Here is a 57,671-nt window from a genome sequence, read left to right as displayed (position 1 = left end):
TTCAACCTGACCGCACAGCGGTTCTACAAGGACCTGCCGACGATCAGCCACTGGTACGGCACCAAGGACTACCGCAAGCAGGAAGACATCCTGTCGACCGACCAGACCAACGGCCGGCACACCATCGAAGCCGATCGCCCGGTCACCATCCGCTTCACCGGTTATGAAGAGGCGCGGGTCGAGATCGACTCGAACGGCACCGGCAATGTGATCATCGAAGGCGGGATTCTCAACGAGACCGGCCTCACCAAGATCACCTCAGAGGGCAGCATCGACACCTCGCACGCGGAATCCGTCGTGCAGGGCGTGCGCATCGAGCTCGATGCCAAGAACGATATCGGCGCCGACAACATGGCCAATGTCGGGGAAACCGGCGGTACGCTCACCAACATCAAGCCGATCAATATCGATCTGGTCGACAAGTACCCACCGGGCTACTTCAAGACCGACACCTTCGCGCAGCTGACCGCCACCTCGCGCACCGGCGGGGTCTATCTCAACGAAATCTCGGGCGACATGTCGGTGGTCTCGGTGACCGCGTCGCAGGGCGATGTGGTGCTGGTGGCGCAGGCGGGTATCGTCGCCGCCGAAACTGCGGCCGGGGTGTTTGCCAACGGCCTCGTCACCGGCAATTCGATCGACCTGATTGCCGACCGGTATGTTTCGCAGGATCAGGGCCTGCCCGATGGCGCCGTCGGCGGCATCGGCAATGGCTCGGCGCGGCCGCTGCAGATCAACTCCGGGGCGCTCGCCGAACACCGCGTCACCATCAAGGCGGTGGGCGATGTCGCGGTGCGCGAGACCGTGGGCGATCTTCGGCTGATCGCCGCCGAGACCCAGGGCAACGTCTACATCAAGGTGGATTCCGGCTCGCTGATCGATGCCGATTTCACCGTGCAGAAAGACCTGCGCAGCCGCGAGCAACTGCTCGCCGGCATGTGGAAGGACCTGCAGCTCACCGTCGGCACCGGCGTCAACGACAAGATCACCGACACCCTCAACGGCTACGAGAGCTGGAAGCGGCAGGAGTACCAGGCCTACTGGCAGATGAAGGGGCAGTTCAACGGCACCACCGTCAAACTGACCGCCCTCGAGGTCGCCTACTACGAGAACCTCTATACCGATCCGGCGGAGGCGGCCGACCAGATCGCGACCCTCGAAGCGTCGCGCACCCAGCAGTACCTGGCGCTCAAAGCCATCTATGAAGGCTACGGCGATACCCAGCGCCCCAATATAGATGCGGCCTACGCCCAGTACTGGGCGTATCGGACCACGCAGCCCAATACCGCCGGTTCGATCACCATCACTGGAGCGGCGCTGACGGCGCTGCAGAACCAGCTGCGGACCGAAGCGCTGTTCAGGAACGCCAACGCGACCACCCCGTTGGATGGGGCAGCCCTCGACACCTTCGTCACCAATTTCATTGCTACGGGTGTCACTGCCGAGCAGACCCGGCAGACCAACGACTATCACGACCTGCACAAGATGTTCGGCCGGCTCGGCGAGTCGGCACAGACCTGGGATCTGACCGACAGCGACGGTACCAAGCACAAGTACCTGTTCGCCGTCGGCACGGTGAAGGCCGATCTCACCGCCGGCGTGAAGGTATGGACCGAAGACGAGCTGCTCTATGCCTTTGGCTCGGGCATCTTCAAGCCGGTCACCGACACCGAAACGGTGATCGAAGCCAACAATGTCGATACCGCCGGCAACCTGACCATCGAGGCCAACAAGAATATCGGCAAGGTCGCCGATGCCCTGGTGATCACGCTGGGTTCGACGCCGGCCTCGCTGACTGAGGATGAACGCGTCGCCATCGCCTCGGCCGAACGGCAGGACATTGTGTTCGCCAAAAAAGTCGAGCAGGGCCTCGGCGTCAACTTCGGCAACAACGCACTCGGCAAGGGCACGATCACCCGGCTGTCGGGCTCGTGGACCGGCTATGCCGTCAACGACTATATCTATGTCGGCGGCGAGACCACCAACGCCACCACCAAGGGCGGCTATTACCGGATCGCTGCCATCAACGGCGCGACGATTACCCTCGTCGGCGAAAATGCTGCGGGGGTCGCGGAGGACGCGCCGCAGCTCGGCGTCGAAGCCAACCGCATCGTCACCATCGCCAACGCCGTGCTCGATCCGCTCGCCGCGGCGAACGGCGTCATCACCCATGTCATCGTCGCACAGCGCGACGACCTCGACGTGGCGGTCGATGGTGTGATCAACGCCAAAGCCGGCGGTTCGATCTATCTGGGTTCCGAGCAGCAGGTGAAGGTCGACAAGCTCGAGGCCGGCGCCGCCGGCACGATCCGGCTGAAGTCCAGTGCGTCGATCGTCAACGCGCTCAGCGGTAGCGGGGTGAACTTCAAGGCCCTCGACATCGTGCTCGAAGCCGGCGATGGCGGCATCGGCGAGAGCAACGCCGTGACCGTCGAGATGTCGACGGGCGGCAGCCTCATCGCCCGTGCCACCGAGGACGTGCGGATCACCGCGCCGACCTCCAACATGTATGTCGAAGCGATCTATTCGCGCTCGGGTGACGTCTATCTCACCACCACGCTCGGCTCGATCCTCGACGCACTCGGCACGGACGGCGAGAAAATCCGCGCCAACCATATCTCGCTCACCGCCGGCGGCAGCATCGGCACCGCCACCGACGCGGTCGAGATCGTGGTGACCGGCGCCTATAGCGGCGTCGCCACCAACGCGGACACCACCGGCACGGTGATCGCCACTGCGGCGGGCGATATCTCGCTCAATGCGGTCGAGCGCAACTTCAACGTGCGCAAGATCACCTCGACCGCCGGCAACGTCTACCTTGGTGCGGAACTCGGCTCGATCCTCGATGCCGAATACAACCCGCAGGGCACTCAGCTCGGCGCCGACATCATCGGTAACTCGGTGAACCTGTCCGCCAGGGTTGCAATCGGCCAGGCCGGCAACGAGCTCGAGATCGACAGCTCGAACCAGGCTGCCGGCAAGGTCCGCGCCTTCACCGATCTCGAGAGCATCTACCTCGCCGAGACCACCGGCGACCTCAACCTCGACCAGGTGGGAACGCCCACTGCTGACTCGGGAAGCACGCAGCCGCTCGCCTTCATCGTGGCGATGACCGGCAGCATCCTCAATGCGCGCGCCGACACCGAGACCGACAAGCGCAATATCGTGTCGCGCCGCACCTTCCTGTCGGCCAACCAGAGTATCGGGAGCACCAGCAAGTCGATCGTCACCGAGGTCGGTAACCTCGAAGGCACCGCGCTCAATGGCAGCGCCTATGTCGCCAATCTCGGCGAATTGGTCGTCGGCGACGTCAACGTCAACAACAGCGGCGTCAACGCCCTGAAGGGCGCCGTCTATATCAAGGCCTCGAGCCCGGTCATCGTCAAAGAGAACACCACTGCCAGCGGTGTGGTCGAGATCTGGGCCGAGGACGACAACGAGGCCAATGGCGGCGAGGACGCGCTGCCCGACGACATCACGGTCAAGGCCGGTGTGACGGTGCAATCCACCACCAGCGAAGTCCGCCTCTTGGCCGGCGACGACCTGCTGGTCGAGGGGGCGGTCGTTTCAGCCGATCCGCTGCTCGCCAAGCCCGCCGCCGTCATCATGGCGGCGACGCAGATCATCATCAAGGTCGACTACCAGGTCTCTGGCCCCGACCCTGATGCGGAAGGCGGCATGGCCGACCTCAAGGGCATTTTCACCGCTCCGACCATCACCGTCACCGGCGGTGCCCAGGACGATTCCGTCCTGTTCGACCTTGAGGCGCTCAACGGCAACACCTTCGTGTTCGGCGGCGCCGGCAACGACACCGTTACCGTCAACAAGCTGCCGACGATGACCACCTACCAGGGCGTCGTCGATGCCGACGGCGTCTTCGGCAAGGACGGTACAGGCCGCGAACTGCGCGACGAGCTGACTATCGACGGCCAGGACGGCAGCGACCTCACGGTCGTCAACGTTCAGGGCACGACGTCGGACTACGTCATCAACGTGGTCGATACCGGCAGCGAGCTCGATGCCGGCGATGTGCTGCGCGTCGAGGGCTCGGCTGCGGCCGATGTGTTCCTGATGCGCCGGAACATGATCGCCAACATGCACCGCACCGGTGTCGACACCTATGCCGACGCGTTCGAGCGGATCAACTACACTGCCGACATCAACGGTCGCGTCATCGTCAACGGCAACGATGGCGACGACGAATTCTACTTCGACGACACCTCGGCGATCATGACCGTCGATGGCGGGGTCGGCGACGACCTCTTCCAGGTCGGCCAGGTCTTCGCCACGCCACGCGACGCCGCCGCGATCGAATCGGTCGAGGACCGCTTCGAGACCGTCGAGATCAGCTTTGGCGCCTATCTGTCCAAGGGTATCAGCCTGCCGGCTGTGCTCTACGGCGGGGTCGGCAACGACCAGTTCGTGGTCTACTCCAACCAGGCCGATCTGCGGCTCGAGGGCGAGGACGGCAACGACGAGTTCGTCATCCGCGCCTTTGCGCTCGCCGGCAGTTCGAACGTCAAGCTCAATGGCGGCAGCGGCGACGACATCATCCAGTACAACGTCAACGCCCCGGTCGATATCGACGGCGGCGCCGGCTTCGACAAGATCGTCGTGCTCGGTACCGAGCTCGACGACAACTTCGTCATCACCAAGGACGGCGTCTATGGCGCCGGCCTCACGGTCCGCATCAGCAATGCCGAGGCGATGGAAGTCGACGGCCTCGAAGGCAACGACACCTTCTACGTGCTCTCGACCGCGGCCGACGTCGTTACCACGCTGATCGGCGGGCTCGGCTCGGACACCTTCAACGTCGCCGGCGACGTGACGAGGACCGTGGTTGCCGACAACGATGGCGACGAGGGCTCGGTTACCCACACCGTCCAGAGCTCCGACCCGCGCTACAGCGGCCTGTTCGTCCGCGGGCTCGACCTCACCGCCACCGGAGCCTCTACCAATACGGTGGCGCTCGATGTGGGCAATGGGCTCGACGTGCTCGAGGACGGCGGTCTGGCCGCTGTCGACAGCTACACGCTGACCTTGCCGACGGCGCCTGTCGCCACCGTGTTCGTGACCATTTCGGCGGCCCAGGCTTCGGCCATGCTCACTGCCCGTCCGGGTGGCCCCGGCAAGACCGTGCTGGTCTCGCTCGACGGCGTCAGCTTCTCGGAATCCGTCACTGTCGCCTTTACCGGCGCCAACTTTGCCGCCGGCGCGACCATCTACGTGAAGGCCGACTCCGACGGCGCCCATGAAGGCGAGAGCACAGTGGTGATCTCGCATTCGGTGATCAGCGCCGACCCGAACTACCAGAACTTCCTGATCCCGAACGTCGCGGTGCGCGTACAGGACGACGACAAGCCGGCCGTGCTGATTAACGAGACGGGTGGCAACACCCAGGTGTTCGAGAACAACGCGGCTGGGGACGACTACACGGTCCGGCTCAACAAGCCGCCGCTGGCCGGCGAAGTGGTGACGGTCACGCTTGATGCCGGCACCGGCATCAAGCTGTCGACCGGCGTCGTCGTCGGTGCATCGACCATCACGTTGAAGTTCGGCCTCTTCGCCGACGCCGGGCAGGGCATCCTGCTGTGGAGCGATGCCCAGCAGATCAAGGTCACGTCGATGAACGACGGGATCGACAACCGCTACGCGTCCGACGTCACCCACACCGTGACCAGCAATCTGGGCGGCGGCGTTTACGCCGGCGGCGTCGACACGGCTCGCGTGCGCGTCGAGGTGGTGGATACCAACACCCCGGGTGTCGAGATCATCGAGACCGACGGCTCGACGCAGGTCTCGCAGTCCGGCCAGACCGACACCTACCAGATCGTGCTGACCGCGCCGCCGCAGCCAACGCCCGAGGAGCCCAATCCCTGGGTGCGCGTCAACATTCTCGTCACCGGCAAGGCCAAGCCCATGCTGACCGGCGGCGTGTTGCAGGACGCGCAAGGCTACTACGTCCGCTTCACCGCGGCGAACTGGAACCTGCCGGTCACCGTGACGCTCGAGTATGACGCTGCCGGCCTCGACTCGACCGAGGACGTCAAAGTGTTCTCGCAGCAGCCGCACGACCTGGTCGCCATCCAGGGACCGCTCTTCATCGAAGGTGGCGTCGGGCCGACCGACCGCTCGATCACCCGCGCGGTGGTGCTGCCGGGTGAAACCAACCCGGTCGTCGTGCGCGATATCGTCGACGACAACGTGCCCGATCTCGACCAGCTGGTGGTGTTTGCCGACACGGTGCAGGCCAACCAGACCGGCGAGCTCACGCTCGATCACATCTCCGGCCTCAACATGCCGTCCAGTCCGCTCGTCGTGGACATGGGCGACGGCACCACGCGGAGCTTCGCTCGCGGCATCACCTATGGAAACATGGGCGTCGTCGAAGTGCTGCTCGGCAACGGCGCCGACACCTTCACCATCAGGAGCACCAACGAAGCAACGCTCACCGTCATCCATGGTGGCGGCAAATCCGACACCATTACTGTGGACGCGGATGTCGACGCCGGTGGCGCGTCGCTGGTCCGCGGTCCGCTGGTGCTGTTTGGCGATACCTCGGCCAACGGACTGCGCTACAGCGCGCTGCCCGGCGCGCCGAACGGTACGGCCTACCAGTTCACCGAATACGGCAACGACATCATCGATGCGACCGAAGCCAATGGCATCGTGGTGATCGATGGCGGCGCCGGCGTCGATACGCTGAAGGGCGGCGCGAAGACCAGCTTCATCGCCGGCGGCACCGGCAACGACCAGATCACCGGTGGCCTCGGCAGCAACTGGATCATCGGCGACAGCGCCTTCGACGTGAACTATGCGCTGCGCACGGTGATCATCGACGACCGGGCGACCTCCGCCGGCGCCGACACCATCACCGGCAGTGACAGCAATGACGTGATCCTCGGCGACCACGGCCTCATCACCCAGGCCGGCTTCATCGACGGGACCACCATTGCTCTCACCGAGGGCGTGCTCAACATGATGAGCGAGCGCGCCGTCATCGCTGTTCGCACCACCAACCCGTCGGTGGGCGGCAACGACATCATCAACGCCAAGGCCGGCAAGAACATCGTCTTTGGCGGCACCGGCGACGACGAGATCACCGGTGTCGGCGGGACCGACATCCTGTTCGGTGACAACGGCATAGCCAGGTTCGCCAACGGCATTCCGACCGAGATCGAAAGCACCGACCCGACTTATGGCGGCGCCGACAAGATCAAGACCTATATCGGCGCCGCGGTGGTGGGGAACCTCCGCAATGTCGTCGTCGGCGGCTCCGGCGGCGACACCATCGACGTGGTGGCAGGGGACGGAACGGTCAATCCGGGAACCGCGGGCGACGTCGTGCTTGGCGACAACGGCTGGATCGTCTTCGATGCGAATGCGCAGGTGAAATCGATCATCTCGAGCTTTGTCGACGATGGCGGCAAGGATGTCATCAAGACCAGCGCCGGCCGGAACATCGTGATCGGCGGCGCCGACGAGGACGACATCACCTCGGGCGACGAGGCCGACACCATCCTCGGCGACAATGGCGCGGCGTTCTTTGCCGCCGGCATTGCCTTCCGCGTCGAGACCACCGCGACCAGCAAGGGCGGCAAGGACACCATCCGCGCCGGCGCCGGCCGGAACATCGTCATGGGTGGCGCAGGCGGCGACATCATCACCGCCGGCACCGGCACCAGCACGATCCTTGGCGACAACGGGCTCGCGCTGTTCTCGAGCCTCGGTGTGGCGCAGGTGGTGCAGACCATCGCGCCCGAGGACTACGGCAATGACGAGATCACCATCGTCGATGGCGATCACATCCTGATGGGCGGCTCGGGCGCCGACAAGATCACCGCAGGCAACGGCAACAGCGTTGTGGTGGGCGACAACGGTGTCGCCAACTTCGAGAACGGCTTGCTGGTGGCGCTGGTCAGCGAGAACACCGTCTATGACGGGGCCGACATCATCAAGGTCGGCAACGGCTTCAACACCGTGATCGGTGGCGGCGCCGGCGACGACATCGACGTCAAGGACGGCAACAGCGTCGTCTTCGGCGATAGCGGCTACGCCAAGTTCCTCAATAACAAGGCGACGATGGCGTTCTCGCTGCAGCCCGACCTCGGCGGCATCGACAAGATCCGCGCCGGCAATGGCAATGCCGTGATCTTCGGCGGCGCGGCGGGCGACGACATCGCCAACGGCACCGGCAACAGCACCCTGTTCGGCGATGGCGGCCATGCCGAGTTCGTCGACGGCGTGGTGCAGGTCGCCTACTCGATCGCCCCCAGCGTCGGCGGCAAGGACACGATCGTTGCCGGCTCGGGCAAGAACCTGGTGTTCGGTGGCGCCGACGGCGATAATCTCAAGGTCGGGACCGGCAATTCGGTGCTGTTCGGCGATAACGGCTATGCCGAGTTCGTCAATGGTGCGCTGAAGACCGCCTACGCCATCGACCCCGCGATCGGCGGGGCCGATACGATTGAGACCGGCGACGGCGACCATGTCTCGATCGGCGGCGCCGACGGCGACAGCATCACCACCGGCGCCGGCAGCGACATCGTCTTCGGCGACAACGCCAAGGTCGAGTTCACCGATATTGCCGGCGTCATGACGCTGACGCGCGCCTTCTCGATCGCGCCCAACGAGGGCGGAAACGACACCATCAGAACCAACGCCTCGAACGACATCGTCATTGGCGGCACCGGTGCCGACACCATCTACTCCGGCGACGGCGATGATCGCGTGTTCGGTGATCACGCGCTGTTCGACATCGCCAACCCGACCAATCAGTTGGTGATTTCCATCTACTCCGGCGCCGCCGATGGCGGTGGCGCGGACAAGATCTGGGCCGAAGCCGGCAACGACATGGTCTACGGCCAGCAGGGCGACGACGAGATCCACGGCGGTGCAGGCGACGACGACCTGGTCGGCGGCCACAATGTGGTCGGCGGCAGCGACGGCGACGACACCATCTACGGCGATGCCGGCGAGGACGTCATCCTCGGCGATAATGGCGTTATCGGCCGCACCATCACTGGCGGCACCAGCTGGAAGAACTACACCTTCAAGCTCAACCCGCCCATTACCGGCCGCACCCCGGCGCTGCTGCGCGAGTTCGTGCTGTTCGACCATGCCGACAAGATTGGCGGCAATGATACGCTCTATGGCGGTGACGGCGAGGACCGGATCAACGGCCAGCGCGGCAACGACACCATCTACGGCGATGCCGGCGTCGACGAGATCGTCGGCGGCCTTGGTGCCGACACCATCCAGGGCGGTGCCGACAATGACCTGATCCTGGGTGACGAGGGCCAGATCCTGCGGGCCCTCAACGCCGATGGTTCGGCCGTGCTCAACTCCAACGGCACCTGGCATCGCGACGTGGTGCTCGAGGAAGTGGCCACGGCGGCCGGGATCGTCCAGCTGACCTCCAACCTCAGCGGCGTCGACCTGGCCACTGCCGAGAAGCTGCTCGGCTACGATGCCTTGCTGGTGGCCGGGCGCGTGCTCGCCTCGGGCAGCGACGCCACCATCACCGGTGGTGCCTCGCAGACCGTTGCGATCGGGATCAATCTCGAGGCAGCCTATGATGACATCATCAACGGCAATGACGGCGACGACATCCTGTTCGGCCAGCGCGGCAACGACAGGCTGAACGGCGATGCCGGCAACGACATCATCTTCGGTGATCGCGCCAGCAACAACGCGGCCTTCGCTACCGACCTGCCGGGCATCGTCAATGCCTACCGGGTGATCGCGGCGGACGCTGCGCTGGGACTGGCCCTGCCGGTCTTCGGACAGGTCGTTGTTCCCTCAGTCAACCTGCTGCCGAGCGAGCTCACGCCGTACCAGCCGCAGCTCGAGGTCTATCCCAGTGCCGACGGTTTTGCCGGCGACATGGCGGGCCGCACCAACCTGAGCATCACCGCTGGTGGCAAGTACTCGATCCTTGCGGCGGTGCAGGGCAACGTTACCCGCGCTTCGGCTGCCATCTACGGCAACGACGAGATCAATGGCGGCGAAGGTGCCGACACGATCTTCGGTGATGACGGCCGCATCGCTGCCGACACCGGCACCGGCTTTGTGACGATCGACGAGAACCTCGCCGGGCTCTCGGTCACCATGCAGAACCTGATGACCAACTTCTCGTCGCTGGCCTTCGCCCAGAACGCTCGCCTCGGCGGCTCGACGACCGTGACCATCGGCAAGGACACCATCAATGGTGATGGCGGCAACGACACGGTGTTCGGCGACACCGGGACGGTCCTCGTGCCGGCCCGCATGATGGTGCTCGACGGCGCCAACGACCAGGCCGCCGTGCTGGCGTTGAACGCCCAGCTGTTCAAGCTGCAGACGGCGCTCGCGGATCTCTCGTATACCGTGCACGCCGCCGGCACCAAGGTCATCGCCAAATATGTCACCGAAAAGGGCATCGTCGGAACTTACGATCCGAAGAAGGCCGTACTGATCCCGGCGACGCACACGCTGGATATCGGCAACGACACCATCAATGGCGGCGCCGGCGCCGACATGCTGGTGGGCGATCATGGCGTCACCACGCTGCCTTCGATCATGCTGACCCGTCCGACGCCGACCAGGACCTATACCGCGGCGGCCAAGGCGGCGATCGATGCGGCGCTCAAGACGCAGGACACCACGCTCACCAATGCGCTGAACGCCCATATTGCCCGCGACCATCGGATCGACGCGTCGGTCAATGGTGGGGCGGCCTGGCTGTTCGGCAACCAACTCGGCTACAAGCTGGCGATCGGCAGCGACACGATAAATGGCGGCACCGAGGACGACGTGATCATCGGCGATACCGCCCTGATCGAGGTGCCGGCAGTGTTCCAGGGCTATAGCTCGGCTCAGGCCAAATCGGTCGCCGACAAAATGCAGGACTCGTTCCTCAAGACCATCGACGCGCTTTACATGGGGAACATGGGGAGCGCGGTTGCCCTGGCCAATGCCTTCGGCGTCCAGGCGACGCTGTCGCGCTCCGGCCAGAGCGACTGGTCATCGAACGGCTCGGTGAGCAATTGGCTCACCAACCTGTCCGATCCGCGCCAGTCCAAGAAACCGGCGATGGACTACATCAAGCTCAACGCCGACACCATCCACGGCAACGACGGCGCCGACATTGTTGTCGGCGACAATTCCCACGTCATGCCGATCGTCAACGGGGCCGGCGCCGCCGGCGTCGGCAGTGCCGTCCGCATCCTGCCGATCGGCGAGCCGGGCGCCACCCAGGCCTCGACGCTGCGCTACAGCTACGACTGGGGCCTCTACGGCAAGCTGCATCGCACTGCGGTGGCCGACGTCAATCTCAAGTCGATCTACAATATCGACACTGACAAGATTTATGGCGATGCCGGCAACGACGTGCTGTTCGGCCTGCAAGGCGACGACGAAGTCCATGGCGGCGACGGCAATGACACAGTCTCCGGCGGCAACGGTTACGACACAGTCGGCGGGGGCAGCGGCACCAATGTCGTCGCGTTCGACCGGTCGCGCGACAAGGCCGTCCAGACTCCCGGGGCGAAGGACTCCGTCAAGCAGACCGTTGACGCTAGTGCCAACAGCGCGATCCTCGGGCGTACCTGGCTCTCGCCGATGCTCGACGCACTCGGCAAGGACGTGAACCGTGCCGCGGCGACCGGCCTGCTGTTCGGCCGCAACGCGCCCGCGGTGACGACGCCGTCGCTGCCGGCGGCCGCGGTGCAAAAGACCATCGAAGCCAAGGTGCGGCCACCAGTGCAGGAGCCCTTTGTCTTCCTGCCCTCTGTGACGGCGCCGGCTTTCGAGCCGATCAATCTGGCGACCCGCGCCGTGGATGCCAAGTACCATTCGGCCCGGCCGCTCCCGGCCGACCTGATCACGCTGCTCAAGGCGAACGACATCGTGATCGCGGTCAATGACGAGGACGATCTGGACGAGCGCGATGATCTCGATCACTGGCTCTACAACATCCTGACGGGTGACTTCGATCTGCTGCCGCCGGTCCTGGGGCGGCAGTCCGGAGCCCTGGTCTTCGATGAGGAGACCGGCGGTTTCATGCCTCTTGACGATTAGCCGCCCGGGAGGCCGGGCGGAACGGGGTGTTGCAGCGCGGCCACGCCAACCAATGTCTGATGGACTTAGGTGAATATGACGACATCGGGGCTTGCTGAGACAGCGCTCATGCTGCGATTATCCCCGCCTTAGGGGTTTAGGGGCGGTAATTATGCGGATACTGACTGGATATTTGGCTGGCGCGCTCTTGGCGACCACGGCGTTGCCGGCGATTGCCGCCGATCTCATCATCGACGAAACACCGATCGAGGTCTGGCCGGTGACGATTTCGTCAACCGGTTTCTACGTCGGTGCGCATGCCGGCCCCACCATAGTCGGTCTCGAGTATGATCCGGATTTTGATCCGCCGGAGGTTTATCAGTTCGCCAAGCCCAGCCTCACGGCGGGTGTCGCCTTCGGTTGGGACACCATGCTCGGCTCCAACCTCGTCGGGGGTGTCGAGCTGCGCTACGACCTGTTCAGCGCGGCCTTCACGCCGTTCGACCCGGATGACGACCTGTTCCGGTTTCACGACACCATCTCGGCGACCGGCAAACTCGGTTATCTGGTGGCCCCCGGCACCCAGGTCTATGGGGTGCTCGGATTTGGTTCTGCCGGGTTCGAAGCGCCCGAAGGCTTTGCCGACTGGGTCAATGGCCGGGCCATCGGCCTCGTCGCCGGTGTCGGCGCCGAGACGCGGTTGACCGATCAGCTCAGCGCCAATGTCGACCTGCGCTACTTCAGTGCGCTCGACAGCTTCACCACCGCCGATGGAGTTTCATTCCTGCCGCGCTACCTCGCGGTGACGGCCGGTCTCAAGTACCGCTTCGACGACGGCCTTGGCCACATGACCGCCGAGCCCGAGCAGATCGATTTCGACTTCACCGGCCCCAATGTCTCGCTTTCGGCTCTCGCCGTCGCCGCCAGCATGGAGCGTATCAATATCGTCACCCCCGGTGCCGATGTTGGCCCGTTCTGGAGCGAGGGTGTGGGGATCGGCATCGGCTTGGGCTATGACTTCGACATCGGCAACGGCTGGGTGATTGGCGCCACCGCCAACCTCGACTACACCCCGCTGGTGTTCGACGATGCGGCGGGCAACGGCGGGCTCGTGGACGCTCCCACCAAGTTCGCGACCGTGGACACCGTGATCAGCGCCGGTGTGCGCCTGGGCGTCAAGACCAACCCGTCGACGCTGGTTTATGGCAAAGCGGGCATCGCCGGGATAAACACCCACGCCGACGAGGAGTTTTTTGCACTCGACGGCGGCGGCAGCGCTCTGTTGCCGGCAGTTCAGTTCGGCCTCGGCGTTGAAACCGCGATCGCCGACCAGGTTACCCTTGGCGTCGAGGGTAACTACACGGCAGCGACCAGCCCGCTGGTCACCGACAACACGCAGTTGGACCAGATTGAACTGTGGCCCACCCTGCTGACCGGCAAGGTGACGCTGAAGTATCACTTCTGACCGGCGGTACGCCGCCGGTAACTCTTTGACATCGCCGGGACAAGACGGCTTCGTTGCGAAATGCTAGCCTCCGGCAGTTTCGCGCGTGGAGGACGACATATGGCGAAGAAGCCGACCGTTGAGGAGGCTCCGGCCGACGGCCCCAAGGCCGGGGTGGTGTGGCGCGAAGAAGCGATGCAGACGCAGTTCGCCAACGTGGTGAACGTGCAGGGCACCCGCGAGCAGGTCGATATCTTCTTCGGCACCAACCGCACCTGGAACGCCGAATCCGGCGGGCAGGTCACGGTGGAGCTGTCCAACCGCATCATCCTGACCCCGCTTGCCGCCAAGCGCCTCTCGACCATTCTCGCCAACGTCCTGCGAGAGCACGAGCGCCGCTACGGCACGCTCGAGGTCGAATAAGCCAGAAATGCCATGAGCGACCGACGCCAGGCGCTGGAGGATGGCGACGAGGCTGACATCGTCGCGCGCCCGGCCAGCTCCTCCGACGGCGCGCTCTGGCGGCAGCTCCTTGGTTCCGACGAGCCACAGGGCTTCGCAGCCGCCTTCCTGACGCTGCAGGCGCAGCAGTTGGCTGGCGTACGCGCGAGTGCCGTGTTCGAGATCGCAGCGGGCGGGCTGAAGCCGCTGGCGATATGGCCGGCCAACGCGGCGATTGCCGATCTCGAAAGTCTCGCCGCTTTGGCGGTCGCCGAGCAGCGCCCGGTGCTGCGCCAGGCCGGTCGTGGCGCGCGCTCGCGCCGGGTCATTGCCCAGCCGGTGGAGGCGGGCGGCAAGCCCGTTGCCGTCGCCGTGGTGGCGCTTAGTGTCGATGACGATGCCGAGGCGCCGGCCCGGCAGATGCGCCAGCTGCAATGGAGCATCGCCTGGCTGCGGGAATATTTCCAGCGCGATGGCGATGCGGACCTGCGTGGGGAGCGCGATCGGTCGCGCGCTACGCTCGAGCTGCTCGCCACCGTGGTCGATCGCGGCGATTTCCGCACCGCGGCGCTGGCGGCGGTGACCGAAATGGCGCTGCGTTTCGGCTGCTCGCGCGTCAGCCTTGGCTTCGTGCGCTGGGGCCGCAGCCGCGTCGCCGCCATCTCGCACACCTCGACCTTCTCCACCCGCATCCAGCTGGTACAGCAGATCAGCGGCGCGATGGACGAGGCCATCGACCAGAAGTCGATCCTGCGCTACCCGCCGGCCCCCGAGGACGTGGTGTTCACCACCGCGCATGCCGCGCTCGCCGCCGCCCACAAGGGTGGCAACATCCTCACCGTGCCGCTGCTGGTGGTCGACAGCTTTGCCGGCGCCATCTGTTTCGAGCGCCCGGTGGAGCAGCCGTTCGACGAGGAGACGGTGCGCCTGCTCAGCGTCGTGGCGGCTGCCCTAGGCCCGGTGCTGACCGAGAAGCGCCGCAATGACCGCTGGCTGGTGGTCAAGGCCTGGGACAGCCTGACCCAGCAACTGACAAAGCTGCTCGGCCCGGGGCATCTGGGCCGCAAAATGGTGGCGCTCCTCGCGCTCCTCGCCGTGGCGGTACTGTCGTTCTGGACCGATACGTTTCATGTCGTCGCCGACGCGCAGTTGGAGCCGGCCGAACGGCGCTCCGTGGTTTCCGCCTATGATGGGTACGTGCAGACCGCGTCCGCCCGTGCCGGCGACCTGGTCAAAGCCGGGCAGGAACTCGCCAGCCTCGAGGATCGCGAGCTCAGCCTCGAGCGGCTGCGCTGGGTCACCGAGCGGCAGCAGCACCAGTTCGAATATGATCGCGCGCTGGCCTCGCGGCAGCCGGCCAATATCAATATCGTCAAAACCCAGATCGAGCAGGCCGACGCGCAGATCCGCCTTATCGACGAGCAGATCGCCCGCACCCGGCTGATCGCCCCATTCGATGGCCTGGTGGTGCGCGGTGACCTCTCCCAGCGGATCGGCGCCTCCGTCGGGCGCGGTGAAACGCTGTTCGAACTCTCGCCGCTCTCGGGCTATCGCGTCGTGGTGACAGTGGGCGAACGCGATATCGGCGAGCTCACGGTCGGCCAGCCCGGCGAAGCGGTGTTCGCCTCGCTGCCCGAAGAACCCATCCCGATCGTCATCGATCGCATCACCCCGGTAGCGCTGGAACACGCCGGCGGCGTCGGCTTCCGGGTCGAAGCCACCATAGCGGGCGACCTGTCCCGCCTGCGACCCGGGATGACCGGCGTTGCCCGGGTGGCGATCGATCGCCGGCCGGTGATTGCCATCTGGCTCAGGCCCTTCCTCGACTGGATGGGCCTCGTCTGGTGGCGGCTGGTGCCGTAGGCGCGCCATGGCCCAGTCGCTGTTCAGCTCCTCGTGGTATCGCGTCAGTGGCCTGCAGCCGCGGCTGCGCGGCCAGGCGCGCATCCATCGCCAGCGCTTCCGGCGCCGCATCTGGTACGTGCTCGAGGACCAGCAGAACGGCAAGTTCCATCGGCTGTCTTCCGCCGCCAACCTGGCTGTAGCGCTGATGGATGGCCGGCGCAGCATGGAACAGATCTGGGACATGGTGGGCCAGAAGGCCGGCGACGATCCGCCGACCCAGGATGAGATGATCCTGCTGCTGTCGCAGCTGCATGCCGCGGACCTGCTGCAGACCGAATTGCCGCCCGATTTCACCGAGCTGGCGGAGCGTTCGGCCAAGACCGCGCGCACCAATGTCATGTCGCGGCTGAAGAACCCCCTGGCGCTGCGCCTGCCGCTATGGGATCCGGACCGCTTCCTTGAAGCCACCGCCTGGTTGGTGCGACCGATCTTCACCATCTACGGGCTGCTCGCCTGGATTGCGCTGGTGATATCAGGCCTCGTTGTCGTCGCCCTCAACTGGGGTGCGCTGCAGGCCGCCGCCGGCGGTCAGCTGATGAGCGCCGGCAACCTCGCCATGATTGCCCTCGCCTACCCGGTGGTGAAGGCGCTGCACGAGGCCGGGCACGCCTATGCCGCCAAGGTGTTCGGTGGCCATGTGCACGAGTTCGGCCTGATGCTGCTGATCCTCGTGCCGGCGCCCTATGTCGATGCCACCGCCGCCACCGCCTTCGCCAGCAAGTGGCAGCGCATCGTGGTCAGCGGCGCCGGCATCATGGTCGAGTTCGGCCTCGCGGCGCTCGCGGCCATCTTCTGGGCCAGCGCCGAGCCCGGATTGGCGCGCGAAATCGCCTTCAGCGTCATGCTGATCGGCGGCGTCTCGACCCTGTTATTCAATGGCAATCCGCTGCTCCGCTTCGACGGCTATTACGTGTTCATGGATTGGCTGGAGATCCCCAATCTCGCCACCCGGGCCAACCGCTATATCGGCTACCTGGTGCAGCGCTATGCCTTCGGGCTGACCCAGACCGAGAACCCCTCGCATGAGCCCTCGGAGCGGGTCTGGCTGTTCTTTTATGCCATCCTCGCCTTCATCTACCGCATCGTCTTGAGCCTCGGCATCGCGCTGCTCATCGCCACCCAGCTGTTCTTCATCGGCGTGCTGCTGGCGATCCTCACGCTCTCCACCACCTTCGTCATCCCGGTAGCCAAGATGCTCGGCTACCTGTTCTCGTCGCCGGCCCTGCACAACAAGCGCCGCCGCGCCCTGACGGTGAGCGGCGCGGCGCTGGCTCTGTGCGTGATCCTGCTCGGGCTGTTGCCGCTGCCCTATGCCACGGTGGCGCAGGGCGTCGTCTGGTTGCCGGGTGAGGACGAGGTGCGGGCCGGCACGGCCGGCATCGTCACAGAGTTCATGGCCGCCGATGGCTCGAGCGTTGCTGCTGGCGCCCCGCTGCTGCAGCTCGAGGATGCCGGCATCGCGGCCCGGCGCGCGGTGATCGACGCGCGTCTCGCCGAGCTCGACCTGCGTTACGAGGCCCTGCAGTTCACCGATCGCGTGCAGGCGGCCGAAACGCTGCAGCAGCGCGACCACGTCGCGGCGCAGCGCCGCGACCTCGACACGCGCGAGGCGGCGCTGCTGGTTTCCGCCCGGGCCGGCGGGCGGTTCATCGCTGTCGGTCCCAACCTTGTCGGCCGCTACGTCCGTCAGGGCGAACTGCTGGGCTATGTCGTGAGTTCGGAAGACCCGATCATCCGGGTGGTGATTCCGCAATCCGAGGTCGATCTGGTGCGGGCCCGCACCGACGGCGTCGAGGTGCGCTATTCCTTTGATCCGGGTGCCGCCTTGCCGGGCAGTGTCACCCGGGAAGTGCCGACGGGGCAGAACGATCTGCCCAGCCTCGCCCTCGCGGCGCGAGCCGGCGGCGACATCGCCGTCACCCACAGCGCCGACGGCACGCCCGTGGCGCTCGAGCGGCTGTTCGTGATCGACGTCACGACCAAGCGCCCCGAGGGGCTCCTCGCCTATGGGGCGCGCGCCTATGTGCGCTTCGACCATGGCGCCGAGCCGGTCTATCAGAGGCTGCAGCGTGCCGTACGGCAGACGCTGCTGCGGGTGTTCGGTGCCTGACGCGCCCGCCTCGAGCTTCGCGCTGCCGGCGCTGAAACCCTATCCGGTGGTGCTGCCGCCGGAACGCAAGGGGCTCGACAAGCACGCCCATGCGCTGCTGGCCCGCCTCAGCCTGCCCTTTGCGCGCCGGCACCTCTTGGCGCTGCAGCATGCCGTGCGGGTCGCCGGCAAGCTGGAGCCGCAGTTCAGCGGGCTCGATGACGCGGCCCTCGACCGCGCGGCCCGCGACGTGTCGATGCGCCTCAGGCGCCAGGGCGTCGAGAAGATGCCGCTGCGCGCCGAAGCGCTGGCGCTGATCCGCGAGGTGACCCGTCGCACCCTCGGCAACCGGGCCTATGACGTGCAGCTGCTCGGAGCGGCGACGCTGATGGCCGGCCACATCGCCGAAATGGCCACCGGCGAAGGCAAGACCATGACCGCCGCGATGGCCGCGGCGCTCACTGCCCTCGCCGGCCGGCCCGTGCACGTGGTCACCGTCAACGATTATCTCGCCGAGCGCGATGCCGAGCTCGGCGAGCCATTGTTCAGCCGGCTCGGCTTTACGCTCGGGATCGTCATTTCCGGCCAGCAGCTGGCCGAGCGGCAGGCCGCCTATGCCTGCGACATCGTTTACTGCACCAACAAGGAACTGACCTTCGACGCCCTGCGCGACCGGCTGGTGCTCGGCGATGGCGACGGCGATACGCGGCTGCGTTTCGAGGCCTTGCGCGGCGAAGACACGCGGCAGAAGAAGCTCCGGATGCGCGGCCTCGTCGCTGCCATCGTCGACGAGGCGGACAGCGTGCTGGTCGACGAGGCGCGCACCCCGCTGATCATCTCGGAGAGTGCGCCGTTGCCATTCGACCTGGCCTCGGCTGAGGAGGCGCTCAGGCTGGCCGAACTGCTGCAGCAGGGGCGCGATTACGAGATCGTGGCGCTCGAGCATCGCGTCGGACTGACGCCGGCCGGCCGTGAAACCATCGCCGATTTCGCCCAGGGGCGCGGCGAGCAGTGGCGTGGTGTGATCCGGCGCGAAGAGCTGATCCGCCAGGCGATCTCGGCCATCCGGCTGTTCCATCGCGACCACCATTACATGGTGCGCGAAGGCAAGGTGGTGATCATCGACGAGCATACCGGCCGCGCCATGCCGGATCGCAGCTGGAGCGATGGCCTCCACCAGCTGGTCGAGGTCAAGGAAGGGCTGGAGCCCAGTATGGCGCGGCGCACCCTGGCCCGCATGACCTACCAGCGTTTCTTTCGTCGCTACCAGTATCTGGGCGGGCTCACCGGCACGGCAAGCCAGGTGGCCGGCGAACTGAAGCTGGTCTATGGCCTGGACGTGGTCCCCATCCCCACGCATCGCAAGCTGCAGCGGGTGACGGTGCCCGCCAGCGTCCATGGTTCGGCCGAGCGCCACTGGCAGGCCGTCATCGAGCGTGTCAGGCAATTGCATGAGCGTGGCGCCCCGGTGCTGATCGGCACCCGGTCGGTCGCCTCCTCGATCGAAGCCGGCAGGCGCCTCGGCGAGGCGGGCCTGCCGCATCAGGTGCTCAACGCCCGGCAGGATGCAACCGAAGCCGAGATCGTCGCCGGAGCCGGCAATCGCGGCGCCATCACCATCGCCACCAACATGGCCGGGCGGGGGACCGACATCAAGCTCGGCCCCGGCGTCGAGGAACTGGGCGGCCTGCATGTGGTGATGATCGAGCGGCACGAAGCGCGCCGCATCGACCGGCAGCTCGCCGGGCGCAGCGGCCGCCAGGGGCAACGTGGCCGCTTCGAGCCGATCCTCTCGGTCGAGGATCCAATCCTCGTCGATGGCGGCGGCAAGTGGCTGGCCGGCATGGCGCGCGGCTTCTTGGCGGTGCTCGGCTCGCGCGGCGCGGCGTTCTGCATCAACCTGGCGCAGCTGCGTCTCGAGCGCACCCATGCCGGCATGCGGCGGTCGCTCTTGCGCAGCGATGCGCAACAGGCCAAGACCCTCGCCTTCTCAGGACGTGGAGAATAAGCATGCGGCTCGCCGCTCTCTGCCTGTTGCTCGGCTTCAGCCTTGCTGCCCCGGTCGCGGCGCAGGACAGCATCACCGGGTTGTTCGATTGCGTGGCGAGCCCGGCGCGGACGGTCAAACTCGGCAGCCCGGTCACCGGTCTCCTCGCCGATATGCAGGTGCGGCGCGGCGACCCGGTGGAAGCCGGCCAGCCGGTGGCGCGGCTCGAGTCCTCCGTCGAGGAGGCCAATGTCCGGCTTGCCGAAACCGAGGCCGACGCGGGCGAGGCGATTGCCGCGCAGCGCCAGCGGCTCGACGTGGCGCTGGCAACGCTGGAGCGCTCCCGTGCCTTGCTCAAGTCCGGTTCGGTCACCCGCTCGCGCATCGATGAGCTCGAGGCCGCGGTGGAGATCACCCGGCTCGATCTCGCCGGGGAAGAGCGCAAGGCCGAACTGGCGGCGCAGGAACTGGTGCGGCAGCGGGCCATGCTGGATCGGATGACCATTCACGGGCCGATCGCCGGCGTCGTCACCTCGATCGATACCCAGGTCGGCGAGTTCGTCCGCCAGGACTCGATCATCGCCACCATCGTCCAGACCGACCCGCTGCTGGTCGATGCCTATCTGCCCACCGAGCTTTGGGCCGGCACCAAGCTCGGCGCCGACGTCACGGTCGAGATCGACCGGCCGGAACCGGTCAAACTCAAGGGCCGGATCATCGTCGTCGACTCGGTGTTCGACACGGCCTCCAACACCTTCGGCGTCCGCGTCGAACTGCCCAACCCCGGCAGCACCATCCCCGGCGGGCAACGCTGCCGGCTGGATCTGGGGGCTGGTTGAACCCAGAACGATCAGGGCCGATCGCTATGGTACGGCCAGCGGTCGCAGACATCACCAATGGTCTGGGCAATATCAAGTGTCACCGACTCACCATAGTTCGAGTAGATGTATGGGGCGCAGCTGGCCAGAAGCGAAAGCGCCTGGGGACGTTCCAGGCGAGCTATATGGTTGGGTAAGCGGTCAAGCAGTCCAGACACGAGTTCTGGCTTTAGATGTCCAACAACGGCATTGATAATACGCGAAATTGTCCAATCGTCTTCGGTCTCTGCCAACTCAAGAACCTGGGTAAGAAGCGTGTCCCGTTGATCAGCAGCCAGGCGAGTAGAAATTTCGGCTAGCGCTCGGCATCGCCATTCCGGGTACTCCAGCCCGTTCGCAATCTCCAATGCTCCCGGTATGATGTCTGAGGCATCTTCCTTGGCCATGCTCTGCAATACGTTTGACAGTCCGTTGAAGGTGTCTTCTTCACTGCCGGTTTGTTGTGCTGCCGAGAGCGCCAGCGACAGGGTGCTCAGGCGTTCGGTTCGCGGCAGGCAGCCTGCAATCGACGCAAGGGCCAGCGCCCTATAGCGTTCCCAATCCATCGCTTCCACGGCACGGAGCGCCTTTGCGACCAGTTGGCTGTCATGCTCCGGGGTGACAAGACCAACGATGTCAGGCAGTAGCGTATCCCGGGTAGCGTCTGATCCGATCTTTGCCGCGGCATCCAACGCCAGTGAGATGTACCTTGTATTGTCACCAGCGGTGGCACGGGCCAGAGCCGCATAGGCCTTCGCTTTAGGCTGCTCATCCTTGATATCGACAAGCAGCAGATCAATGCGCTGGATCAGCGCCACAGCGCAGGGTTTCGGGCAATACGATGCAGCGGTCTGAATGATTACGTCCCGGGGATATACTGAGCGAAGCTGAGGCATTTCAGCAAGGTCAAGCAGGCGGGTTATTGACTGTTCCCGCTGGTTGTCGGGTTGGGTGCCAAGGTTACCAAAGAGTGCGCGAACCTCGTCATCGCTCTCCATCGATGGTTCTTCGAGTGTCGGAATTTCTGTGAGGATGTTCGCGTCACGCGCAGGATCGAGATAGCCGCGGATCCGCGCCAGGTTGTTTCGCCTTGTCCAACCGTCCGCCGCCGACTTTGCCAAGTTCACCGCCTTCAGGATGATCTGGGCACGCCCGTCTCCTTCGAGGCAACGGCCAAGTGCAACAAGAGAATCGACTGCAGAATGCGGCCATCCGATAGTCTCGGCAACCGCGAGAGCTCGTTTCTCTAATGTCTCATTCGGCTCTACCGCGAGTTTTTCGGCGATTGCGGCTATGATCCTCGCCTTATGATACTCTTTCGCTGCGGCGAAACTCAACATACGCAACACAAGTTCAGGTTGGTCCCGTGGGGAAAGGCACCCGGCAAGTTCTGAAAGGCCTAGCGAGAACAAGCCAGTGAGCTTGTCCACCTCTTCAGGTCCGGGCAATTGCCTGGAAAGCAATCCTGTCGTCCTCTGGGCTGGAAATTGCTTGGCAATGGCTGCGATTGTAGAGGAGGACGTGGTCAGCCGGCTGAGCTCTTCCGCCATCGCTATCACCCTGGAGCCCAACGCGTCCTGGTCTGGCGCCAATCGCATGGCGATCGCTGCCAGCACCTTCGCTCTGGCGTCTTCGTTAACTGTCTGTGCGATAGCCAATACCCGAAACAGCAGCGCTTCGTCACGGACCGGGTCAAAGTTCGTTGCACATACGTCAAGCGGATAGGGTTTGTCGTTCCCCCGCTGAAGCTGCCCAATGGCGCCAACAGCATCAGCGAGTACCCGCGTTCGATGGTCGGCATCGAGATGTTCGGCGATCGCAATGACTGCTTTCACCCTAGCGTGCGCTCCGTCGTCCCAGGGGATAGACGCTGCCGCACTGAGCAGTGCGGACGCAAGCCCAGCGTCTCCCTCACGTCGCAACAATTCAGCGACGGTCAGTAAGACTTTTGCTCTGGGCCACAGATCGCCAATACCGTTGGCTGCACTGATAGCGTTCGAAAGAATGTCGGCCCGTCTGTCCGGCGGGAACCGGTCCCCAACCGTTGCGCGCGCACAAATCCTGGCGGCCAGCGCCCTGTCGTCTTCCGCCGAGATTGCTTCCACTGCCTGCAGGACGATGGCGCACAAGGCATGGCCGGGCTCGATTAACCGGGCAATAGCCGCGAACGCAGTTGCCCGGTCCGCGCCGTCGTCCAGGCCGCCGGCAATTGTCACCATGCGCCAGACCAGTTCAGCACCGTGTCCTGGTGAAACGCGCTCAGCGATCGACACCAGCGCTTCGGATCGCCAGTAACTCTCGCTGATTTTCTCGACTACGGAGAGCGTGCGAGACCAGAGGTCAAGAGGGCACTCCGGCGAAAGGCGCTCGGCGATTTTTTTCACCAAAGACGCTTGATCGAAGTTGCTTTCAAGTGATCCCGTCAAAGACAGGCATTGCATCAATAGATCAGCATCGCGCTCAGCAGTCAGGACCTCGACAACGTACCCGACATAGAGGCTGGAATACGTGCTTTCAGCTTCCGCGAGGTCCGCAATCTCAGACAACATGCGCTCGAGTATCGCCGACCGTTCAGCGGGCGGTAGCTGGACAGCGATCCCCACAAATGCCTCCGCGTACCACCTGACACTGCCAAAGGCTTCGACTTCGCTCAGGATCAATTTTCTTGTGGTCGGATCCGCCACTGCGAAGAGAGGTGGCAGGCCGTAGAGCTGGGCGCTGCCGTCCTGACGCAACAGCTGGTGCAGGGCCTGGCGAACTGACATCCGGCCGTTGCGGATTAGCAGTGTGAGCAATTGCCACGGAATATTTGCGCCGACGCTTTGCAGCGAACTCAGGATAAGCGCCGCGCGCATCATTATCGCGAAACGCTTGCCTTTCTCGAAGTGATGGGCGTCGCGAAAGTAGCCCTTAACGGTTTCGACGTCGGTGACGTAGCGAATAGTGCCGGCGTCCTGCTCCAGCCAAATCTGTTGCCAGCGAGACGCCAGGATTGCCTCGAACGCGTCAGGTGCTGCCCGGGCAGCAACAAGGTGGCTCACATAGTGGTTGCGGACGTAGTCGGGAATCTCATCCGGGCGAGCATCACCATCAACGATGCTGCGGCACCAGGTGACGATGCCAGCCAAGGCGTTGTGCATGGAGCCGCCCTTGAAATACTCCGTCTGGAAATATTCGGCGAATTTGGGATGCTGGAAGGTATAGCCGGTCGAGACGCCATCGCCGATAAGGAAGCGTTGCAGCGGTTGGAGTGCAGCAACCGACAGGTGAAAGGCGTCGTCCTTGGTGGCTATAGCGCAAATACGCTCCAGGTCGCGGTGCAGCAACGGACCCTGAGCCGCGGTCAGGACGGCAAGGGGGACTTCCACCGCATTCGCCCAGTGCCCGTCGGTTGCCGGGGAGCCGACCTGCGTCTCGAACCAGTGGCGAAAGAACCCGGCGTAGCCTGACTCGAGTCCTGCCAGATCCGCTGCTTCTGTCCGACCAGGTTCGATGCCAAGCATTTGCGCATACTGGCGCACCAGCAAGGGCTCCCCTTGTGTCAGACGCACAAGTTCCGCGAGCGTGCTGGCCTTGGCTGCAATCGGCTCGGCCGCGGGCCCCATCGACGCGACCGCCTGAGCTACCCCTTCCTGACTCAAGGGCTCAACCGTGAGGACCTTGGTCCTGTCGGTGGAATGCGGCCACTCGATGCGGTCCAGCCAATCGCGGCCGTCGGCCGAGTCTCCCATCAACCGCCGGGCCGAAACGACGATGCGAAGCATTCGGCCGCTTGCCGCGAGGATATTCCGGCTGAAGGACCAGCCTCCCGTCTCGTCGAGACCATCGATGATCATCAGCGTCGGCACGGTGCCGGCATTGATCCTGTCGAGAAGTTCAAGGCAGCGGGCGCGATAAGATCGATCGAGATCGTGGGTGAAATGGCCAGCCCTTTCGCCGGCGATCCGCGCGAGCTGATGCGCCAGCGCCTCGTAGACGATTGCGGGCTGGTTGGTTTCAAACCGATTGCTGATCGGCGCGAACACGACGCGCCATTGCTGTGTCGGTATCGCTTTGATCCAGTGCGCCAGCAGTGAGGTCTTACCTCGCCCTGCGACAGCTGTGATTAGCAGTCGCGGTGCCGCGTCGGGCTGTTTCAGCCAGGTCGCCAGCTCCGAGAGCTCCTTGTCTCTGCCGCCAAACGGAACCGGATCCTCTTCGTCGCCGATATAGTAGCGCCAGAACCGGCGTATCGATTGATCGTATTCGGGGCTTGTCGCCGAACGGGCGTACCCAGGAAGCTGGGCCTCGTCTGCCTCGACCGACGCTGTATCGCTGTTCTCAGCCAGTTCGGGTGAGGTGCCGTACAGGCGCTCGCGCTCAGTCGCTTTGGCCAGAATTTCTCTGGCGCGACGTCCTCCTTCGGTGTGCTCCGGCACGATAGATATGAGTTCATCGATCCAGCCGTCTCGTTCAGCGACATCGATCAGTTGGTGGATTTCGGAGGCAAGATTGCCAGTGACGACCAGGTGTTCGTATTTGCGCTCTACGGGCAACAGCGCCAAAGCCATTTTCAGGGCCTGTCTGTCGAAGCGGCCCAAGACTTCCCACAAACCACGTTTATCAGATGCATCCAGCAAGGTTGAGTTCCGTATCTCGTTCAACTCGGCAGCACGCCGTTCTTGACCAGTCGCTGCGCGACACGCTCGATCGGCACACACTGATTTCCGGTGCCGTCGCCGCCGGCCTGATGCAGTGCCACGATGGCAAGATCGATGTTGACCACCGGCGATCCTGACGAACCCTTCAGTGTGTTCGCGGTGTGCCGCAGGCGGAGGTCCTCCGGTTTGAGCGAATTCTTCGAGTTGCCGAATGCAAAACGCTGCGGCAATCCCTCCGGGTGCTGCACGATCAGCAGCACATCATCTTGGCTGGGCGCGGCACCGTGCGCCACGATATCGACCTGTCCGCGTGCCATCCCCGGCTCAACCTCATCGTCACCGACGCGCTCCGCCAGCCGGATGACCGCATAATCGAGCTCTCCCTCCGTGGGTGCCGCCGTGCCCTCGTTGCGCTCCGCCGAACCCGGGGGACTGGCATCGACCAGCCAGTCGGCGGCGAATTTGCATTCCCGTCCGTTGCCGGTGGTCGGCGGCTCGGCCACGTCGAAGCGACAGGTGATGCCGGAGACATCAGTGCCATTGCCAGCGGCGGGCTTGAAGCTGCGGATGACGTGATAGTTGGTGATCAAGAGGTCGGGACCGATCAGCCAGCCGGTTCCGAAGCCGGGTCTGTCGCTGGGTCTGCTTACATGCTCGATGCGGCAGACACGCCGCCGCAGCATGGCGAGCTTGGTCAGCCAGCCGTCGGGTTTGAGAAAGTCTTGACTGGGGTTCAGTATATCCTGGAGGTTCCAGCGTTCCGGTGTCGGCCCAGCGACGTCGACGGTCAGCCCGAAGGTCTCCTGGAAGCGGCGCAGCCGCGGTGCACCGGGGTTGGCGGCGGCAAGGCCCTCGATGAGTTCGCGCGTCCACCCCTGCATCTTGGCCTTTTGGATGAGGTCAAACGCCTGGCTCGGATAGTCCACCATCGGCGACGCGTAGTTGGCTAAAGGCTGTCTCCCCAGATCGGCCACGAGCGCAGCGTTCAGGGTGAACACCGTGAAATCTTCGACGATCGCCTGCCAGAGCAGCTTGAATTGAAAGCCGGTGAGCGCATCCCAATCGACGGAGCCGTTCATTTTTGCGTCGTGACCTCGATCTCGATGGGCGAATCGTCATCGCCATCGGCTTGCGCCTGCCCAGTCTCGTCGCCAGCTGTCTCGGCTTGCAGCATGAAACTGCCGTGAGGCAGATGCAGCCAAAGCCGCCCCTCGGTATCGGTCACGCGTCCAACCTCGGGAATCGGGGCGCTGCCGCGCGCAATCTGTACGATGGCGCCGGCGACGGGCTGACAGCCGACATCGCGCACCACCGTCGGCGACTTTGCTTCATGAAATAGCTCGCGACGCTTGCGCCAAGTCTGCTGCCCTAACCAAGCAACTTTCGCGCAGAATGATCCGCTCGTCCAGACAAGGTCTGTGCGAAAGACTTGGGCGAACAGACGTTTTCATTGTGCGCCAGAGGCCATGCGGTGCGAGACGGTGGCGCTTGCCTCTCAGCCGCCAGCACCCGCCCGAGACGATCCGGGGCATGATCGATGCGTCGCAGGTCGAGCAGGAGCGCCTGCAGCTACCAGGCTTTGACTATGCGATGGTTCTGGGCAGAATGTCTGTTGCGGGGCTGGCTGAACAAATAAATCCTTTGGGGGAGCAAGCAATGTCCAAAACGACGCCGGAACAGCACTGGTCGAAGCCGGTCGGCATGTTGCCAAACAGCCGCTTTCCCCTGCTGGTACATCGGGGCGGCATTTCCGGAGGCGGCGAAGCCGCGGTGCTGGCGCGGTTCAGGAGCAATGGCTGGCTCAACAACTGGCGCTATCCCGGCGTTTACACCTATCCGCATTTCCACTCGACGACGCATGAATGTCTCGGCGTGGCGGTGGGCTGGATGGAGGTGGCGCTGTTCGGCAAGGGCGGCATCCGCGTGCGGGTGTCGGCGGGCGATGTCATCGTGATGCCTGCCGGCGTATCGCACGCCATGGTGGATCACTCCGACGACGTCATGCTGATCGGCGGCTATCCCGATGGCCGGGACTGGGACAATATGCAGGAGGACCACCTGAGCGAGGAAGGCCGCAGGGCCGCGGTGAAACGCATCATGATGCTGCCGATCCCGACGCGCGACCCGGTCACCGGCGAGGCCATGGCGGAATGGATCGACGCGCCATCGTCGGTCGATGCCGACCTCAACGACTTCCGTGACGGTCTCGATCCGGTCTGAGACCGGCTGAGCACGAAGAGCTGCAGCCCTGGCGCTAGCCCAGGATCATCTCGGCGGCCTTCTCGGCGATCATGATCACCGGTGAGTTGGTATTGCCCGAAACGATCGTCGGCATGATCGAGGCATCGACGACGCGCAACCCCGTGAGGCCGCGGACCCGCAACTGGCTGTCGACCACGGCCATCGTGTCGTCGCCCATCCGGCAGGTGCCGACCGGATGGAAGATCGTCGTCGCGATGTCGCCGGCTTTCCTCGCGAGGTCGGCGTCGTCCTCGAAGCCGGGGCCGGGGAGGAATTCTTCCGGCTCGAACTGGGCGACGGCGCGGGTCCGCATCAGCGTCCGCGCGTGCCGGATCGAGTTGGCGGCAACCAGCCGGTCATTCTCGGTGGCAAGGTAGTTGGGCCGAATCTTCGCCGCCGCCGAAGGCTCCGGGCTCTCCATGTGCACGGTGCCGCGGCTCTCGGGGCGGAGGTTGCACACCGACACCGTCACCGCCTCGAAGCGGTGCAGCGGCTCGCCCAGCCGATCGGTCGACAGCGGCTGCACGTGATACTCGAGATCGGGGGTCTGTAGCCGCGGGTTCGAGCGCGCGAAAATGCCGAGCTGGCTCGGCGCCATCGACAGGGGACCCGAGCGCTTCAGCGCATATTCGAGCCCCATGCCGGCGCGGCTGACGAGGTTATGGTAACGCCCGTTCAGCGTCCTTGCGTGTTTCACCTTGAACACAGTGCGGATCTGCAGGTGGTCCTGCAGGTTCTCGCCCACGCCATTGAGCTGGTGGCGCACGGCGATGCCGAGCCGCCCGAGCACATCGGGGCGGCCGATGCCGGAGAGCTCGAGCAGTTTTGGCGAGTTGATCGCTCCGGCTGAGAGGATCACCTCGCGCCCGGCGGTCGCCTCGACCAGGCGTCCCTTGTGGCGGAAGCGCACGCCGCCGGCCTTGCTTCCGTCGAGGAGGATCGCCTCGGTCTCCGCGCCGGTCAGTACCTGCAGGTTACCCCGCTTCAGCGCCGGTCGCAGGAAGGCCTTCGAAGTATTCCAGCGCACGCCGGCGCGCTGGTTCACCTCGAAATAGCCCGAGCCGAAATTGTCGCCGGCATTGAAGTCGGTGACCCGCGGGATGCCGAGCTCTTCGGCCGCCGCCTGGAAGGCGTCGAGGATCGGCCAGCTCAGCCGCTGCTGTTCCACCCGCCACTCGCCCCCGCCGCCATGCTGCGCCGAGGCGCCGCCATGGTGGTCCTCGGATTTGAGGAAGTAGGGCAGCACGTCGTCCCAGCCCCAGCCGGCATTGCCCAGCTGCCGCCAGCCGTCATAGTCGGCGGCCTGGCCGCGCATGTAGATCATGCCGTTGATCGATGAGCAGCCGCCCAGCACCTTGCCGCGCGGGTAGTTGAGCGAGCGGCCGTTGAGCCCCGGCTCCGGCTCGGTCCGCATCATCCAGTCGGTGCGTGGGTTGCCCATGCAATAGAGGTAGCCGATCGGAATATCGACCCAGTGGTAGCGGTCGCTGCCCCCCGCCTCGAGCAGGAGCACACGGTTACGGGGATCGGCGCTCAGCCGGTTGGCCAGCACGCACCCCGCCGACCCCGCGCCGACGATGATGTAGTCGAAGCTCCCAAAACTCTCAGTCACTACTGCCGGCCCATTTCCGCCCATACCGGCTGCATCGCGCGCGCCAGTTGTTCATAGAGGCCATAACGGCGCGCATAATGCGAGCCGCTTTCCCGGTTGGGCGCAAACTGCTTTGCCGGCGCGGTCATCGCCCGGGCGCCCTCCGCATAGTCATGGAACAGGCCGACCCCGGTCGCCGCCGCGATCGCCGCGCCGAGTGCCCCGGTCTCGCGCCCGCGCGCCACTGTCACCGGCAGTTCGAGGATATCGGCGAACATCTGCGGCCACACCGCGCTGCGCGAGCCGCCGCCCGACAGCGTCACATCGCGGATGCCGATCCCGGCCTTCCGCAGCACGTCGACGTGACCGCGATGGCCGAAGGCCACGCCTTCGAACAGCGCCCGCATCAGGTGCGCCTTGCTGTGCCAGCCGGCGATGCCGTAAAAGCCGGCGCGGGCATTGCCGTCCCACGGCGCGCCATAGAGGTAGGGGTGATAGATCGGCACATCGGCCGCCGCACCGACCGAGGCCACCAGCTCGCCCGCCTTGTCGAACGGCCTGTCTTCGCCGTGCATGAACTGGTGCACGATCCACTCGAGGTTGGCGGCAGAGGTGGCGCTCGATTCGATGGCGAGCCAGCGGCTGCGATCGAAGCTCGACTGCATGAACACCCTGCCATCATCGACCGGCGCCTCGCAGATCACCTGGTTGATGCTCCAGGTGCCGGCAATGATCGAGGCGGCGCCGGTCGCCGTCACCCCCGACCCCACGGCGCTCGCCACCACGTCGAACAGCCCGGCAACCACCGGTGTGCCGGCGGCAAGGCCGGTGAGGGCCGCCACCTCCTCGGTGACGTGGCCGGCGATGTCGTCGCTCTCCAGCACTTCGGGCAGCAGCGGCAACGCGTCTTCGAGCCCGTACGCCGCCAGCAGCTCGGCCGAGTAGCGGCGCGACGGAATGGCCAAGAGCCCGCTGCCGCTCATATCGGTGGTGTCGGTGACGCGGGCGCCGGTCAGCCGGCCGACGACGAAATCCTTGCACAGCAGCACCGTGCCGATCTCGGCATAGAGGTCAGGACGATGCCGCTTGATCCAGGCGAGCAGCGTCGGTGTCTGCGCCCCCCAGGGCTTCTGCCGGGCGATCGGCAGCACGCGGTCGCCGACGCCGGAGGCGTGCCACTCCGCGGCCAACCCCGCCGCCCGGGTATCGAGCGACTGGATGCCGAGCAGCGGCTTGCCGGCGCGGTCGAGCGCGTAGAGCCCGTTGCCATGCCCGGCACAGCCGACGGCGCGGATCTCCCGGGCGTTGACGCCGGACTTTTCGATACAGTTCTGGATCACCGTGATGGCGTTGCGCCAGAGTTCATCGAGGTCGCGTTCGACCTGGCCCGGAGCCGGCATCGACGATTGCCCGTCGAGCGCGGCGACCGCGAGTTCGCGTCCGGTGGTATCGAACAGGATCGCCTTGATCACGGTGTTGCCGGCATCGAGGCCGAGAAGATAGTCGGTCATGGTCAGCCCTGCTGGTAGCGCGCCCAGGCGTCGGCGCCGCTGGCGTTGTCGTGGATGATGGCCATCAGCCCGCGCACCACGGCGGCTGGGTTGGCGTGCTGGTAGATGTTACGGCCATAGACCATGCCGAGCGCGCCCTGCCGCATCAGCGCAGCGGACTTGTCGAACACCGCGCGCAGGTCCTCCTTGCCGCCACCGCGCACCAGCACCGGGCAGCGCGCCGCCTCGACCACCCAGTGGAAATCCTCGGCATTGTTGGTCGGGTCGGCCTTGACGATGTCGGCGCCCATTTCGCGGGCGAGCCGGGTTAGCGTCACGATCTTTTCCGCGTCGCCATCCACCATATAGCCGCCGCGTTCGGAATTGCCTTGCATCACCAGCGGCTCGATCATCAGCGGCATGCCGTATTTTTCGCACTCGGCGCGCACCCGCGAAATGTTGGCGACGCATTGGCGGAACAGGTCCGGTTCGTCGGGCAGCATGAAGAGGTTCACCACCACGCACGCGGCATCTAGCTGCAGCGCACCGATCAACGGCTCCGCCTCGTTCTGCAACAGCGCCCACATCGAGCGGTGCCGCTGCTTGTTGTAGGGGTTGCCCATGTCGAGCCGCATCACCAGCGCCGGCTTGAGCTTACCCGGCACCTCCTGCAGCAGGTCGGCCTGGCCGTAATTCATCTGGATCGCGTCCGGCCCGGCCTTGACGAGGGCGGCGACGACGGCCGGCATATCCTCGAGCCCGTCGAGGAAGCTCGGCTCGTTGCACACCCCGTGGTCGATGGCGACATCGAGGCAGCGGCCCTGGCCGAACAGGCGGTTCATGCGGACTTTGTGGTTTGCCATTCGGCGGTCCCTGGATTGCGAGAAATGAGGGTGGCTTCGTCGAGCCCGTGCCGATCGGCGAGCTCGGCGAGACACGCGGCGCGGGCTGCGGTGCACCGGGCGGTATCCCAGCCCTTCAGCTGGCCCAACTGCGCCAGCGTCGCGTCGATGGCGGCCATCGACAGCGCGCCGGTAATGGCGATGGTGGTGCGGCGCAGCAGCAAGTCGGCGAGCGTCTCCACCTGCTCGGTACGGATCAGGTGGTCGATTTCGCGGCGCGAATAGCCGGTGCCCGGGATGGGCTGGTCGCTGCCGCTGCCGATCTCGACGGCTACCGGCTTTGCGCCGGTGCCGTAGCGTTCCAGCAGTTCGGCGACGCGGCCCGGCGCAACGCCGGTATCCTCGGCCACCGTCGCCGACCAGGCGCCGGGATCGGCGGGAAAGTCGCGGCCGCCACCGATCGGCAGGTCCTCGGTATCGGCGGTGCGAACCAGTCCGAGGCGCTCGAGCACCATGTCGGCCGCCAGCGCGCCGAACGAGCGGAAGGTGGTCCACTTGCCACCGATCATGCAGAGCGTCGGGATCGCGCCCTCGAGCATCTGGCAGAAGTGATCGCGCGGAATGCGGCCGGTGACGCTGTCGGCGCTGGCCGGCAGCGGCCGCACGCCGGCAAAGCGGAAGACGATCTCGTCATGCGCAATGTGGATGGTCGGGAACACCTGGGCCAGCGAAGCGAGGATATAGTCGCGCTCATCGTCGTCGCAGCGCACGCTGTCCGGATCATCGACGCGAATGTCGGTCGAGCCGACCAGCACATTGCCGAGATAGGGAAAGACGATGCAGATCCGGCCGTCCTCGTTCTCATAGTAGACCATATGCCCGTCGAGCGCCTGGGTGAGCTCGGCATTGGCGACCACCAGGTGCGAGCCCTTGGTGCCGCCCAGCATCGGGGCATTGCTGGCGCCGATGGCGGCATTGGTGAGGTCGATCCAGCCGCCGGTGGCGTTGATGATCAACTGTGGCGCGATCGGCACGCTGGTACCGTCGATGCGGTCGCGCAGCACCAGCCCGCCAGCCTCGCGGGCAATCTCCGCGTGGTTGAGCGCAATGGCATTGTCACCCGCCGCATCGCGCAGCATCTCGATGCCGAGCCGCTCCGGCCGGCTCACCCAAGCGTCGAAATAGGTCGCCGATGCGGTGACCGCCGGGTTGAGCGCCGGCCAGCGCTTGAGAGTCGAATTGCGTGAACGAAATTCATGCGCCGGCAGGGCCCGCCGGCCCCCGGTGAACAGGTCGTAGAGCGTCAGCCCGGCCTTGATGACCACTGCGCCGCGCCGCGCCGGTTGCCGGGTCAGCCCGAGGAAGCGGAAGGCGCCGTTGAGCAGCCCCGAAAACGTATCGAAGATCGGCACCGTGGTCGGCAGCGGCGCCACGAAATGCGGGGCGTTCTGCAGCAGTCGGTCGCGCTCCAGGAGGCTCTCGCGCACCAGCTTGAATTCGCCGTTCTCGAGATAGCGCAGCCCGCCATGCACCATGCGCGACAGCGCCGCGCTCGCCCCCGAGCAGAAGTCGGATTTTTCGGCCAGCACCACGTCGACGCCGTTGAGCGCGAGCTCGCGATAGACCGAGATGCCGTTGATGCCGCCGCCGATCACCAGAACCGACATGGCGGGTCGGGCCTTGAGGCGCGCGATGCTGTCCGCCCGGTTCATGCGATGGCCACGAGGTGCTGGGCTGCCGCCCGGTCGATCACCGCCAGCTCGTCGCTGCCGAGCGCTAGCTCACCAGCGCGCGCATTGTCGATCGCCTGCGCCGGGTTGCGCGCTCCGCAGAGCGCAAACGTGATGCCGGGCTGCTGCAGCGTCCAGGCGATCACCAGCTGCGCCACGCTGGCGCCCCTGGCTGACGCGAGCGGCGCGATCTCGGCTGCAAAACCCTGCGCATGGCGCCGGTTCTCGACCGAAAAGCGCGGGTCATCGCGTCGCTGGTCGTCGCCGGTGAACTGGCGCTCTGCCGACACCGTGCCGGTGAGCAGCCCCAGCGCCAGCGAGGAATAGCTGAGCGTCGCCACCTGGTGCTGTGCCGCGATCGGCAACAGCGTCTGCTCGATGCCCCGATCGAGCATCGAGTAGCGCTCCTGGATCGCGTCGAGCTGGCCGGCGGCCACATAACGCGAAAGCTCCGCGGCATCGAGGTTGCTCGCCCCGATCGCCCGGATCTTGCCGGCCTGCTTCAGCGCGAGCAGAGCCGCCATCGTCTCGGCGACCGGGGTGGTCGGATCCTGCCAATGGGTGATGTAAAGGTCGATATGGTCGGTGCCGAGGCGCTTGAGGCTCTGCTCGACCTCCCAGGCGATGCCGTCGGCGCCAAGATAGCGGTGCACGGGCTTATTGGCTTCGTCGAAGAAGTGGTTGCCCTTGCCGTGCTGCCAGTTGAGCCCGCATTTGGTGGCGATCACCACCTGGTCGCGCTTGCCGCGGATCGCCGCGCCGACCAGTTCCTCGCTGCGGCCGAGGCCGTAGGCCGGGGCGGTGTCGATCAGCGAGATACCGGCATCGATCGAGGCTTCGATCGCCTTGATCGCGGCGGCTTCGTCGGTGCCGCCCCACATCCAGCCGCCGATGGCCCAGGTACCGAGGCCGACGGCCGATGCGGAGATGCCGGAACGGCCGATCAGGCGGGTCAATTGAGTCACGAACGGGCCTCGGAAAGGGCAATGACGCTACGGGCGGTGGCCTCGTCGGTCACCAGCGTGTCGAGATGGTTGCCGCGCATGGCGGCGAGGATCGGCGCGGCCTTGTTGGGGCCGCTGGCGACGCCGATGGCATGCGGGATGCCGGCCAGCTCTTCGAGCGTCAGCGCTACGAGGTTGCGGTTGGGCGCGTAGTCGGCGAGCCGCCCGTCGCCGTCGATCAGGTGCGCCAGCAATTCGCCCGCCGCTCCCGAGCGCTCGATATCCCGCCGGTCGTCCGACGAGGTGGGGAGCAGGTCGTAATAGCTGGAATCGTCGCTGAGGATCGAGCCGATGCCGACGATGGCGAGATCGGCTTCCCGGGCCCGCCGGAGCACGTCGCCCACCGAGCGCATGCTCATCACCATGCTGCGTTCGGCCTCGCTGTCGGCGAACAGCGGCGCATGCATCTGGTAGGCGCGGCCGCCCAGCTTGTCGGCCAGCGTCGTCGCGATGTGGTTGACGTCGGTATAGTGTTTGCCCTGCACCAGCCCGGTCGCCGGCACCACTTCGACATCGTAGCGGCGGGGTGGCTTGATCCCGGCAATCAGCGCGCTCAACCCCTTGCCGCCGGTGACGCAGAGCCGGTCGCCATCCTTGATCAGGTCGAGCACCAGGTTCGCCGCCACGGTACCGACGCTCTGCAGCGTCGTCTGCGGATTGTCGGACACCGTCGGCGCGACGAGGGCCCGGCTGATGCCGCCGATGGCGCAGAGCTGTTCCTCGATGCCGACCAGGTGCTCGATCGGCGATTTGATCTTGATCTCGACCAGCCCGAGCGCCCGGCCGCGCTTGATCAGCCGGTTGACGGTGGCGTGGCTGATGCCGAGCACGGTGGCGATTTCCGCCTGGGTCTGTCCCTCGACGAAGTGCATGACGAGCGCCTGATGCATCTGCCGGGCTGCGGCGATGTCGTCGCGGGTGGAACTGGGGGCCATGGGAGTACTTTCTCTCGCCGGGAGGTCAGGATTTCCGGCGGTTGAGGAAATGATCGATCGAGACGGCAGCCAACAGGATGCAGCCCTTGATCATGTCCTGCCAATAGACCGACACATCGAGCAGGATCAGCGACGAGGTCACCACCGAGAGCAGCGCGATGCCGAGGATGGCGCCGAAGATGGTGCCGGCGCCGCCGGTGAGCGAAGCGCCCCCGATCACCGCCGCTGCGATGATGTTGAGCTCCATGCCGACCCCGAAGGTCGGTGTCGCCGCGCCGAACCGGCTCATGTAGATAACCCCGGCGAGCCCCGCGAGGGTCGAGCACAGCACCGTCACCCAGAACTTCACCTGGCGGGTGCGGATGCCGGAATACTCGGCCGCCTTCTCGTTCGAGCCGGTGTAGAACACCTTGCGGAACGCCGTGGCGCGGCGCAGCAGGAAATCGAACAGCACGACGATCACGACGAAGATGATGATCACGTAGGGCACGCCGTTAAACTCGCCCTGGCCGATCGCCTTGAACTCGGGCGGCAGGGTGAACAGCGACAGCGGCGTGCCCTTGGTGATGACGAGGCAGAGGCCGCGCACGATCACCATCGCCGCCAGCGAGGTGATGAAGTGGTTGAGCCCGACCACGGTAACGAAGAACCCCATGCCGGCGCCGACCAGCGCGCTCGCGCCGATGGCGATAAGACACGCGGTCCACGGGTCGAGCCCCATAAGGAACATCGAGCCGCCGACCACCATGGCGAAGCAGACCACCGAGCCGACCGCCAGATCGATGCCGCCGACGATCAGCAGCACCGTCATGCCGACCACGACGATGCCTTCGATCGAAAAGCTCATCAGCATGGCGCGCACATTGCCCCACGTGGCGAAGTGCGGTGAGGCAAAGCTCATCGCCACGCAGAGCGCGAGGATGATGACGATCAGGCCGGCCTCGCGCATCGCGCCGAACCGCCCCAGCGACAACCCGGTTCGCACCGGCGGCGCCACCAGCTCTTCCTGTTTGCTAAGCGACATCGGCGAAATTCCCTCCTACACCCGAGGCGAGGCGGATCACCGCTTCCTCGGTCATTGCTCCAGTGACTTCGCCGGCGATCCGGCCGCCGCGGATGACGATCACCCGGTCGCTGATGCCGAGCAGTTCGGGCAGCTCCGACGAGATGACGATGATGCCGACGCCATCCGCCGCCAGCTCGCGCAGCAGCTTGTGGATCTCGGATTTGGCGCCCACGTCGATGCCGCGGGTCGGCTCGTCCATGATGATCACCCGTGGCTTCACCGACAGCTGCTTGGCGATCGCCACCTTCTGCTGGTTGCCGCCGGAGAGCGACGAGACCGGATCGCCGATGGCGCCCATCTTCACGCCCAGCCGGGTGCAGAGGGTGATGGCCTGGGTCAGCTCGAGCCGCCGGTCGACCAGCCCGTTCCGTGTCAGCTTCCTCAGGTCGAGCGCCGAGACATTGGCGGCGATCGAGAGGTCGAGAAACACGCCCGAGTGCTTGCGGTCTTCCGACAGGTAGACGATGCCCGCCCGGATCGCGTCGGTGTAGTCGGCAATGGCGACCGGCTGGCCGTCGACGCGGATGCTGCCCTGGGTGGTCGGGGCGAGCCCGCAGACGCCGAGCGCGATCTCCGTCCGGCCGGCCCCGATCAGGCCGCCTAGGCCAAGGATTTCGCCGCGCCTGAGCGTGAAGGAAACGTCGCTGAACTGTGCCCCATCGCTGAGCCGCTCCACTTCGAGCAGCGGCGCGCCGGGCTCCCCGGCGAGCTTTTCGGGGTAGAGCTGGGTGATTTCGCGGCCGACCATGCGGCGCACCACGTGGTCCGGCGTCACCTCGGCGATGCGGTCGGTCGAGACGTACCGCCCGTCGCGGAACACCGTGACCCGATCGCAGAGCGCGAAGATTTCGGCCATCCGGTGCGAGATATAGATGATCGAGATGCCGCGCTGTTTGAGCCCGCGGATAATGCAGAACAGGGCCTGCGTCTCGGCTTCGGTCAGCGCCGCGGTCGGCTCGTCGAAGATCAGCACGCGGCAGTCGAGCGTCAGCGCCTTGGCGATCTCGACCAGTTGCTGGTTGGAAATGGAGAGCGCACCAACCCGCCGCGTCACCGGGATCGGCGCCAGCCGGTTCATCACCTTCTGGGCGGTGCGGTTGAGCTCGGAAAAATTCATCAGCGGGGCGCGGCGGGCGTTGGTCGCCGCCATCAGGATGTTTTCGGCCACCGTCGCGTCCTTGCAGAGCGCGATTTCCTGGTGCACCAGCCCGATGCCGAGCCGCTGCGCCTCAGCCGGCGAGCCGATATGGACCGGCAGGCCCTCGAGCCGGATTTCGCCGCTTGATGGGGCGAGGATGCCGGCGACGATGTTCATCAGCGTCGATTTGCCGGCACCATTCTCACCGCAGAGCGCATGGATCTCGCCGCGCTCCAGCATGAAGTCGACTTCGGCCAGCGCCTGCACGGCGCCGAAATGCTTGGAAATCTTGCGGATTTCGAGGACGTTGCCGCCACTCATATCGTCCTCCCCTAAAGAACAGTCCGGGGCGCCCGCAGGCGCCCCGGGTGTCGCCTGTTACTCTTCGATGCCCTTGGTGCCGCGGCGCTTCAGGTACTTGTCCCAGTAGAAGTCGTCGGCGTTTTCGGCGGTGACGATCGAGAAGCCATTGTCGACGAACGGCACGGCCATGCCGTTCTTGCCCGAGCGGGCGGTATCGTTCATCGGGTCGATCAGGTCGGGGTGGTTGGCCAGCCACAGCAGCATGAAGCCCATATAGCCCTGCATGCCCTGGTTGGGGTTCACCGAGCCGAAGATCTCGCCGGCCTTGATCATGTCGAGGATGTTGGCGTTGACGTCGGCCAGCATGACGCGGACCTTGCTGCCATTCTCCTTGCTGGCCTGCGCCGCGCCGATCGCCGAATTGGCCTCCGGCATGAACACTGCGCCGAGCTCAGGGTTGGCCTGGATCAGGCTCAGCACCGCCTGGTACGCCTTGGTCGGATCCTGGTTGGATGCGGCGCGGCCGACCAGCTTCATGTCGGGCCACTTGGCTTCCATGCGAGTGATGAACGCCGCGACGCGCTTGTCGTGATTGTCCTGGCCGGGATTCTCGAGCACGGCATATTCGCCCTTGCCGCCCATGGCCTCGGCCACGGCGTCAGCCGCGTAGGTGCCCTCGGCGAGGTTGTCGGAGGTGATGAAGCTGACGCGCTTCGAGTTCGGCGAGTCCGCCGCGAAGGTCACGACTGCCGTGCCCTGGTCCACGGCGCGGTTGATCGGCTCGATGAACGGGTCGGAGTTCATCGGGTGCACAAGGATGCCGGCCGGGTTCTGCGCCAGCGCCTGGTCGAAGCTGGCGATCTGCTTGTTGACGTCGTATTCGGGCGTGCCGGTATAGGCGGTCTCGCAGCCGAACTGCTGGCCGGCCTGCTTGAACATCTCGTAGACCGGGAACCAGTACTCGACCCCCGAGACCATGACGTTCATCACGTATTTCTCACCCGGCTCGCACTTGAACGGGTTGGCAGTTTCGGCAGTGGCGTAACCGGCCATCAGGACCGGGGCAGCCGCTGCGATCGCGAGCGTGCTCAGAATTTTGCGCAAGTTTCCTCCCTCTGGCCGAAGCCAGCTCCAACGGTTTGGTGCCGCCGGCCCGCTGGCCGGTGGTCGATAACTGGAAGCCGGGGCTCCTCCGAACCCGTGGCGTCGCGACCATTGCGTGAGGGCCGATTGACCGTCAAGATAATTCAGTGATTGAAATTTATTGCAAGAATGATCGGCGGATCAGCTGAAAATCGCCCGGTCCGCGGCAACGATCCCGGCGAGGTAATCGGCCACCACCGCGACCCGTCTCAGCGCCCTGAGGTCTTCATGCACCACCAGCCAATAGGCGCGCTGCAGCACAATCTGGGGCAGCACGCGGTGGAGCGTCGTGTCCCGCCGCGCCATGAAGCTGTGGAGGATGCCGATGCCCGAGCCGGCCCGCACCGCCTCGAACTGACCGAGGGCGGATGACACTGAAAGGTCCGAAGTCCAGCCCTTCAGCACCTCGGTGGTGTAGTCGAGCGCCGGCGAAAAGATCAGGTCGTCGACATAGCCGACCAGCCGGTGCTGCTGCAGCTCCTCGGCCGTTGCCGGGGCCGGGCGGTTGGCGAGGTAAGCCGTCGTGGCGTAGAGCCCGAGCGTATAGTCCACCAGCTTGCGCGCCTTGAGCCGGCCCTCACGCGGTAGCTCCAGCGTCACCGCGATGTCGGCCTCGCGCCGCGACAGCGAGAAGGTGCGCGGCACCGGCACCAGCTCGAGCCGCAGCCCCGGATACTTTTCCGCCAGCGCCCCGAGTCGCGGCGCCAGGTAGCCGACGCCGAACCCGTCCGGCGCGCCGATGCGGACGGTGCCGCTGAGCGCCAGGTCACGCGCCGCCACCGCCTCCTGCGCACCCAGCATCTCGCTTTCCATCCGCTCGGCGAAGGGCAGGAACTTTTCGCCTTCGGCCGAGAGGCTGGTGCCGTTGGTCCGCCGCACCAGCAGCGTGGTCGACAGCGACGCCTCCAGCGCATCGATCCGGCGCGCCGCCGTAGCGTGGTTGATCCCGAGCGCTCGGGCAGCCCCGAGCAACTGCCCGTTGCGCACCACGGCGAGAAACACCCTGACATCGTCCCAGTTCATCGAGCATTACTCCATGCACAACAGATGTGAGTTCTTGGCGATTGTTCTGCGCTGATTGTAGGGCGATGACCGTCTGGCAACAAGGAGGATGCCATGCGGACCATCGGTCATTTCATCGGCGGCAAGTCTGTCGCCGGCAGCAGCGAAGCGTTCAGCGACGTCTTCGATCCGGCCACCGGCGAGGTAGAGGCTCGCGTCGGGCTCGCCGGCGTCGCCGAGATCGATGCGGCGGTGCAGGCGGCGCTGGCGGCCCAGCCGGCCTGGGCCGCCACCAACCCGCAGCGCCGCGCTCGCGTGATGTTCGGCTTCGTCGCCCTGATGCACCGCGAGATGGATGCGCTGGCGGCGCTGCTCTCGTCCGAACACGGCAAGACCATTGACGATGCTCGCGGCGATCTGCAGCGCGGGCTCGAGGTCGCCGAGTTCGTCGCCGGTGCGCCGCATCTGCTGAAGGGCGAGTTCACCGAGGGGGCCGGGCCCGGCATCGACATGTATTCGATGCGCCAGCCGCTTGGGGTCGGCGCCGGCATCACGCCATTCAACTTCCCGGCGATGATCCCGCTCTGGATGTTCGCCCCAGCCATCGCCGCCGGCAACGCCTTCATCCTGAAACCCTCCGAGCGCGCCCCGTCAGTGCCGCTGCGGCTCGCCGAACTGATGCTCGAAGCCGGGCTGCCGCCCGGCGTGCTGAACGTCGTCAATGGCGGCAAGTCCGCGGTGGAGGCGATCATCGCCCACCCCGATATCGCCGGTATCAGCTTTGTCGGCTCGACCCCGATCGCCCGCGCCGTCTATGCCGGCGCCGCCGCCGAGGGCAAGCGCGTGCAGGCCTTTGGCGGCGCCAAGAACCACATGATCGTCATGCCCGATGCCGATATCGACAAGGCCGCCGACGCGCTGATGGGGGCCGGCTACGGTTCTGCCGGCGAGCGCTGCATGGCCATCTCCGTCGCCGTCCCGGTGGGCGAGGCGACCGGCGACCGGCTGGTCGCGGCGCTCCAGCACCGCGTCGAGCGGCTGAAGGTCGGCCCCGCCGCGGATCCCGCCTCCGAAATGGGGCCGCTGATCAGCGCCGACGCCCGCCGGCGCGTGCTTGGCTACATTGAAAAGGGGTTGGAGCAAGGGGCGGAGCTCGTCGTCGACGGCCGCGGCTTCGCGCTGCAGGGTTATGAGAACGGCTTCTTCGTCGGCCCCACCCTGTTCGACCGGGTCACCGAGGACATGGACATCTACCGCGACGAAATCTTCGGCCCGGTGCTCTCGGTGGTGCGCGCCCAAAGCTACGAGGAAGCCCTGGGCCTGCCCATGCGCCACGCCTATGGCAATGGCGTCGCCATCTTCACCCGCGACGGCGACACTGCCCGCGACTTCGCCTCGCGCATCAATATCGGCATGGTCGGCATCAACGTGCCGGTCCCCGTGCCCCTCGCTTACCACTCGTTCGGCGGCTGGAAGGCCTCATCCTTCGGCGATCTCAACCAGCACGGCACCGACTCGATCCGCTTCTGGACCCGCACCAAGACGGTCACCGCCCGCTGGCCGTCGGGCATCCGCAACGGCGCGCAGTATCAGATGCCGACGATGGCGTGAGGAGGCCCGGAACGGGGTCCGAGGCTTCGCGGGTGTGGCGGTTCAGGAGGTGCTGGCTGGGGCGCTAGGATTCGAACCTAGGAATGGCGGTACCAAAAACCGCTGCCTTACCACTTGGCGACGCCCCAACGCGCGCGTTCCTACACGCTTCACAATACCGACGCAACCAATCGGAAATCGCCGCAGTTAGGCGCTTGAGTTGCCTCGGCACCGAGTCTATAACGCGCCTCGTTAGCCGCTGGCCACCCGCCGAACCCTCCCGGCGTTCGGCACCATGGGTCCAGAGGCAATCTGACGGAGTATAGCGCAGCCTGGTAGCGCACCTGCTTCGGGAGCAGGGGGTCGAGTGTTCGAATCACTCTACTCCGACCAATCAACCCCGGCCTCCTGCGAGGCCGGGGTTTTTTACACCGACAGGGTTACCGACAGAGTTCGCCTTGACCGGCGTATTCACCTGCCGTGGTTGTGCGTGCATAGTCCCTCCCACGAGCGAGCCCAGGGGGATGGTGTGAGATCGCATGCGGATGTCCTGCCGTGGGATTGGGCAGTTACCGAACAGACTTGGCTGCATCACAAGCACGACGCGTTCCTTGTCGGCCGGGTGCACCAGTCGACTTTCGGCGAGAGTCACTGGCTGGAGTTCTTGAATGCCTACAGCCTGAAGCGCGGAAAAGGCGGCAATTTCCTAAGGCAGAGCTATGAGACGTCGTGGCCAGTTTTGGTCGACGCTTATTCGTCTCCGATGCGGGACGGAGATGTATTCACCGCGACCACCCGTTGGACAGCCGTAGTCGAAGCGCTTCGTCAGGGGTCCGGCTTAAGAATGCGGTCTGCTGCGCTCAAAGCATTCTGGCTCTTCCAGCCCCACGCATTGCCTATGTTCGACGCCTTTGCGTCGAGGGGGCTTGTGCTCTTCGAGCGCGCGCGTGGCGAACGTGGTCAAGCGGTCACCATCGACAATTTCCTAGAACGCTTTGAGGCCTTCTATCACTTCTCCGGCACGCAGATTGAGGGTGCACTCGAGCGATCAGGGTCCACCTACCCGTATCGGCGACGGATAGGCGAGAAGTGGTTGTGGCTTGCGGGAAACACGCACCGCGAAGCCATCCTAGACCGCTTCGCTGCCGCCCAGGATGACTTAGAAAGGGTGCGCTAATGGTTGACGCCTACCGGTATGTCGTTCGATTCGACGATGGCAGCGCGCCGAATTATGGGGGCGTCGCCGTCACTTTGGCAATCTGCAAACCTATTATCCGACGGTGTGCCGACGAGGGCGACTTAGTCATTGGCTTCGAGTCCCTGACAGTTCGACGCCGTTCTCGTGCCGTCCGTTGGGCGGGTATCATTAAGGAAAAGCTGACCTTTGAGGCCTACTGGAGAGACGAACGCTTTCGTGACAAGCGTCCTGACACATCAATTAAGGGCGACAATATCTACGCGCCTGACGGCACCGCGCTCGTTCAGGTTCCGAACCCTGTGCATGGCGCAGGAAACGTCTCAAGAGATTTGTCTGGAAGGTTCGCTCTGGTGTTTGGTCGTGCCTGGGTGTTCGGACGGAACGCGCCTGACTTGCCGGAGGCTATGAACCTTCACTTCACCGGCAGTGCGCGAGAGGGGCACAGGCGCAGCGCCCTGTCTGGAACGCAGCTAGCCGAAGTCACCTCGTGGCTTGATCACACTTACCGTTTGCTCGGTCTACCCGCTTTCGCGGATGGCGATGGGAGTCAACGGAACCCTGGGTGCCGCCTCTGCTAGGGGAGCACCCGGCACCCCACTCACTTGGGACGACGTGCCATCTTCGACGGAGTGCCTTCAGATGAGAACTGAAGGGTCAGCGGGCAGATACGCCTCGCTTGCGAGCGGCAGCGATGAGGCGGTGACCCGCCTCTCCAACGGCCGGCGTAATCATGTAGCCGGCAGCCACGTCACCGATCATGAGTAGGCGGTCGCGTTTGTCGAAGAGCCAGAGGTGGCCCACGATTGCGCAAAGGACCGAGTCGAGCAGATCCTGGTCGGCCTTTCGTGGCACAGCAATCGAGCGGTGCGCTTCGGCCCAACCTGTCAGCCCCCCGATCCCGTGAGCCAGCCCGAACTCTGCAACAAACGTGAGCACACCCGACCAGTGATCTAGTCGAAAGGTCTGCCGCCGTGCCGGATTGTATTTTGCGCCGAGCTTCCTACCGCAATGTGCAGGAACAAGTGACGGCAAAGCGAGTGCTGGGAATACCTCGATCAGATATAGGCCTGACGCGGCGCGTCGAGCGCCCTCCGGATCCTCGACGGCGGCCAGCTCGGCTTTGAACCTCCATACAGGCGCTGCATCGTCGAACATACCGATCTTCGAGCGGTTGGCAGGCTGCACGCCGCCGCCGATCCATGAGACCAAGGAGCCGGCGATCTTGTCGACGGGCCGAGAGCCGGCAGCGTTCGGCACGATGGTCGGCTGGTCGAGAGCCACGAGGACGTGCTCAGCCATTACCTGTTCCGCACGCACAAAGGCCAGTGCCTGGGCGAAGGTGACGAGGCGAGGCGGCTCGAAAATCAAACCATCCGGCAACCGTCGTATCGCGCACACGGCACCGGGTGCGGTCGCCTTGTCGGTCCAGGCGGAGTCGAAGCCGACGACTGATGTTCGCAAGATTAGAAGCTCCCTGGCGCTTGGGACATGGGTCGCGCGGTTGACCGATCAATCGTAAGGGGATTCTGTAGCAGGTGGAGAGGTCATCATGGGAAATCCGCGACACTACAGCCTAGAGTTGCCAGATCGCTGTCTGGCGCTGCTCGACGAACTATGGCCAGCAGTCGCTGACGGCAGATCTGGTCGCGGCTACGGAGGGCCGCTGACGACAACCTTCCTGCTGTCTCTCGCAACCCCGATGATCGTGTTGCCCGTGGAACGGTTATTGAAACAGACAGGAGATGAAGGTTTTGCCGATGACCGCCTCATTGATCCCGATCTTGCTGCACGAGCGCAGCGTATCTTTGCTGAAGGCGTTCGTTTCCGGGACTGCGACTTCTTTGATGACGCTGATGGGTGGCGCTACCACTACCACGGGCAGCGGTTGAATTTGGCGAATGGTCTGCCCGATGAGATTGTCGCCTCTCTCGCCACAGAAGACGCCGCCCAAGCTGCTGCAACTGTTGGGGCGCAAACCATGGTTAAGGCTCTGCGCAACGGCTTAGCCCACGGGGTTATTGCCTACCTAGGTGCTGACGGACGATCGACCTACCGAGAACATGCCGAGATGATCGCATTGATGGGCGAGCACCGGGTCGATCGCAAGTTCGTCGGGCTACATGTCATTCGTATTCCCGAAGCTGGCCTTCGCGCCTTCTTGCATCGCTGGGTGGACTGGCTAAACCGCACGGGTTTGTCCAGGGCGCTTGCTGCCTGACTGACTGACATCCAACGCTAGCCCGACTACTCGCTTCGCTCGCCCGCGCGGCCTTCGGCCTTGCACACGATGGTGCGGGGAGGTCTAGCGTGGCTTCGGACGTGCCATCTTTGATGCGGCCTCCTTAAGATGGTCCGGATGATGATGGCCGTAGACTTCAAGGAGCGTCTGCAGACCAAGTCCGAAATAGCCGGACGCAACCCACGGATCGATACCTCGCTGCATCCCCCAAGTGATGGCGGTGTGCCTGAAAGTGTGTGGCACGACCTGGCCGGTTAGGCTGCAATCACGCACCAACTGGCGGAATGACTTGTCGATCCGGTCAACACGCCGCCCGTTAAACTCGACAGCGAAGGCTTGGCCGTTCTTTCGCCAACGACGAAGATGCGCAAGTAGCGGCCCAGGCAGTGGGATTGTGGGCTGGCGTTTTTTGGTCGCCCGCTTGCTTTCGGCCTTTCGTGTCCAGATCCCGTTGTCCAGGTCGATGTGCCCATGGTCCGGGCGACGCTCAAAGCAAGCGTTCAAGATGTCTTGCTTGCGGCTGCCCGTGTAGGCGGCAACCAACATGAAACAAGCCAAGTGTCGGCGAGAATGCCAGTCGTCTGCCTCACCCGAACGCCCGTTTGAGGACCGCGTCCCTCGACGGGCAGCCCATAGAAGCTTGGCGACCTCCGATCGGGTCAGCCATCTCTGCCGTGCCGGCGGTTTTTTGGGGAGTGAGACCGGCGGGGCTTTCTCGAGAACTTGGATCGAAACAGCGTAGTTCATGGCGGCTCTCAATAGCTCAAGGTCCATGCTGGCCGTTCGATTGCGACCGACATGGGCAACATAGGCATTGCACGACGGCGCACCCACGTCAGAGACGTAGCCGGTCATCTTCGCTTTTGGGCGACCGGGCGGGGACATCGTCTGCATGGCATGCTTGGGGTCACCCCACCACGCGCCCAGTCGAGCTAGCCGAGAGCCGGTCTCTTTTGGCCTGGCGTGGCCGGGAACGACATCTCTCCCATAGAGCGTCAGCACATCGAGGATTAACGTCCGCGACGGCGCGCCGCCGAAGTCACGCGGCTCGTGCTTTTCGGCGATGTATTCTTGGAGCGCACGCTCAGCTGCTGCACGGTCTGCTGGAGCGCAGCCAGTGCTGCGCTTGATCGAGCCGTCCCGGATAACCCATCGCGACGCCTCGACACTTCCATTGCTGTTCCTCCGTTCCGGCTGAAGCCAGAGCCTCGGCCCTCTTCCGATAGGTCCACTCGACATTTGCTTCGCATCTCCGTCACGGCTTCAAGGCTGACGAAGAAGCGACGACCGATTTTCTCCAGCAGCAGATTGCCGCGTCGGGCTTCTGCCATAAGGGTCGCGGGTTTGATGGCACCACCAAAATACAGTTCGCACGCGCGTTCCAGCGTGACAGGAGCTGTTTCTCTTGCAATGTCAGTGTGTTGCGGCATTCTCGGCCAGCCGGTTGCTTCGTCTGGCTTCGATATAGCGGTCCATCGATGGGATGCAGCAGAAAGTCGAAAAATAGTGCTGCGCATCGCGTTTGTTAGGGGCACCGGGCGGCGGCATAGCTAGCCGGGCGGTTGCTGAGTGACAGCAACCGCCCGTATTCGGCAGCAATCCGGACCACCATCCCCGCCGGACGGTCGATGTAACGCGACCCTATACTTCTGTTAATGTATGGATATATATCAAATTAGGGTCGCGTTACAGTTCCTGCGCTCCGGCGGTGATACTTAATGCCCCGGCAGCCTTCGCCTTCTGGCGAGACTTGCGGGTTCTTGCGCGTCCGGCGGCTCGCTTCGCTTCCAGGATCGGGTCCTCGGTGCCGGTGTCCCGGGCAACCGCCTTGATGACGAGTTCCGCCATCTTTCCGCACGCCTCTGCTTGTGGGCATCCACAGCAGGGGGCGCACTCTCGCTGTGCGCCGGGGACGCCGAAGCACGACTGCCAGAGAGCAACAGATGACTTCGACAGCGCAGTTGCAGTCGATGTGAGTCCGCCTTTCACCCTGCGGGCGTCGACTACGATGCCGCGCATTTGGTCTATCGAGAGTTCGGTTCGAAAGGCCCGAAGTGGAAGCAACCTTAGCTCGACACTCCAATGTTCCGCTGTGCGAAGCCACGACTGGCGCCCCATGGCGGCGATTTGCTTCATGTGTTCGAACTGGCCGCGCTGCGCAGGCAGAGAGTGATAATTTTCCACGCGAAGTTGCTGGAAAGAACTAAGGCGGGACGTAAAGGTAACTTCATAGTCATCAAACTTCTCCGCGAATTTGAACTTCCAGGCAATGTCTGATTTGTGAGTGGGCCGCAGTTGATTTGGACGGGGAGCCGCCACTTTTCGTCCGCTACGTCCGACGGCGAACTCGAGGCAGTGAGAGATGTATTGATCGTAAGGGAGTTGAACCTCATCCGCATGCTGCCTCGCCACCCACAGCTGGGTGAATTCACGGGACGGCGCCGTTGCCGGAATGTCTACTCCTCTCACGTGCGGCCCAAAGTCTATATTGATATATTTCTCGACAAACCTCCTCAAGGCGGCGTTGTAGTGGCGACCAAATAGAATGGTGGCGCTGTAGGGGTCCGTGTATCGATACTCGAACCATTTCGTATTCACATAGTCCGCCTCTTTTATAAGATGTTCGCGTGCTACGCTCTTCGTCATTGTCACCAAGGAACGAAAGCGCTCTTGGGCGGGTGTTTGCGGGGTCATGGTCTCTCCGGTTGGAAATCGCGGTTTGCGCCTTCGATATAGCGCTGCATGGGTGGGCTTTGACCAAACGACCGATCGCGCGCCGAGCGCAGTTCTGGGCGCGTCAAACAGGTGGATCCAGATCCGGGATGATCGCGGCGCCAAAAAGCATCCCCTTCATCCCCGCGGGGATGCCCTAGGACTTCGCTTCCCCTAAAGAGCGCTTGGTTCCCCGCACGGGCTCGGTTTGGCTGCGGTTGACGATCGGTTCGACACGTAGGTCGGACCGGCTTAACTCGGCCCCTGATGTCGCACCGACGACGGCCGCACAGCCTCTTTCGAGCGAGCCCACAACGACTCCTACCTCTCGCCCAAGGCTCTCCGAGCCTGCTTCAGCAGTTCGTCGAGCTCGTGGGCCACCAGCTTCAAACTCTTCTCGGAGTTCTCCACTCGAGACTGAACCGTCGTCGAGAGACGGCGAGCAATCGTAAGATCATGGCGGATGCGACCTGCTTCTACCCGGAGCGCGATCGCCCAGACGAGTATCTTCTCTAATTCAGATTTGGGGTCCGCCGTTGGTGTCGCATGGCTGGACACGCTGACCCTTGGCGTGCCACCCCGCATCGCCTCCTCAATCAGGTGCACTACGCCAGCGTCATGGAACTGCTGGAGTGCAAGCTTCATCAGTTCGTGCGGATCGCACTCGAGCGAGCGTGCAAGGTCACCAACGCGCTCGAGCGGGAGTTTGGCGTCGCCCGTCTTGATCGCCGAGAGCATGTTGGCATGTCGCAGACCTGCGATGTGAGCTATCGCGCGTTGCGACTTTCGATGGCGCAATTCGTCGATGCGTTTGGCGACAAACATGGCGAGATCAGACGGCGTCGTCGCGGTGCGATGGGTGGGCAATTGGGTCTCCGACGTTCAAGAGCTACTGCTAGTTCAGCTATAGCTGTCGAACGTTGGGAGCCCGGAGGTAGCTCTGCTTGGCCTGAAGGGAACTGGACCGTCCCTAGCCTTTCGGCGCGATGCTGTCCGGTCCAGGAACCCCATCAATGGGGCGAGGCCTTGCCGCCGACTGAATCGCGACGGTGAGGTCTTCCCCAAACTGGGTAATCCGCTCATCGAGGCCCTCGATCTGGGTCTGCAGTAACACGGCGTTCGCGAGGATTTCCCGTCTGAGCCCGCTGACCTCCTGCAGTTCGACGATGACGGAATCGAGCTTCCGAGCCATCTCTTCCAACATGCGAACTTCGTCTTGCGATTTCGGATCGTGGACCATGACGATGATACTACCTCCTTCCCACGGTGATGGCATCACCGTTTCAACGTCATCGACATAGGTAGCTGGCGTATGCGGGCGAGCGAATGAACAGGATGACCGCGCGGTCGTTTGGAACGAGAGCCGCCACGGATCATATCCGCACTGACTTCTGCCGGCGACAACTGCCGGGTGAGCAGGGTCGCTCCATTGCCCAGATCTTGTTCGCTTCGCTACCCGCTTCACGAGTGCGTTTCGCTGCATCTCATGTGCGGTCGGGATACCTTTTCAGGGCCGGGATGCTTGAGGATTTCAGACCTCCTACAGTTTCGCTCGGGTCGGCGGAGAATAGCGGAGGACTGTTATCGGTGCTGGCGGATATCCCTCCCTGCGCCTCCCTCTTGTCGCCGCCGAACCGGTTGCATGGGCGACGCCTCATTCGTTTTACGTCAGGGAAAGGTATTGGCAAAAAGGGGCGTTTCGGGGTGTCCATGTAAAGCTATGACAACATAGCGTAACCCACAGTCGTATTTGACTACGACTGTGGTCAGAACCGTTTTACGTCAGGCCGTTTTTAGGGCTGTCAGCTGGTCCGTTTTGGGCGGTCGATTTACCAAGTGAGGCACAATGTAAACGTGACCTCAACTCCCGAGACATCGAGCGTCGAGTTTGCACCAGAGCGCTTCCGTCCTTCCGACGAGGCAAAGGTATACGCATCCGTGGAGTATCGAACTACCAATACGCGGGCGGTAAGCCGTCCGCTGAACCGCCGGTAGTCGCAACAGGCGTTCAGCGACACAATTCGTAGTGGCTTGTGTTCTTGGTTCGTTCTCGTTTTGCTAGATGGCTCGTTACGCGAGTCCGTCATGCCCTACACCGAACTTGTTACAGCCAGCAATTTTAGCTTCCTCAGTGGGGCCTCTCATCCCGCGGAGTTGGTCCACCAAGCGGCGGCTCTCGGCCTTGGCGGTGTTGGCATCTGCGACCGCAATTCCTTCGCCGGCGTGGTCCGAGGGCACATTGCCGCCCGTGACATCTGGAAGGTCGATCCCACGTTCCGCTACTTGGTCGGGGTGCGGCTGACCTTCAGTGACGGAACGCCCGACATAGTCGCGTATCCAACCGATCGCGCGGCCTACGGCCGTCTATGCGCCTTGCTAACAACGGGGAACCGTCGCGCACCAAAGGGCGAGTGCTACCTGACCATCGATGACCTCGCGGCCTTCTCAGAGGGGCAGCTCCTGATCATGCCAGCCGTCTTCTCGGAAGCTGGCGAGCATGCACTCGGGCGGTTGGCTAGGACGGCGCCGGCACGGGTGTGGCTGGCGGCCCGGTGCGAGTTCAAAGGCAAGGACGGCGCCAACTTGGCACGAACCGCGGACATGGCCGAGCGGTATGGTGTGCAGATGCTCGCGACGAACGACGTGCTCTTCCACCATTGGGACCGGAAGATCCTGCATGACGTCGTTACGTGCATACGAGAGCATCTGACGTTGGAGACTGCCGGCAGGCGGCTGCAGCAGAACGCTGAGCGCTACCTCAAGCCTGAGATTGAGATGCGGCGGCTGTTCGGGCGCTATCCTGCGGCGATCGAGGAGACGGAGCGGTTCGCCAGCATGATCCACTTCTCTCTTGAGGAGCTGAAATACAACTACCCCGAAGAGACCATCGGCAACGGGGAGACCGCGCAACAGACGTTGGAACGGCTGTCCTGGGCCGGCGCTGCCAGACGCTACCCCGATGGGGTGCCAGAGCGGGTCCGCCTCGGCCTCGAGCACGAGCTGCAGCTCATCGACCAGATGAAGTATGCGAGCTATTTCCTGACCGTGCACGACCTGGTGCGGTTCGCGCGGGAGGAGCGCGGCATCCTTTGCCAGGGACGCGGGTCGGCAGCCAACTCCGTGGTTTGCTTCTGCCTCGGCGTCACTGAGGTGGACCCGATGCTGGTGGACCTGCTGTTTGAGCGCTTCGTCTCGACCGAGCGCGACGAGCCGCCCGACATTGACGTCGATTTCGAGCACGAGCGGCGCGAAGAGGTGATGCAATACCTCTACCAGAAGTATGGGCGGCATCGGTGCGCGCTCACGGCCACGGTCACGACCTACAGAGCGAAGGGCGCAATCCGTGAAGTGTCAAAGGTCTTCGGCCTCTCCGATGACGTGATCCAGCGGCTCAACGGTATGAGCTGGGGCTGGAACGACACCGGCATCACCGATCAGCGCTTGCGGGAGAACGGCTTCGATCCAAGAGACGTCACGCTCCAGCATGTGCTCACCATCGTTGGCGAGCTGATGGGCTTTCCCCGGCACTTGGGGCAGCACGTCGGCGGCTTCGTCATCACCCGTGACCGGCTCGACAACCTGATCCCGGTGATGAACGCGGCGATGGCCGATCGAACCACCGTCGAGTGGGACAAAGACGATCTCGACGCGCTCGGCATCCTGAAGGTCGATGTCCTGGCTCTTGGTATGCTGAGCTGTATACGCCGGACCTTCGAGCTGCTCCACACTCACTACGGGCAGGACCTTACCCTGTCGTCGGTGCCTTCCGAGGATTCCCGCACCTACGCGATGATCCAGCGCGCCGACACAATCGGCGTATTCCAGATCGAAAGCCGGGCGCAGATGTCGATGCTGCCGCGGCTGAAGCCGGCAAAGTTCTACGACCTCGTCATCGAGGTCGCCATCGTCCGGCCTGGCCCGATCCAGGGCGGCATGGTGCACCCATACCTGAAGCGCCGGCTGGGACTCGAGCCGGTAAGCTACCCGTCCGCGGAGCTCGAGGCCGTGCTGAAAAAGACCTACGGGGTGCCGCTGTTCCAGGAACAGGCGATGAAGATAGCCATCGTGGGCGCCGGGTTCTCACCTGGCGCAGCAGACCAGCTTCGTCGCTCGATGGCGACGTTCAAGCGCACCGGGGGGGTGGGCAAGTTCAAGGCGGACTTCATCGGCGGCATGCTGAAGAACGGCTATCAGCAGGACTTTGCCGAAGCCTGCTTCAAGCAGATCGAGGGGTTCGGCAGCTATGGCTTCCCCGAGAGTCACGCGGCTTCGTTCGCGCTGCTGGTCTACGTCTCTTGTTGGCTCAAGTGCCACTACCCGGACGCGTTCGCCTGCGCGCTGCTCAACAGCCAGCCGATGGGGTTCTACGCACCCTCGCAGATCGTCCGAGATGCTCAGGAACATGGGGTCGAGGTCCGTAACGTCGATGTCAACCGATCAGACCTGGTGTCGGTCCTGGAGCCCGGCACGGATGGCTCCGACCGCGTCTGGCGCCAGCATGCCGACATGCGGAACGACATCCGCTCGACCAACGCCATCCGGCTCGGCCTAGGTTTCGTCAAAGGGCTCAGTGACGACGACTGCAACCTGATCGTTGCTCGCCGTGGCCGCGGTTACGACAGCGTGCGCGATCTGTGGCTTCGGACCGGACTGCCACCGGCCACACTTCAGAAGCTTGCCGATGCCGACGCCTTCCAGTCGATCGGCCTCAACCGGCGCGATTCTCAGTGGGCGGTTCTTGGACTCCAAGGTGGCGACGGTGCAGAGAACCTGCCGCTCTTCGTAGCCGCTGGCCGACCTAGTCACCGCGATGAACCGGACGCAAACTTGCCGCCTATGCCGCCGGGCGAGCAGGTGATCCACGACTACAGGACCCTCAGCCTGTCACTGAAGGCGCACCCCGTCAGCTTCCTGCGCCAGAGCCTGACGTTAAAGGGGATCGTCCCGGCCGGGTCACTGCGCGACATTCCCGCCGGCCGCGTTGTAACGACGGCTGGGGTCGTCCTTGTCCGCCAGCGGCCAGGCACCGCCAGCGGCGTCATTTTCGCCAGCCTGGAGGACGAGACTGGGCTCGCCAATATCATCGTCTGGCCCAAGGTATTCGAGGCCAATCGTGCTGTCGTGCTCGGGTCGCGACTTATGGCGGTGCGGGGTGAAGTCCAGAAGGAAGGTCTGGTGGTTCATGTCATCACGCGCCAGGTGTTCGACATGACGCCGATGCTGCTCGACCTCGCCAGCGGGCTCGACATCGGCGAGGGCATGATCGCGAATGCCGATGAGGGGAAGACCGGTCCCCATGGCAGCGCGCGTGGCTCGGACAAGCAGCACGAGCTTGAGGCAGAACGAAAGCGCATCCGTGATGCGCTGCCGTCCGGCCGCAACTTCCACTGAGATGCAGCCATGCCCACCTTTGAGGTTCGCACGCTGCGGCAATTTCTTGAGAGCGACCAGGTCATCGACTGCGACTGCTCGAACTACTGGGTTTGTTCCCACAGCGGGCCTCTCCGGATCGAGCTGGCAATCCAGCGGCTAGGCTGGGATTTTGACTTCTACGAGCGCCGGACCGAGTTGGCGGCACACGTCTACTGCTCGGTGTGCGGCAAGCTGCGCCCGGCGTTCCGGTTGGGATGGAAGACTCGGCCCGCTGCCTACACCGGAACCCACGGCGCAGGGGCAGTGGTGCGCAGCGTGCTCGCCGCACCGGAGCGCATGCAAGAGTGGGTGGAACCGGGTGACTGGAAGGTTGGTGGTGCTAGCGTGAGGCGGTTTGGTCCCCGTCGCTAGATCAGCTTAGCGTCAATTGCGCACATTCTTACTAGGCCGCGATGTAGCGGTCCTTCTTCATCTTTATCATGAAGCCTTTGGCCTCATGAAACTGGATACTCGACAAGGACTTGTTCCGAATGACCTCGTAGCTGGCGCGCGCGGATACTGGCTCCACTAGCCGACCCAAATGAACTGCCAAGTAGGGGCTTGTGCTTCCCGATGTGAGATGCATGTCAACGCCCTTGGCCCGGTCTTGCGTTGCATACCGGCCGGTATGATAGGTAAAGCCAATAGTGCAGCTGCCAAACCCGTCCCAATCCGCCCAATCTTGATCCTTATCTTTCAGGATAGTCATGGTGCAGCTCGCGGTGGTTATCCAACGTATGAGGACGCCCTCGGCTGTCTTTTGATCGATGCGCGATATCTCAGCAAACTTTGTATAAAAAATAGACCCTCCGCGGTCCTCTTCATCTAGCGAAAAATCAGCTGATCGCAGTGCGTCAATCCCTACGGAAACAACCGTTGGAGCGCTGAAGCCAGCAAGAACAAGTTTTCCAGAACCTTCAGCGTAGAGCCGGGCTGGCTCAAGTATCTTTCTCTTGTATAGGGCCGCGACACTAAGCAGCTGACTATCGTTGTCCTTCAAAGGCCGCCTCCCCATTTGAGTGGGTTTAGACTGGGCTGGCGCAGACAGGAGGTCAAGTTGAAATCCTGGAATCGTTTGAGTTTTGGGGCACGTGGCAGCCGCAGCTGAAGGTGGGCCACATGAATACTTTGGATAGGAGCTAGAACAGGGACACCTGGGACGGCGACGCCGGCGAAAGACGCAGGGGGATGTGGCCCGGTTTCGCCGATCACTGGCGCGAACCTCAATGGCAGTGTGGCCACGACCTCGAGGACACCATCTGGCAGCGGCCCCTGTGGTGACCGTGCTTCGCTCCAGGGTGCCCGAAGCCAAACGTCCCACTCCTCGAGCGAGCGCAAAATCAGCGCCATAGCCCTGTCGTGGATCGGCGCCACGACGTTGTTCGGCTCCGTCGTGAAGAACGCATAGACCTCCGCCGCTGAAAGAGGTCAAATAGACGCGCCTGATCTGATGTGGAGCTATCGTATTGTGTAAGTCTATCTTGGGACGAATTCGCGATTTGTGATTTTGGTAGTTCCGGACGGGAACGAGAGGCCAGACCATGGTTCACTTTATCTTGGTTCACGGAACCTTTGTCCGGGGCGCGAGCTGGACCCGCGCGGGTTCGTTCCTACAGAGGGCCCTGCGCGAACAGGTGTCGGGCGACGTCAGCTTCTCTCGATTAGCGTGGTCCGGCAGGAATTCGGCGAAGGACCGCGAAAAGGGTGCCAAACGACTTAGTGACGCAGTTGCCACGTTGAGAAAAACGCGACCCGACATTCCGATAATCCTTGTCGGCCACAGCCATGGTGGAAGTCTAGTGGCCTATTACGTGAAAAGCTCGTTGACCGCTCGCGATGACATCGCGGGCTCCGTATTTTTGTCGGTGCCATTCTATGCCTGCAGGCCGGATGCCACGTCCATCCGGCTCCTGCCGCAAATAGTCACCGTATTAATGCTTTTTATCTTCCCCGCGCTTGCCACCATCTCAGTGCCGCCGATCTGGGATTGGATCAGCGGGCCTTCAGGCGACCGCCTAGTTGGCGCCGATCTTGCCGCCCTTTTTCTGCTGTCGTTCGGCATCGGGCTGATTTTGCTGGCTCTGATATCCTATCGGCTGACTGAGAAGGTCTATCGAAGGGTCTGGCAGCTTGTCCGCCGCGAATGCGCATCCCTGCAAACCTGCGAGCTACCGCCGGGCAACTACCTATTCGCACGCGTTACAGGGGATGAGGTCGCCCGGGGACTGCAATTTGGGCTGACGCTACTACGGGTGGTTCGCTTCAGCTGGTTCTTGGCATCGCAACCGTTGCGTATTGCGGAGAACCTTACACTGGCGTCGAACCGACCATGGTGGCTGACGCTGCTCGACGTCCCCATGCGGGTGGGAGTGGTCGTGATTGCGGAAGCTGCGTCGCTTTTTGTCGCGTTCGGAGGGCCGTGGATCTTTCCGGACCGAGCGATTTCGTTTGTCTTCCATATGGTGTTGGCAGTTTGGGGGTGGTCTGACCCATTCATGGTCGCCTTGGCGGTAGCAGCGGCAGTGATCGTATCGTTCCTCGTCGTTCTTGTGACGCTCCCCATACTGGCATTGTTCGCCTGCATTTTCGGAATGTTGATCACCCACACGCTAGGTTGGGTATCGTTCGCGACCAGCATCTTCGCCGACATCAATATTGAACCGACGCCGTTTGGCGATGTGCGATTTCTGCATTTGAGATGGGAAAAGCGACCAGGCGCTCGGCCAACCTTTAACGTCGCCCCCAATCATGGCCGAGTTTACGATGACCCAACGCTGGCAAACACCCTGGCCACATGGCTCCGAAGCGAAGCCTCATGCCCCAACTTGAACAGTTCATTGCACTCGAATGGAGAGAGCGCCGAAGGCACGAGCTGAATCTGCGAGGAGAACGCAACGGTTGGATCGATGCTACAGTAAAGTTGTTTGCGATGGCGGCCCTGCCGATAGCCGCAGCGGATCCGGTCCTGTTTCCCCTATCACCGGCGCGAACTTCAGAGGCAGCGTCGCGATAACCTCAAGCACACCACCGGGTAACGGCCGCTGTAGGGACCGTGCCTCGCCCCAAGGGGCTCGAAGCCACACGTCCCATTCCTCTGCGGTGCGCAAGATGACAGGCATGGCTTTCTGGTGGATTGGCGCCACAACATCGTTCGGCTCCGTCGTGAAGAAGGCGTAGACCTCGTGGTCGAGCGGTCCCTCGTCCTTGCGTCGGGTGCCGTGCCAGCTCGTCCGTAGCCCAGCGAAGAAACTCAAAGGCATCGACGTATCGAGAGCGAACCAGGCGTTGCCGGAGGTGCCGTCGGGAAGCTTTGTCGGCTCCGCGAAACTATCGAACGGCACCAGGCAGCGGTGCTCGACTCCCAAGTAACCTTTCCAGTCGTCGAACCAAGGGTGCCGAACGTTGGTCGTCCCCTTATTGACCTTGTCGGTGACCGCGTCCTTCAACGACGGAAGCCCCCAGCGAGCCAGCGAGATCACGCGCCCGTCTTCGGCCTGCCGCACAATTGGAGCGTTGTAATCCGGGTAGACCGACAACGGAGGAACGTTGCGCATGGCGCGTTCCCATTCCATACGAAGGCGCATCATCGCTTCGCTCGTCGTCGTGATGTTGTATTGGTTGCACATGGGGTGAGGTTACCGGCCGTGCGAGCAGGGTCAACCTCTGAGGACTCGGAACCGATTCGCGCCGGTGATATTGAGTCCGTTATGTGCAGGGGTTCCGAATGTCGGCCGTGAAGGCGGTCCCGCCCAAGAAGCAGCGCGGCCGCGGGGACTCGGATTCTGTTCCCCTCACTCGTCCTGCCTTCCGACCACCGCAGCTCGCCACACTCGAGCGCAACATCCCCAAGGGCGACTGGCTGTTCGAGATGAAGCTTGATGGCTACCGGATGCAGGCGGCAATCGCTGGCAGTGAGGTGCGACTCTTCACGCGCAATGGTCATGACTGGACGCGGCAGTTCGGGTATGTGGCGCCGGCGCTGTCGCGGCTGACCAAGGGCACGGCGCTCATCGACGGCGAGCTCGTGGCGATCGACGCAAACGGCCGCACCGATTTCGCGCTGCTCAAGAACAGCCTCGACGGCATCAAGCCGGTCGTGTTCTACGCTTTCGACCTGCTTGAGCAGGATGGTGAGGATATCGCCCGGCTGCCCCAGCTCGAGCGCAGCCAACGGCTCGAGGCGTTGCTGGCCAACGTGCCGTCCGAGGACCCGATCGCCTTCTCAGAACACATCGTCGGTAGCGGCGAGGACGTGTTCAAGGCCATGTGCGAGGGAGGCTTCGAGGGCATGATCGCTAAGTCGCCTACCGCCCGCTACTACGGCGGCGACCGCTCCTCCGCCTGGCTCAAAATCAAGTGCGTGAAGCGCCAGGAGTTCGTGGTGATCGGCTGGCGCCCACCGGACTACGGCGTCGACAACGTGCGCGGGCTGTTCCTTGCCACCTATGAAAACGACAAACTCGTCTATCGCGGCGGCGTCGGCACCGGCTTCACTGACCGCATGCGCCGCGAGGTTTGGGAAGTGCTGCAGCTTATTCGCACTGATGAGCCTCCGCCGGTGGTCGGTATGCCCAGGACCGAAGCGCGTGCCGCCCGCTGGGTCGAGCCGCGGCTGCTCGCGGAAGTCGAGTTC

Annotated in this window: 36 protein-coding genes and 2 tRNA genes (1 of these 38 running past the window's edge); 17 read left to right on the top strand and 21 right to left on the bottom strand. The window is 64.1% G+C overall.

The annotated features are described in order from the left end of the window. The 7 genes from VW23_RS18330 to VW23_RS18300 all read left to right on the top strand — a co-directional run. Nucleotides 1-12,060: the 3' end of an LEPR-XLL domain-containing protein gene (locus VW23_RS18330; protein WP_069910989.1), read on the top strand. 16,980 nt of this gene lie to the left of the window's left edge; the window shows 12,060 of its 29,040 coding nt (coding positions 16,981-29,040); its start codon lies off the left edge, out of view; its stop codon occupies nt 12,058-12,060. Between the two features lie 151 nt (nt 12,061-12,211). Next, on the top strand, nt 12,212-13,504 hold the full coding sequence (locus VW23_RS18325) for an outer membrane protein (RefSeq protein WP_084646292.1): 1,293 nt from the start codon (nt 12,212-12,214) through the stop codon (nt 13,502-13,504). A 99-nt stretch (nt 13,505-13,603) separates the two neighbouring features. Then, nucleotides 13,604-13,906 carry a DUF3467 domain-containing protein gene (locus tag VW23_RS18320; RefSeq protein ID WP_069910987.1) on the top strand — a complete coding sequence of 101 codons (303 nt, stop codon included), beginning with the start codon at nt 13,604-13,606 and terminating at the stop codon, nt 13,904-13,906. Nucleotides 13,907-13,918: 12 nt separating this feature from the next. After that, nucleotides 13,919-15,787 (top strand): efflux RND transporter periplasmic adaptor subunit, encoded by a 1,869-nt coding sequence (locus VW23_RS18315; protein WP_069910986.1) that lies wholly within the window; start codon nt 13,919-13,921, stop codon nt 15,785-15,787. Nucleotides 15,788-15,794: 7 nt separating this feature from the next. Beyond that, the gene (locus VW23_RS18310; RefSeq protein WP_069910985.1) at nt 15,795-17,939 is read left to right on the top strand and encodes a peptidase M50; all 2,145 of its coding nucleotides are present in this window, start codon (nt 15,795-15,797) and stop codon (nt 17,937-17,939) included. Next, nucleotides 17,932-19,926, top strand: coding sequence for a preprotein translocase subunit SecA (locus tag VW23_RS18305; RefSeq protein ID WP_244513643.1), 1,995 nt, complete (start codon nt 17,932-17,934; stop codon nt 19,924-19,926). Before VW23_RS18310 ends, VW23_RS18305 begins: the two co-directional genes overlap by 8 nt. A 2-nt stretch (nt 19,927-19,928) precedes the next feature. Beyond that, nucleotides 19,929-20,744: an efflux RND transporter periplasmic adaptor subunit gene (locus VW23_RS18300; protein WP_069910984.1), complete on the top strand. Its 816-nt coding sequence runs from the start codon at nt 19,929-19,931 to the stop codon at nt 20,742-20,744. Nucleotides 20,745-20,755: 11 nt separating this feature from the next. Here VW23_RS18300 and VW23_RS18295 read toward each other — a convergent pair whose 3' ends face one another. The 3 genes from VW23_RS18295 to VW23_RS18285 are packed head-to-tail and all read right to left on the bottom strand — an operon-like array spanning nt 20,756 to nt 26,711. After that, nucleotides 20,756-25,381: an AAA family ATPase gene (locus VW23_RS18295; RefSeq protein ID WP_141728385.1), complete on the bottom strand. Its 4,626-nt coding sequence runs from the start codon at nt 25,379-25,381 to the stop codon at nt 20,756-20,758. Between the two features lie 20 nt (nt 25,382-25,401). Then, a complete protein-coding gene (locus VW23_RS18290; RefSeq protein ID WP_069910982.1) occupies nt 25,402-26,481 on the bottom strand; it encodes a trypsin-like peptidase domain-containing protein in 1,080 nt (359 codons plus the stop codon). Beyond that, entirely contained in the window at nt 26,478-26,711 is a 234-nt protein-coding gene (locus VW23_RS18285) for a hypothetical protein (protein WP_176730434.1), read from the bottom strand. The genes VW23_RS18290 and VW23_RS18285 overlap by 4 nt, the downstream gene beginning before the upstream one ends. Nucleotides 26,712-27,058: 347 nt before the next feature. Here VW23_RS18285 and VW23_RS18280 point away from each other — a divergent pair, with 347 nt between their 5' ends. Continuing rightward, nucleotides 27,059-27,622, top strand: coding sequence for a cupin domain-containing protein (locus VW23_RS18280; RefSeq protein WP_069910980.1), 564 nt, complete (start codon nt 27,059-27,061; stop codon nt 27,620-27,622). Nucleotides 27,623-27,656: 34 nt separating this feature from the next. Here VW23_RS18280 and VW23_RS18275 read toward each other — a convergent pair whose 3' ends face one another. The 10 genes from VW23_RS18275 to VW23_RS18230 form a co-directional block, all read right to left on the bottom strand. Further along, nucleotides 27,657-29,255 (bottom strand): GMC family oxidoreductase, encoded by a 1,599-nt coding sequence (locus VW23_RS18275; RefSeq protein ID WP_141728384.1) that lies wholly within the window; start codon nt 29,253-29,255, stop codon nt 27,657-27,659. Beyond that, nucleotides 29,255-30,745: an FGGY-family carbohydrate kinase gene (locus tag VW23_RS18270; protein WP_069910978.1), complete on the bottom strand. Its 1,491-nt coding sequence runs from the start codon at nt 30,743-30,745 to the stop codon at nt 29,255-29,257. Before VW23_RS18270 ends, VW23_RS18275 begins: the two co-directional genes overlap by 1 nt. A 2-nt stretch (nt 30,746-30,747) precedes the next feature. Further along, on the bottom strand, nt 30,748-31,587 hold the full coding sequence (locus tag VW23_RS18265) for a class I fructose-bisphosphate aldolase (protein ID WP_425285222.1): 840 nt from the start codon (nt 31,585-31,587) through the stop codon (nt 30,748-30,750). Further along, nucleotides 31,563-33,278 carry a glycerol-3-phosphate dehydrogenase/oxidase gene (locus VW23_RS18260; RefSeq protein WP_069910976.1) on the bottom strand — a complete coding sequence of 572 codons (1,716 nt, stop codon included), beginning with the start codon at nt 33,276-33,278 and terminating at the stop codon, nt 31,563-31,565. The genes VW23_RS18265 and VW23_RS18260 overlap by 25 nt, the downstream gene beginning before the upstream one ends. After that, the gene (locus VW23_RS18255) at nt 33,275-34,261 is read right to left on the bottom strand and encodes an aldo/keto reductase (RefSeq protein ID WP_069910975.1); all 987 of its coding nucleotides are present in this window, start codon (nt 34,259-34,261) and stop codon (nt 33,275-33,277) included. Before VW23_RS18255 ends, VW23_RS18260 begins: the two co-directional genes overlap by 4 nt. Then, nucleotides 34,258-35,235 (bottom strand): sugar-binding transcriptional regulator, encoded by a 978-nt coding sequence (locus tag VW23_RS18250; protein ID WP_069910974.1) that lies wholly within the window; start codon nt 35,233-35,235, stop codon nt 34,258-34,260. The genes VW23_RS18255 and VW23_RS18250 overlap by 4 nt, the downstream gene beginning before the upstream one ends. Nucleotides 35,236-35,260: 25 nt before the next feature. Next, nucleotides 35,261-36,184: an ABC transporter permease gene (locus tag VW23_RS18245; RefSeq protein ID WP_176730435.1), complete on the bottom strand. Its 924-nt coding sequence runs from the start codon at nt 36,182-36,184 to the stop codon at nt 35,261-35,263. Nucleotides 36,185-36,248: 64 nt separating this feature from the next. Beyond that, on the bottom strand, nt 36,249-37,760 hold the full coding sequence (locus VW23_RS18240) for a sugar ABC transporter ATP-binding protein (RefSeq protein WP_069910973.1): 1,512 nt from the start codon (nt 37,758-37,760) through the stop codon (nt 36,249-36,251). Nucleotides 37,761-37,817: 57 nt separating this feature from the next. Beyond that, complete coding sequence (locus tag VW23_RS18235; protein ID WP_069910972.1) at nt 37,818-38,846, bottom strand: substrate-binding domain-containing protein; 1,029 nt, start codon at nt 38,844-38,846, stop codon at nt 37,818-37,820. A gap of 180 nt (nt 38,847-39,026) precedes the next feature. Beyond that, nucleotides 39,027-39,908, bottom strand: a complete 882-nt coding sequence (locus VW23_RS18230) for a LysR family transcriptional regulator (RefSeq protein ID WP_069910971.1) — start codon at nt 39,906-39,908, stop codon at nt 39,027-39,029. A gap of 93 nt (nt 39,909-40,001) precedes the next feature. Here VW23_RS18230 and VW23_RS18225 point away from each other — a divergent pair, with 93 nt between their 5' ends. Then, nucleotides 40,002-41,498: a CoA-acylating methylmalonate-semialdehyde dehydrogenase gene (locus VW23_RS18225; protein WP_069910970.1), complete on the top strand. Its 1,497-nt coding sequence runs from the start codon at nt 40,002-40,004 to the stop codon at nt 41,496-41,498. A gap of 53 nt (nt 41,499-41,551) precedes the next feature. On the opposite strand, the gene VW23_RS18220 is transcribed toward VW23_RS18225, so the two are convergent. After that, nucleotides 41,552-41,626 (bottom strand) — tRNA-Gln (locus VW23_RS18220). Between the two features lie 167 nt (nt 41,627-41,793). Between VW23_RS18220 and VW23_RS18215 the strand changes: the two genes are divergently transcribed. From VW23_RS18215 to VW23_RS29825, 3 genes are all read left to right on the top strand, one after another. Continuing rightward, nucleotides 41,794-41,870: transfer RNA gene (locus VW23_RS18215), tRNA-Pro, on the top strand. Next, a complete protein-coding gene (locus tag VW23_RS18210; RefSeq protein ID WP_084646289.1) occupies nt 41,845-42,654 on the top strand; it encodes a hypothetical protein in 810 nt (269 codons plus the stop codon). Before VW23_RS18215 ends, VW23_RS18210 begins: the two co-directional genes overlap by 26 nt. After that, nucleotides 42,654-43,253, top strand: a complete 600-nt coding sequence (locus VW23_RS29825) for an Nmad2 family putative nucleotide modification protein (RefSeq protein ID WP_176730433.1) — start codon at nt 42,654-42,656, stop codon at nt 43,251-43,253. The genes VW23_RS18210 and VW23_RS29825 overlap by 1 nt, the downstream gene beginning before the upstream one ends. Before the next feature lie 76 nt (nt 43,254-43,329). On the opposite strand, the gene VW23_RS18205 is transcribed toward VW23_RS29825, so the two are convergent. Continuing rightward, nucleotides 43,330-44,136 (bottom strand): DUF429 domain-containing protein, encoded by an 807-nt coding sequence (locus VW23_RS18205; protein WP_069910968.1) that lies wholly within the window; start codon nt 44,134-44,136, stop codon nt 43,330-43,332. An 88-nt stretch (nt 44,137-44,224) separates the two neighbouring features. Between VW23_RS18205 and VW23_RS18200 the strand changes: the two genes are divergently transcribed. Next, the gene (locus VW23_RS18200) at nt 44,225-44,893 is read left to right on the top strand and encodes a hypothetical protein (RefSeq protein WP_069910967.1); all 669 of its coding nucleotides are present in this window, start codon (nt 44,225-44,227) and stop codon (nt 44,891-44,893) included. Between the two features lie 84 nt (nt 44,894-44,977). Here the strand turns inward: VW23_RS18200 and VW23_RS18195 are convergent, their stop codons facing one another. The 4 genes from VW23_RS18195 to VW23_RS18180 all read right to left on the bottom strand — a co-directional run bounded on the left by VW23_RS18195 (nt 44,978) and on the right by VW23_RS18180 (nt 48,866). Next, nucleotides 44,978-45,769, bottom strand: coding sequence for a tyrosine-type recombinase/integrase (locus tag VW23_RS18195; RefSeq protein ID WP_176730432.1), 792 nt, complete (start codon nt 45,767-45,769; stop codon nt 44,978-44,980). An 831-nt stretch (nt 45,770-46,600) separates the two neighbouring features. Further along, nucleotides 46,601-47,608 (bottom strand): hypothetical protein, encoded by a 1,008-nt coding sequence (locus VW23_RS18190; RefSeq protein WP_069910965.1) that lies wholly within the window; start codon nt 47,606-47,608, stop codon nt 46,601-46,603. Between the two features lie 339 nt (nt 47,609-47,947). Further along, nucleotides 47,948-48,493 (bottom strand): helix-turn-helix domain-containing protein, encoded by a 546-nt coding sequence (locus VW23_RS18185; RefSeq protein WP_069910964.1) that lies wholly within the window; start codon nt 48,491-48,493, stop codon nt 47,948-47,950. 103 nt (nt 48,494-48,596) lie between these two features. Further along, complete coding sequence (locus VW23_RS18180; protein WP_069910963.1) at nt 48,597-48,866, bottom strand: hypothetical protein; 270 nt, start codon at nt 48,864-48,866, stop codon at nt 48,597-48,599. A gap of 845 nt (nt 48,867-49,711) precedes the next feature. Here VW23_RS18180 and VW23_RS18175 point away from each other — a divergent pair. Continuing rightward, nucleotides 49,712-53,017 (top strand): error-prone DNA polymerase, encoded by a 3,306-nt coding sequence (locus VW23_RS18175; protein WP_069910962.1) that lies wholly within the window; start codon nt 49,712-49,714, stop codon nt 53,015-53,017. Nucleotides 53,018-53,026: 9 nt separating this feature from the next. Next, entirely contained in the window at nt 53,027-53,410 is a 384-nt protein-coding gene (locus VW23_RS18170; protein ID WP_069910961.1) for a hypothetical protein, read from the top strand. A gap of 31 nt (nt 53,411-53,441) precedes the next feature. Here the strand turns inward: VW23_RS18170 and VW23_RS18165 are convergent, their stop codons facing one another. Beyond that, nucleotides 53,442-54,038, bottom strand: coding sequence for a hypothetical protein (locus VW23_RS18165; RefSeq protein WP_069910960.1), 597 nt, complete (start codon nt 54,036-54,038; stop codon nt 53,442-53,444). 541 nt (nt 54,039-54,579) lie between these two features. Here VW23_RS18165 and VW23_RS18160 point away from each other — a divergent pair. Then, nucleotides 54,580-55,914, top strand: a complete 1,335-nt coding sequence (locus VW23_RS18160; protein WP_069910959.1) for an esterase/lipase family protein — start codon at nt 54,580-54,582, stop codon at nt 55,912-55,914. Nucleotides 55,915-55,947: 33 nt separating this feature from the next. On the opposite strand, the gene VW23_RS18155 is transcribed toward VW23_RS18160, so the two are convergent. After that, complete coding sequence (locus VW23_RS18155; protein ID WP_084646287.1) at nt 55,948-56,664, bottom strand: SOS response-associated peptidase; 717 nt, start codon at nt 56,662-56,664, stop codon at nt 55,948-55,950. Between the two features lie 98 nt (nt 56,665-56,762). On the opposite strand from VW23_RS18155, the gene ligD reads away from it, so the two are divergent. Beyond that, a partial coding sequence (gene ligD / locus VW23_RS18150) for a non-homologous end-joining DNA ligase (protein WP_201788071.1) occupies nt 56,763-57,671 on the top strand: 909 nt, incomplete at its 3' end.

The organism is Devosia insulae DS-56 (assembly GCF_000970465.2).
GTDB lineage: Bacteria > Pseudomonadota > Alphaproteobacteria > Rhizobiales > Devosiaceae > Devosia_A > Devosia_A insulae.
This window is presented reverse-complemented; position numbering and strand designations above follow the sequence as displayed.

Bases quoted from the DNA above. Each gene is read 5' to 3' on its own strand.
- VW23_RS18155 (WP_084646287.1), bottom strand. From the start codon at position 56,664: ATGTGCAACCAATACAACATCACGACGACGAGCGAAGCGATGATGCGC.
- VW23_RS18175 (WP_069910962.1), top strand. From the start codon at position 49,712: ATGCCCTACACCGAACTTGTTACAGCCAGCAATTTTAGCTTCCTCAGT.
- VW23_RS18250 (WP_069910974.1), bottom strand. From the start codon at position 35,235: ATGGCCCCCAGTTCCACCCGCGACGACATCGCCGCAGCCCGGCAGATG.
- VW23_RS18320 (WP_069910987.1), top strand. From the start codon at position 13,604: ATGGCGAAGAAGCCGACCGTTGAGGAGGCTCCGGCCGACGGCCCCAAG.
- VW23_RS18310 (WP_069910985.1), top strand. From the start codon at position 15,795: ATGGCCCAGTCGCTGTTCAGCTCCTCGTGGTATCGCGTCAGTGGCCTG.
- VW23_RS18290 (WP_069910982.1), bottom strand. From the start codon at position 26,481: ATGAACGGCTCCGTCGATTGGGATGCGCTCACCGGCTTTCAATTCAAG.
- VW23_RS18300 (WP_069910984.1), top strand. From the start codon at position 19,929: ATGCGGCTCGCCGCTCTCTGCCTGTTGCTCGGCTTCAGCCTTGCTGCC.
- VW23_RS18260 (WP_069910976.1), bottom strand. From the start codon at position 33,278: ATGAACCGGGCGGACAGCATCGCGCGCCTCAAGGCCCGACCCGCCATG.
- VW23_RS18170 (WP_069910961.1), top strand. From the start codon at position 53,027: ATGCCCACCTTTGAGGTTCGCACGCTGCGGCAATTTCTTGAGAGCGAC.
- VW23_RS18180 (WP_069910963.1), bottom strand. From the start codon at position 48,866: ATGGTCCACGATCCGAAATCGCAAGACGAAGTTCGCATGTTGGAAGAG.
- VW23_RS18200 (WP_069910967.1), top strand. From the start codon at position 44,225: ATGGGAAATCCGCGACACTACAGCCTAGAGTTGCCAGATCGCTGTCTG.
- VW23_RS18265 (WP_425285222.1), bottom strand. From the start codon at position 31,587: ATGGCAAACCACAAAGTCCGCATGAACCGCCTGTTCGGCCAGGGCCGC.
- VW23_RS18190 (WP_069910965.1), bottom strand. From the start codon at position 47,608: ATGACCCCGCAAACACCCGCCCAAGAGCGCTTTCGTTCCTTGGTGACA.
- VW23_RS29825 (WP_176730433.1), top strand. From the start codon at position 42,654: ATGGTTGACGCCTACCGGTATGTCGTTCGATTCGACGATGGCAGCGCG.
- VW23_RS18315 (WP_069910986.1), top strand. From the start codon at position 13,919: ATGAGCGACCGACGCCAGGCGCTGGAGGATGGCGACGAGGCTGACATC.
- VW23_RS18245 (WP_176730435.1), bottom strand. From the start codon at position 36,184: ATGCGCGAGGCCGGCCTGATCGTCATCATCCTCGCGCTCTGCGTGGCG.
- VW23_RS18325 (WP_084646292.1), top strand. From the start codon at position 12,212: ATGCGGATACTGACTGGATATTTGGCTGGCGCGCTCTTGGCGACCACG.
- VW23_RS18160 (WP_069910959.1), top strand. From the start codon at position 54,580: ATGGTTCACTTTATCTTGGTTCACGGAACCTTTGTCCGGGGCGCGAGC.
- VW23_RS18230 (WP_069910971.1), bottom strand. From the start codon at position 39,908: ATGAACTGGGACGATGTCAGGGTGTTTCTCGCCGTGGTGCGCAACGGG.
- VW23_RS18225 (WP_069910970.1), top strand. From the start codon at position 40,002: ATGCGGACCATCGGTCATTTCATCGGCGGCAAGTCTGTCGCCGGCAGC.
- VW23_RS18240 (WP_069910973.1), bottom strand. From the start codon at position 37,760: ATGAGTGGCGGCAACGTCCTCGAAATCCGCAAGATTTCCAAGCATTTC.
- VW23_RS18280 (WP_069910980.1), top strand. From the start codon at position 27,059: ATGTCCAAAACGACGCCGGAACAGCACTGGTCGAAGCCGGTCGGCATG.
- VW23_RS18195 (WP_176730432.1), bottom strand. From the start codon at position 45,769: ATGACCGGCTACGTCTCTGACGTGGGTGCGCCGTCGTGCAATGCCTAT.
- VW23_RS18270 (WP_069910978.1), bottom strand. From the start codon at position 30,745: ATGACCGACTATCTTCTCGGCCTCGATGCCGGCAACACCGTGATCAAG.